The 57,016-nt window shown below is 63.7% G+C and carries 53 protein-coding genes (2 of these 53 cut by a window edge); 39 read left to right on the top strand and 14 right to left on the bottom strand.

Translation table 11 applies throughout. The features are described 5' to 3' along the window. Nucleotides 1–717 carry the 5' portion of a glycosyltransferase family 2 protein gene (locus ACFE7K_RS02240; RefSeq protein ID WP_375396524.1) on the bottom strand. It extends 294 nt beyond the left edge of the window, so only the first 717 of its 1,011 coding nucleotides appear in the window; the start codon lies at nt 715–717; its stop codon lies beyond the left edge, outside the window. A gap of 131 nt (nt 718–848) precedes the next feature. Here ACFE7K_RS02240 and ACFE7K_RS02235 point away from each other — a divergent pair, with 131 nt between their 5' ends. The 5 genes from ACFE7K_RS02235 (at nt 849) to ACFE7K_RS02215 (ending at nt 5,879) form a co-directional block, all read left to right on the top strand. Further along, nucleotides 849–1,973 (top strand): glycosyltransferase, encoded by a 1,125-nt coding sequence (locus ACFE7K_RS02235; RefSeq protein ID WP_375396523.1) that lies wholly within the window; start codon nt 849–851, stop codon nt 1,971–1,973. Then, complete coding sequence (locus tag ACFE7K_RS02230) at nt 1,970–2,932, top strand: glycosyltransferase family 2 protein (RefSeq protein WP_375396522.1); 963 nt, start codon at nt 1,970–1,972, stop codon at nt 2,930–2,932. Before ACFE7K_RS02235 ends, ACFE7K_RS02230 begins: the two co-directional genes overlap by 4 nt. Nucleotides 2,933–3,040: 108 nt before the next feature. Continuing rightward, nucleotides 3,041–3,310 carry a hypothetical protein gene (locus ACFE7K_RS02225; protein WP_375396521.1) on the top strand — a complete coding sequence of 90 codons (270 nt, stop codon included), beginning with the start codon at nt 3,041–3,043 and terminating at the stop codon, nt 3,308–3,310. Next, nucleotides 3,310–4,527, top strand: a complete 1,218-nt coding sequence (locus tag ACFE7K_RS02220) for an SGNH/GDSL hydrolase family protein (protein ID WP_375396520.1) — start codon at nt 3,310–3,312, stop codon at nt 4,525–4,527. Before ACFE7K_RS02225 ends, ACFE7K_RS02220 begins: the two co-directional genes overlap by 1 nt. A gap of 98 nt (nt 4,528–4,625) precedes the next feature. Beyond that, complete coding sequence (locus ACFE7K_RS02215; RefSeq protein ID WP_375396519.1) at nt 4,626–5,879, top strand: cell wall hydrolase; 1,254 nt, start codon at nt 4,626–4,628, stop codon at nt 5,877–5,879. Between the two features lie 4 nt (nt 5,880–5,883). Here the strand turns inward: ACFE7K_RS02215 and ACFE7K_RS02210 are convergent, their stop codons facing one another. Continuing rightward, nucleotides 5,884–6,558, bottom strand: a complete 675-nt coding sequence (locus tag ACFE7K_RS02210; RefSeq protein ID WP_375396518.1) for a hypothetical protein — start codon at nt 6,556–6,558, stop codon at nt 5,884–5,886. 149 nt (nt 6,559–6,707) lie between these two features. Here ACFE7K_RS02210 and ACFE7K_RS02205 point away from each other — a divergent pair, with 149 nt between their 5' ends. Next, nucleotides 6,708–7,391, top strand: coding sequence for a PEPxxWA-CTERM sorting domain-containing protein (locus tag ACFE7K_RS02205; RefSeq protein ID WP_375396517.1), 684 nt, complete (start codon nt 6,708–6,710; stop codon nt 7,389–7,391). On the opposite strand, the gene ACFE7K_RS02200 is transcribed toward ACFE7K_RS02205, so the two are convergent. Both ACFE7K_RS02200 and ACFE7K_RS02195 read right to left on the bottom strand, forming a co-directional pair. Next, entirely contained in the window at nt 7,363–7,860 is a 498-nt protein-coding gene (locus tag ACFE7K_RS02200; RefSeq protein WP_375396516.1) for a TIGR02281 family clan AA aspartic protease, read from the bottom strand. The two genes, ACFE7K_RS02205 and ACFE7K_RS02200, sit on opposite strands and share 29 nt — an antisense overlap. A gap of 42 nt (nt 7,861–7,902) precedes the next feature. Beyond that, nucleotides 7,903–8,724 carry a hypothetical protein gene (locus ACFE7K_RS02195; RefSeq protein WP_375396515.1) on the bottom strand — a complete coding sequence of 274 codons (822 nt, stop codon included), beginning with the start codon at nt 8,722–8,724 and terminating at the stop codon, nt 7,903–7,905. A 295-nt stretch (nt 8,725–9,019) separates the two neighbouring features. On the opposite strand from ACFE7K_RS02195, the gene ACFE7K_RS02190 reads away from it, so the two are divergent. Continuing rightward, a complete protein-coding gene (locus ACFE7K_RS02190) occupies nt 9,020–9,886 on the top strand; it encodes a peptidyl-prolyl cis-trans isomerase (protein WP_375396514.1) in 867 nt (288 codons plus the stop codon). A gap of 60 nt (nt 9,887–9,946) precedes the next feature. On the opposite strand, the gene ACFE7K_RS02185 is transcribed toward ACFE7K_RS02190, so the two are convergent. Beyond that, on the bottom strand, nt 9,947–10,537 hold the full coding sequence (locus tag ACFE7K_RS02185; RefSeq protein WP_375396513.1) for a polysaccharide biosynthesis/export family protein: 591 nt from the start codon (nt 10,535–10,537) through the stop codon (nt 9,947–9,949). Nucleotides 10,538–10,747: 210 nt separating this feature from the next. After that, complete coding sequence (locus tag ACFE7K_RS02180; protein WP_375396512.1) at nt 10,748–11,788, bottom strand: hypothetical protein; 1,041 nt, start codon at nt 11,786–11,788, stop codon at nt 10,748–10,750. A gap of 138 nt (nt 11,789–11,926) precedes the next feature. On the opposite strand from ACFE7K_RS02180, the gene ACFE7K_RS02175 reads away from it, so the two are divergent. The 3 genes from ACFE7K_RS02175 to ACFE7K_RS02165 all read left to right on the top strand — a co-directional run bounded on the left by ACFE7K_RS02175 (nt 11,927) and on the right by ACFE7K_RS02165 (nt 15,879). After that, nucleotides 11,927–12,913: a glycosyltransferase family 2 protein gene (locus ACFE7K_RS02175; protein ID WP_375396511.1), complete on the top strand. Its 987-nt coding sequence runs from the start codon at nt 11,927–11,929 to the stop codon at nt 12,911–12,913. Between the two features lie 251 nt (nt 12,914–13,164). Further along, nucleotides 13,165–14,556 (top strand): O-antigen ligase family protein, encoded by a 1,392-nt coding sequence (locus ACFE7K_RS02170; protein ID WP_375396510.1) that lies wholly within the window; start codon nt 13,165–13,167, stop codon nt 14,554–14,556. Nucleotides 14,557–14,664: 108 nt separating this feature from the next. Beyond that, the gene (locus ACFE7K_RS02165) at nt 14,665–15,879 is read left to right on the top strand and encodes an outer membrane beta-barrel protein (protein ID WP_375396509.1); all 1,215 of its coding nucleotides are present in this window, start codon (nt 14,665–14,667) and stop codon (nt 15,877–15,879) included. Nucleotides 15,880–15,958: 79 nt separating this feature from the next. On the opposite strand, the gene ACFE7K_RS02160 is transcribed toward ACFE7K_RS02165, so the two are convergent. Next, on the bottom strand, nt 15,959–18,154 hold the full coding sequence (locus ACFE7K_RS02160) for a GumC family protein (RefSeq protein WP_375396508.1): 2,196 nt from the start codon (nt 18,152–18,154) through the stop codon (nt 15,959–15,961). A gap of 157 nt (nt 18,155–18,311) precedes the next feature. Here ACFE7K_RS02160 and ACFE7K_RS02155 point away from each other — a divergent pair, with 157 nt between their 5' ends. The 3 genes from ACFE7K_RS02155 (at nt 18,312) to ACFE7K_RS02145 (ending at nt 20,725) form a co-directional block, all read left to right on the top strand. Further along, nucleotides 18,312–19,544, top strand: coding sequence for a hypothetical protein (locus ACFE7K_RS02155; RefSeq protein ID WP_375396507.1), 1,233 nt, complete (start codon nt 18,312–18,314; stop codon nt 19,542–19,544). 201 nt (nt 19,545–19,745) lie between these two features. Next, on the top strand, nt 19,746–19,922 hold the full coding sequence (locus ACFE7K_RS02150; protein WP_375396506.1) for a hypothetical protein: 177 nt from the start codon (nt 19,746–19,748) through the stop codon (nt 19,920–19,922). 50 nt (nt 19,923–19,972) lie between these two features. After that, nucleotides 19,973–20,725, top strand: a complete 753-nt coding sequence (locus ACFE7K_RS02145) for a metallophosphoesterase family protein (protein WP_375396505.1) — start codon at nt 19,973–19,975, stop codon at nt 20,723–20,725. Nucleotides 20,726–20,826: 101 nt separating this feature from the next. On the opposite strand, the gene ACFE7K_RS02140 is transcribed toward ACFE7K_RS02145, so the two are convergent. Next, nucleotides 20,827–21,507, bottom strand: a complete 681-nt coding sequence (locus tag ACFE7K_RS02140; RefSeq protein ID WP_375396504.1) for a sugar transferase — start codon at nt 21,505–21,507, stop codon at nt 20,827–20,829. Nucleotides 21,508–22,157: 650 nt separating this feature from the next. On the opposite strand from ACFE7K_RS02140, the gene ACFE7K_RS02135 reads away from it, so the two are divergent. Continuing rightward, nucleotides 22,158–22,808 carry a PEPxxWA-CTERM sorting domain-containing protein gene (locus tag ACFE7K_RS02135; RefSeq protein WP_375396503.1) on the top strand — a complete coding sequence of 217 codons (651 nt, stop codon included), beginning with the start codon at nt 22,158–22,160 and terminating at the stop codon, nt 22,806–22,808. A 457-nt stretch (nt 22,809–23,265) separates the two neighbouring features. Next, nucleotides 23,266–23,514: an XrtV sorting system accessory protein gene (locus ACFE7K_RS02130; RefSeq protein WP_375396502.1), complete on the top strand. Its 249-nt coding sequence runs from the start codon at nt 23,266–23,268 to the stop codon at nt 23,512–23,514. Here ACFE7K_RS02130 and ACFE7K_RS02125 read toward each other — a convergent pair. The 3 genes from ACFE7K_RS02125 to ACFE7K_RS02115 form a co-directional block, all read right to left on the bottom strand. Continuing rightward, entirely contained in the window at nt 23,511–24,200 is a 690-nt protein-coding gene (locus ACFE7K_RS02125) for an exosortase C-terminal domain/associated protein EpsI (RefSeq protein ID WP_375396501.1), read from the bottom strand. The two genes, ACFE7K_RS02130 and ACFE7K_RS02125, sit on opposite strands and share 4 nt — an antisense overlap. Next, nucleotides 24,197–25,198 (bottom strand): exosortase V, encoded by a 1,002-nt coding sequence (gene xrtV, locus ACFE7K_RS02120; RefSeq protein WP_375396500.1) that lies wholly within the window; start codon nt 25,196–25,198, stop codon nt 24,197–24,199. Before xrtV ends, ACFE7K_RS02125 begins: the two co-directional genes overlap by 4 nt. Before the next feature lie 173 nt (nt 25,199–25,371). Continuing rightward, nucleotides 25,372–26,781: a sugar transferase gene (locus ACFE7K_RS02115; RefSeq protein ID WP_375396499.1), complete on the bottom strand. Its 1,410-nt coding sequence runs from the start codon at nt 26,779–26,781 to the stop codon at nt 25,372–25,374. A gap of 428 nt (nt 26,782–27,209) precedes the next feature. On the opposite strand from ACFE7K_RS02115, the gene ACFE7K_RS02110 reads away from it, so the two are divergent. The 6 genes from ACFE7K_RS02110 to ACFE7K_RS02085 all read left to right on the top strand — a co-directional run bounded on the left by ACFE7K_RS02110 (nt 27,210) and on the right by ACFE7K_RS02085 (nt 34,065). Continuing rightward, a complete protein-coding gene (locus ACFE7K_RS02110) occupies nt 27,210–27,674 on the top strand; it encodes a dihydrofolate reductase (RefSeq protein ID WP_375396498.1) in 465 nt (154 codons plus the stop codon). A 160-nt stretch (nt 27,675–27,834) separates the two neighbouring features. Continuing rightward, nucleotides 27,835–29,118: an O-antigen ligase family protein gene (locus ACFE7K_RS02105; protein WP_375396497.1), complete on the top strand. Its 1,284-nt coding sequence runs from the start codon at nt 27,835–27,837 to the stop codon at nt 29,116–29,118. Nucleotides 29,119–29,218: 100 nt separating this feature from the next. Beyond that, complete coding sequence (locus ACFE7K_RS02100; protein WP_375396496.1) at nt 29,219–29,911, top strand: polysaccharide biosynthesis/export family protein; 693 nt, start codon at nt 29,219–29,221, stop codon at nt 29,909–29,911. A gap of 18 nt (nt 29,912–29,929) precedes the next feature. Further along, nucleotides 29,930–32,128, top strand: coding sequence for a GumC family protein (locus ACFE7K_RS02095; protein WP_375396495.1), 2,199 nt, complete (start codon nt 29,930–29,932; stop codon nt 32,126–32,128). Between the two features lie 40 nt (nt 32,129–32,168). Then, a complete protein-coding gene (locus ACFE7K_RS02090; protein WP_375396494.1) occupies nt 32,169–33,290 on the top strand; it encodes a hypothetical protein in 1,122 nt (373 codons plus the stop codon). 52 nt (nt 33,291–33,342) lie between these two features. Beyond that, entirely contained in the window at nt 33,343–34,065 is a 723-nt protein-coding gene (locus ACFE7K_RS02085) for a class I SAM-dependent methyltransferase (protein WP_375396493.1), read from the top strand. Here the strand turns inward: ACFE7K_RS02085 and ACFE7K_RS02080 are convergent. Both ACFE7K_RS02080 and ACFE7K_RS02075 read right to left on the bottom strand, forming a co-directional pair. Next, nucleotides 34,055–35,179 (bottom strand): glycosyltransferase, encoded by a 1,125-nt coding sequence (locus tag ACFE7K_RS02080; protein ID WP_375396548.1) that lies wholly within the window; start codon nt 35,177–35,179, stop codon nt 34,055–34,057. The genes ACFE7K_RS02085 and ACFE7K_RS02080 overlap by 11 nt on opposite strands. Nucleotides 35,180–35,283: 104 nt before the next feature. Then, nucleotides 35,284–36,552 carry a lipopolysaccharide biosynthesis protein gene (locus tag ACFE7K_RS02075; protein ID WP_375396492.1) on the bottom strand — a complete coding sequence of 423 codons (1,269 nt, stop codon included), beginning with the start codon at nt 36,550–36,552 and terminating at the stop codon, nt 35,284–35,286. Between the two features lie 143 nt (nt 36,553–36,695). Here ACFE7K_RS02075 and ACFE7K_RS02070 point away from each other — a divergent pair, with 143 nt between their 5' ends. The 14 genes from ACFE7K_RS02070 (at nt 36,696) to rpsI (ending at nt 52,593) form a co-directional block, all read left to right on the top strand. Then, nucleotides 36,696–37,571: a class I SAM-dependent methyltransferase gene (locus ACFE7K_RS02070; RefSeq protein WP_375396491.1), complete on the top strand. Its 876-nt coding sequence runs from the start codon at nt 36,696–36,698 to the stop codon at nt 37,569–37,571. 55 nt (nt 37,572–37,626) lie between these two features. Next, nucleotides 37,627–38,943, top strand: coding sequence for a hypothetical protein (locus ACFE7K_RS02065; protein WP_375396490.1), 1,317 nt, complete (start codon nt 37,627–37,629; stop codon nt 38,941–38,943). Nucleotides 38,944–38,956: 13 nt separating this feature from the next. Next, nucleotides 38,957–40,081 carry a glycosyltransferase gene (locus tag ACFE7K_RS02060; protein WP_375396489.1) on the top strand — a complete coding sequence of 375 codons (1,125 nt, stop codon included), beginning with the start codon at nt 38,957–38,959 and terminating at the stop codon, nt 40,079–40,081. Then, nucleotides 40,078–41,115 (top strand): GDP-mannose 4,6-dehydratase, encoded by a 1,038-nt coding sequence (gmd, locus tag ACFE7K_RS02055; protein ID WP_375396488.1) that lies wholly within the window; start codon nt 40,078–40,080, stop codon nt 41,113–41,115. Before ACFE7K_RS02060 ends, gmd begins: the two co-directional genes overlap by 4 nt. After that, the gene (locus ACFE7K_RS02050) at nt 41,115–41,957 is read left to right on the top strand and encodes a GDP-mannose 4,6-dehydratase (protein WP_375396487.1); all 843 of its coding nucleotides are present in this window, start codon (nt 41,115–41,117) and stop codon (nt 41,955–41,957) included. Before gmd ends, ACFE7K_RS02050 begins: the two co-directional genes overlap by 1 nt. A 33-nt stretch (nt 41,958–41,990) precedes the next feature. After that, nucleotides 41,991–43,844 (top strand): hypothetical protein, encoded by a 1,854-nt coding sequence (locus tag ACFE7K_RS02045; RefSeq protein ID WP_375396486.1) that lies wholly within the window; start codon nt 41,991–41,993, stop codon nt 43,842–43,844. A gap of 74 nt (nt 43,845–43,918) precedes the next feature. After that, a complete protein-coding gene (locus ACFE7K_RS02040) occupies nt 43,919–45,142 on the top strand; it encodes a glycosyltransferase family 4 protein (protein ID WP_375396485.1) in 1,224 nt (407 codons plus the stop codon). Between the two features lie 125 nt (nt 45,143–45,267). Beyond that, the gene (locus ACFE7K_RS02035) at nt 45,268–46,194 is read left to right on the top strand and encodes a bifunctional riboflavin kinase/FAD synthetase (RefSeq protein ID WP_375396484.1); all 927 of its coding nucleotides are present in this window, start codon (nt 45,268–45,270) and stop codon (nt 46,192–46,194) included. A gap of 184 nt (nt 46,195–46,378) precedes the next feature. Further along, nucleotides 46,379–49,336 carry an isoleucine--tRNA ligase gene (ileS, locus tag ACFE7K_RS02030; RefSeq protein WP_375396483.1) on the top strand — a complete coding sequence of 986 codons (2,958 nt, stop codon included), beginning with the start codon at nt 46,379–46,381 and terminating at the stop codon, nt 49,334–49,336. Beyond that, nucleotides 49,333–49,902, top strand: coding sequence for a signal peptidase II (lspA, locus tag ACFE7K_RS02025; RefSeq protein WP_375396482.1), 570 nt, complete (start codon nt 49,333–49,335; stop codon nt 49,900–49,902). The genes ileS and lspA overlap by 4 nt, the downstream gene beginning before the upstream one ends. Nucleotides 49,903–49,937: 35 nt before the next feature. Next, a complete protein-coding gene (locus ACFE7K_RS02020) occupies nt 49,938–50,348 on the top strand; it encodes a DUF3035 domain-containing protein (protein ID WP_375396547.1) in 411 nt (136 codons plus the stop codon). A 22-nt stretch (nt 50,349–50,370) separates the two neighbouring features. Further along, nucleotides 50,371–51,414 carry a COX15/CtaA family protein gene (locus tag ACFE7K_RS02015; RefSeq protein WP_375396481.1) on the top strand — a complete coding sequence of 348 codons (1,044 nt, stop codon included), beginning with the start codon at nt 50,371–50,373 and terminating at the stop codon, nt 51,412–51,414. A gap of 136 nt (nt 51,415–51,550) precedes the next feature. Then, the gene (rplM, locus tag ACFE7K_RS02010) at nt 51,551–52,030 is read left to right on the top strand and encodes a 50S ribosomal protein L13 (protein WP_375396546.1); all 480 of its coding nucleotides are present in this window, start codon (nt 51,551–51,553) and stop codon (nt 52,028–52,030) included. Next, complete coding sequence (gene rpsI, locus ACFE7K_RS02005) at nt 52,030–52,593, top strand: 30S ribosomal protein S9 (RefSeq protein WP_375396480.1); 564 nt, start codon at nt 52,030–52,032, stop codon at nt 52,591–52,593. Before rplM ends, rpsI begins: the two co-directional genes overlap by 1 nt. Before the next feature lie 54 nt (nt 52,594–52,647). Here rpsI and ACFE7K_RS02000 read toward each other — a convergent pair whose 3' ends face one another. Further along, the gene (locus ACFE7K_RS02000; RefSeq protein WP_375396479.1) at nt 52,648–53,718 is read right to left on the bottom strand and encodes a transcriptional regulator; all 1,071 of its coding nucleotides are present in this window, start codon (nt 53,716–53,718) and stop codon (nt 52,648–52,650) included. An 82-nt stretch (nt 53,719–53,800) separates the two neighbouring features. Here ACFE7K_RS02000 and ACFE7K_RS01995 point away from each other — a divergent pair, with 82 nt between their 5' ends. The 4 genes from ACFE7K_RS01995 to ACFE7K_RS01980 form a co-directional block, all read left to right on the top strand. After that, nucleotides 53,801–54,409, top strand: coding sequence for a hypothetical protein (locus ACFE7K_RS01995; RefSeq protein ID WP_375396478.1), 609 nt, complete (start codon nt 53,801–53,803; stop codon nt 54,407–54,409). 9 nt (nt 54,410–54,418) lie between these two features. After that, nucleotides 54,419–56,341 carry a 1-deoxy-D-xylulose-5-phosphate synthase gene (dxs, locus tag ACFE7K_RS01990; RefSeq protein ID WP_375396477.1) on the top strand — a complete coding sequence of 641 codons (1,923 nt, stop codon included), beginning with the start codon at nt 54,419–54,421 and terminating at the stop codon, nt 56,339–56,341. A gap of 92 nt (nt 56,342–56,433) precedes the next feature. Then, nucleotides 56,434–56,634, top strand: a complete 201-nt coding sequence (locus ACFE7K_RS01985) for an AbrB/MazE/SpoVT family DNA-binding domain-containing protein (RefSeq protein ID WP_375396476.1) — start codon at nt 56,434–56,436, stop codon at nt 56,632–56,634. Further along, nucleotides 56,634–57,016: the 5' portion of a PIN domain-containing protein gene (locus tag ACFE7K_RS01980; RefSeq protein ID WP_375396475.1), read on the top strand. The gene runs 19 nt beyond the window's last position; only the first 383 of its 402 coding nucleotides appear in the window; its start codon is at nt 56,634–56,636; its stop codon lies beyond the right edge, outside the window. Before ACFE7K_RS01985 ends, ACFE7K_RS01980 begins: the two co-directional genes overlap by 1 nt.

Below are 57,016 nucleotides of genomic sequence, written 5' to 3'. Positions count from 1 at the left end.
ACTGACCAGGTCGGGCAGGCCATGGTCGCTGCTGAGCGAGCCCGCGCGCTCGACCGCGACATAGCCGCACGTGCCCGCCAGCCTGAAACGCGCACCCGCCATCAGCGCGCGAACGTACAGGTCATAATCCTCGGCCAGCCGCATCTGCTCGGCATAACGCAGCCCGTACCTGTCGAGGAACGCGCGGGAGAGTAGCGGCTTCAGAAAACCGAGCTCGCCTTTGTAGCGGCCGGGACGGCTGAGGCAGCCGGCGACGAACGCCGCCGCGTCCAGCGTCCGGGACGGAACATGGTGCGCCGCGATCCGGGCGATGTCCATGCCATCGACATGCCCTTCACCGACAAAGGCGATGTTGTCCGCGATCATGTCCCAGCCGGGCACGGCGAGCAGATCGGCGAAACGGCCCGGCAGGAAAAAGTCGTCGGCGTCGAGGATGGCGATCAACGGCGCGCGGCTGTTGGCGATCGCCACGTTGCGCGCCGCGCTGGGACCGGCATTGGCGGCCAGGGTCATGACGGTCAGCCGACCGGTGCCGTCGTCAAGGCTGCGTGCCCGATCGGCGGTGCCGTCCGGGGAGGCGTCGTCGATCACCATCACCTCGGCGACTTCGGCCTGGGACAAGGCCGACAAGATGGCGCGGCCGATGGTCGCCTGGGCATTATAAGCGGCGATGATCACGCAGACGGGGGCGCCGCCGTTCGTCGTCGAGCGATTCATCGGGCCGTGCCCTTCCCGCCTGCAATCGCCACCGCGTTATCGAATCGATCATGGGTTCGGCGTGAAAGGAGTAGCCCTTGCCGTTGTCGCATGCAATTTGGACAGCGCAGCATATTCGGGCCGGGAACAGCGTGCAGAACAGCCGGATTGCCTATTTCGTCCATGACCTGAACGATCCCGCGGTGGCGCGGCGCGTGACGATGCTGGGCGCCGCCGGGGCGGCGGTCATCGTCCTCGGCTTCCGGCGCGACGAGCGGATACCGGCAGCGATCGCCGGCGCGCCGGTGGTCGATCTTGGCCGCACCGGCGACGGCCGGCTGGCCCAGCGCGCGCATATGGTGCTGGCGAACCTGGTGCGGCCGGCAAAGATGATCGCGGCGACGAGGGGGGCCGACATCGTCATCGGCCGCAATCTCGAATCGCTGGCGCTGGCGGCGCGCGCGCGGCGGACGGTTCCCGGCGCGCGACTGGTCTATGAATGCCTCGACATCCATCGCACGTTGCTCGGCCGATCGCTTCCTGCCCGAATGATCCAGGCGGTGGAGGGCAGGCTGTTGCGCTCGATCGACCTGCTGATCGTGTCGTCGCCGGCGTTCCTCCGCGACTATTTCAGCAGTCGGCCGCTCACCGCGCCGGCGTTGCTGGTCGAGAACAAGCTGCTGGCGCTGGACGGCGACCCGGTGCGGGCCGCGAGGGTAGCGGCCGGCCCGCCATGGACGATTGGCTGGTTCGGCAATCTGCGCTGCCGCGAAACGTTCGAAATGCTGGCCGGGCTGGCGCGCAGGGCCGACGGGGCGGTGGAGGTCCTGATCGCGGGTCGGCCAAGTCCGGCGGTGTTCGCCGACTTTGCGGGCCAGGTCGCGGCGGCGGCGCATTGCAGCTATGCCGGTCCATTCTCGCCACAGGACCTGCCCGGATTATACGGCCGCTGCCATTTCGCCTGGGCGATCGACTATTTCGAAAAAGGCCTGAATTCGAGCTGGCTGCTGCCCAACCGGCTGTACGAAGCGAGCAGTTTTGGTGCGGTGCCGATCGCGTTGCGGTCGGTCGAGACCGGCCGCTGGCTGGCTGGGCATGATGCCGGGCTGTTGCTGGAAGACAGCGATCCGGTCGCCCAACTCGGCCCGCTGTTCGACCGCCTAGATCCCGCCGGCTATGCCGTCATGCGCGGGGCGATCGAGGCAATCCCCCGCGCCGACCTGATCGCCGACCATGCTGATTGCGACGCGCTGTTGCACGCGGTGGCGGGGCGATGAGCGCGGCGCGACCCGACGTCGTCATCGTCATCCCCTGCCTCAACGAGGCGGCGGTGCTCCCGGCCTTGCTTCGCCAGCAGCTGGCCGACACCGACGGCATCCCGATCATCGTCGCCGATGGCGGCAGCACCGACGACAGCCGCGGCGTCGTTGAACGGCTCGCCGCGGAGGAGCCGCGTGTTCGCCTCCTGCCGAACCCCGCGCGGATCCAGTCGGCGGGCGTCAATCTGGCGGTGCGCGGTTGCGGGCCCGAGGTGCGATGGCTGGTGCGGATGGACGCGCATTGCGATTACCCGACGGACTATGTCGATCGCCTGCTGGCCACTGCCGAGGCGCAGCATGTCACGTCGGTGGTGGTGCCGATGGTCAGCCGCGGTACAACCTGCTTCCAGGTCGCGGCGGCGACCGCCCAGAATTCGCGGCTGGGCACTGGCGGGTCGGCGCATCGCCATGTCGGCAGGGGTGGGCTGGTCGATCATGGCCACCACGCGCTGATCGACCGTGCGCTGTTCGAGTCGACGGGCGGATATCGCGAGGACATGCCGACCAACGAGGATGCAGAGCTCGACGCCAGAATGACGGCAGCGGGTGGCCGCATCTGGCTCGAACCATCGCTGGCATTGGTCTACTACCCGCGATCGACGCCGGGTGCCTTGTGGCGGCAATATTGGAAATATGGCAGGGGCCGCGCGCGGACGTTGCAACTTCATCGCGCCCGACCCAAGCTGCGCCAGATGCTGCCCCTGGCGGTGCCCGCGGCGGCGGCGCTGGCGCTGGCGACGCCGGTCCATGCGATCTTTGCCGTGCCGTTGTCAGCCTGGGCGTTGCTGTGCCTGGGCGGAGGCGCGGCCATCGGGCGGCGACAAGGCGGTTGCGCATTGTTGAGCGGGGTGCCCGCGATGATCATGCACCTTGCCTGGGGACTGGGTTTCCTGACGCGCATGATCCTGCGCCGCTGACGCCGGCCACCGCCGGCGAGATTTTCCTGTCCTACACGCGCCCGATTAGAACATAAAGGGAACAATCGCGTCGTGCCGACGTGATAAGCCGTAGGATGGGAGAATGAAATGAGCATCGACCGCTTCCAGGACACGCTCGACAGCGCCGCTCTGGCGGCGCGCGCACCCTATGCCGTCACCCCGAACGATGTCGCCCCCCTGCCGGTCATTCCCAAGGCGCTGTATGTCGGCACTGTCGGCCATGTCATGGTGCGGGGCATCGACGGATCGGAAGACGTCCTGTTCCGCAATGTCGCCAGCGGACAGATCCTGGACGTCCGCGCCAGGTTCGTGCGGGCGACCGGCACCACCGCCTCCGACATCGTGGCGCTGGCCTGATGCCCGGTTTTGGCCTGGGCATCGCGTCTGCGGCGCGACGACGGTATCGATTCCAGATGGTGATTGCCGATCCGATCGTGCCGCCGGTGGGGTTCGTCCGGAACGGGGCGACCAACCCCGCGCTCAAGGCGATGCTGGCGCGGGTTGCGGGCGGTACGGGACGCGGGCGGATCGTCTTCAAGGGCGACAGTACCAGCGCGGGCGCGGGCGGCTCCGATCTTGCTGCCGACAATACCGGCGCTCGGCCGTTCCGTCCGGCAGCGGCACTTGCGGGCCAGCTCTCGACCGGGGGCATTCCCGCGCTCGACAACGGCTTCGTCGGCGACAACGGGATGACCAAGGAGGGAGGATGCGGCCTGCCCGCTTATGACGGCCGCGTCGTCCTGGCGAACTGGAACGTCTATCCGGATTACAGCTTTGCGGGAGGCGCGCTGCTTGGGTCCAACTCCGGCGCATTGACGTTCACCGCTACCACTTCCGTCGACACGTTCGAAATGGTGCTGTTCAACCTGTCCAGTCCGGCCGTGATGACGGTGCTGATCGACGGCGCTGCCCCGGCGTCGATCGTGCGTAGCGGCGGGATGACCGGCTCTGCGAACACCCTGGTCGCCGGCACTTCGGGAGTTGGCTTCTGCAAGGCCATCGTCACCGCGGCGAGCGCGGGCACGCACACGATCAGCCTGACGAGCAATACCACCGACCGGCCCATCCTGCGCTCGATCATCGCTTATGACAGCGCGGTGCGGGCGATCGACATGCTGGTCCATGCCGTCAATGGCGCCAAGTCGGCCGACCAGGGCTATACCTCCAGCCCCGACCTTTTCTACAACAATGATGCGCTCGGGTATGACGCCCCGGACCTCACGGTCATCAATCTGGGGCTGAACGACGGCTCCCAGGGCGTGTCGGCCAGCGCGTATTCGTCCAACCTCCAGGCGATCGTCGCAAAGGCGAAGTTGTCGGGCGACGTGCTGCTCGTCTCGCCGCACCCGGCAAGCTCCAGCTTCTCCGCTTTCGCAATGCAGACCGGGTTGCGCGATGCCGCGGCGGCACTCGCGGTGGCGAACGGCATCGCGTACATGGACCTGTACAGCTATTTCGTCTCGTTCGCTGCGGTACAATCCCGGCTGGCGGACGGTTTCGTGCATCCCAGGGGGGAAATGTACGCCGAGATCGGCCAGGTCTACCGGCGCTGCATCCAGGCGATGGCGGCGTGACGGATACCGGCCGATCGAGATGAACTGTGCCGTTTTGGTTGCTCGCGGCATCGACGCCAAGGTGACATCGGCGACCGGTTCGACTAAGGGGGCGCCCCATGTCCGCTTTGTTGCTTGATACTCCCGTGACGGGCCCGTCGCGTACATCGCGCCCGTCCACGAGGCTGTGGTGGCTGGTGCTGGTCACCGCGCTGGCGATGCTCGTGGCAATAGCGGCGGCGGCGGTGAACATCGCCTGGCCGTTCATCAGCGCTCATTTCGCACCGCCGCGGCGCGAGTCGGCGACGGCGACCACCCTGGTCCCGCCCCCTATCGAGGATCAGCGGCTGATGCCGGTGTCGCCCGACGCCGCGCTTACGCTCAACGCCCAAAAGGCGTTCGTCGCGGGACCGATCGTTCCCGCTCGGCCGTATCGCTTTGTCGGCAACGCCGAAAATCGTGAGCGGGCGATCACCTGTCTTGCGGTCGCGGGCTGGTACGAAGCCGGCGATGATCCGACCGGCGAGCGCGCTGTCATGCAGGTCATCCTCAACCGCGTCCGCCATCCCGCCTTTCCGACCAGCGTCTGCGCAGTCGTGTTCCAGGGCGCCGAGCGGACGACGGGGTGCCAATTCACCTTCACATGCGATGGCTCTTTGGCGCGCCGCTCACCATCGGGCGAGGCGTGGCTGCGGTCGCGCACGCTGGCGATCGCGGCGCTCGACGGCAGCATCGATGCGAGGGTCGGCTACGCCACCTTCTACCATGCCAATTACGTCGTCCCTTATTGGGCGGACGATTACGACAAGATCGTCCAGGTCGGATTGCACCTTTTTTATCGCTGGAAGGGATATTGGGGCACGCGTGCCGCCTTTACCCGCGGCTCGGGCGCGGACGAGCCGGGCTATGCCGCGCTGGCGCTGCTGTCCCCGGCGCACGGCCTGGCCGAGGGCGCGATCGTCCTGCCCAATGCGACCCTACCGCCCGACGCCAAGGCGCCGCCCGCCTCCGTCCCGCCGGCTCTGGTAGTGGAGGGCGTGCGCGAGAAGTCGCTTCGCGGTGCCGTGGTGCGTGGCCAACAGACCGATTCGAACCGGTATTTCATCCAGGTTGATGCCAACGCCTTCCCCGGAAATTACGCGACCGCCGCCGTCGCCTTGTGCAAGGGCAAGACGACTTGCCTGGTACTCGGCTGGCGCGACGCGACGACGATGGCCAACGCGCTGCCGCTTGCGACGACGCCGCGAGCCGCGTTGAGCTTCTATTTCTCGCAAGGCGCTGACGGCAGCTACAAGGTGCTGTGGAACTGCCAGCAGACGCCGCGGACCAACAAGGCGCAATGCCTGCCATCGACGGGGCCGATTCCCATCTAGTCGATCAGTATAGCCAGGTGCTCCACTTGGCGAGCGGGGCCCAGGCATTGTTGTCCTTGCGAAAGGCATAAGTGGTGCCCCGGTGACCGGCCGTGACCGACACGAAGCCCATGTCGCGCATCACGATCGGCTTGGAGAAGGTATAGACCTCTCCACAGCTCGAATCGAAGCGATTACTCAGCCACCAGCGAACCTGGGCGAGCGGGGCGGCGGGACTGTTGGCGACGCTTGGCCCCGAGTCGCTAAGCTGGTAGGAACCTTCGCGCGCCAGCGCATTGAGCTGGAGCTGCGCGGTGAACGGCAGTCTTGCGCCGTTCTGCGTGGGTTCGCGCAGCACTACCTGCCCGTCGCCCAGCTCGATATCGAACAACTCGCGATTGGTGATTGCGCGCCCATCCTCCAGCGGCGTCGGCGCGCTCCACGACAGCGTGCGACGCACCGGGTCCGGCGCGGGCAGCATCGCGCGGAAGACGGCGAGCGGCTCGCCATGGGTGCCGCGGTCGACGCAGATCCGCTTGCCGTTGGCGGTCAGCACCTTGAGCAGCGATTCGTTGATGAAGGCGGCATCGCCGCGGGGGCGTGAATCCGCCTGGCAGCCGCCGCTCGCGCCGGCCGCGAAGAGGAGCGGCGCGATCCTGAAGGCGGCGAGCGGACGAGCGATGCGGATAAAACTTAGCATTATTCAACTACCTATCTGGATGACCAAGTCATTTGCAAGGTTGCGCCGTCGCTGAGGGCGGCAGTCCTTTTCCGGCGCGTCGTCCTAGATCGGGCCGCCCGGGGCATGCTTAACTTGGTATTAGCGCTAAATGTGTGATAGAGGTTCCCATGGCCAGCATTGAAGATACCTACGTCAACAATCACCGTCGTCAGCATTTCATGACGCTGGGGGTTTCGCTTGTGTTCCTGCTTCTCGCAGCGGCACCGCGCCAGGAGCGGGCGCTGTTCGTTACCGACTCACGAGGCGTCAAGGCGTTCAGCGCGAATGTTTCGGCGATCGATTTTTCCAGCATCACGCGGCTGCCGACCGATTATTTGGGCGGCGGTCGTCCAACTCGGGCATTTTTTGCCCGGACACCGGGACGGCCGGCGGCTCCCGGCATCATCGACGATGTGCCGGCCGTGGGCGGTGCCGCCGGCGCACCGTTCACCCCTGCCGCGGTTGACGCGACACCTGCCGACGGCACCGGCGGCCCCACGGTGATTGCGGCCAGCGCGCCGGTCGATGGCGGGGGCACCTTTCCCTTTTCGCCTCCCGCACTGACGCCGCCGTCGGTCAGCCCCGCCGCTCCCGGCCTGGTCGCCGCCGCGACGCCGATCCCCGCTCCCAGCTCGCCGGCCGTCACCGCGACGCCGACGGTGCCGATCGCGCCCGCGGTTCCCGAACCTGCCACCTGGCTGATGCTGATCATTGGTCTGGCGATCGTAGGCGCGGTGCTTCGCCGGATCGGAACGCCGGTACGCCGCAAAGAGGCGAGCGAAATTACTGCAGTTCCAGCCGCGTGCCCCTGAACGTTACCGACGCCAGCTGCGAAAGCGCGCTTTGGCCCATCAGCGATACTTTCAAATCATTGCGGACGATCGCTGCGTCGACCCCCGACAGGGTCTGGCCCGCAAAGTCGACCCGGTCGATCGTTGCACGCTGCATGCGCGCCGCGCCGCCGGCGGTCTCGGCATTGATGGCATTGCTCGGCGCGACACCGGCCCGGGCTGCGTCCGGGCCGCTGAGGACGACGACGCTGGACCCGGTATCGACGACGAACTGCACGATCGCGCCGTTCACTTTCGCTTCGACATAGAACAGTCCGTCGTCGGCCTGATCGATGACCGTCGGTCGCTTCGACGGCGCGATGACGGGATCGGCGTTTCGGATTGAGGCTGGTGCGGTGCTCGCCGGTACATCGGCGATCAGTGTCTGCGGCACCGCGGCTGCCGGCACCAGCAAGATCAAGATCGGTATGGCATAAAACGACCTGAACATGACCATCGGATATACCGACGCGGCTTAATCAAGGGTAAAGGCTCAAGTCGCGGCGGTGCGCGCATCTTCCGGGCGTTGGTGGACAACCGTGTCGATGCGACGCACTCGCCGGCGCTGGAACAAGCCGACGCAAAGTGCCAGGACCGCGCCGACCGCGAACTGGACGAGGGCCATGATGTAGGGCCAGCGCATGGCCGCCGGGTCGACGAACAGCACGTAATGCGGTCTGTCGACCTGGAATCCGGCATAGCGGAACAACCGCACGATCTCGCCGGGAAGCCCGTCGCGTTTCAGGATACCCGTTATCGACACCAGGCCACCGCGGGTCGCCTCGTCGACCGGGGGCAATTGGACGAATATCTGCAATTCGTTCGCCGCCCCGCGCGATCCCACCACCGGCGCGAAGCGATAGGTCTGCCGGGTCAGGATCAAATCCTCGTCAAAGCCGGCGGTACGTTCATAGAGCACAAGGCCCGATACCTGGGTCGGTCCATCACGCGGGAGCGTCACTGCGGGCTTCGCCAGGTCGATGCGCTGCATGGGGCCCGTATTCCCAGGCAGCAGCAGCATGGCGAAGAGGATCACGATCGCCGCCAGTACGAGCCCGATCGCCGTCGCGAATACCGCGACCATGAACGCGCGGGCCGATCGAAAGACCGCTGCCTCTGGCCGGTCCGTAGCGGTGACCCTGCTCGGCCGCAGGAACACGAAATATCCCGGCAGGCACAGGATGAAGACGAGGAAGACATAGTTGAACGTCGGGTAATGCCGTCCGAATGCGTTGAACTGCCATTCGCCGACCAGCGACATGATCCCCCAATAGGAAATGGTCTGCCAGAGCAGGAACAGGGCAACGAGCGCCATCCACAACGAGAAGCCGATTATCTTTGCGAGCGTGTTCCGCCGCTGCCGCCTTCGACTCGCCATGCCGCTTTTCCGATCCTCTTCCCGTCCGGCATTCCTCGCCAGCATCGCTTCCGAGACCAATGTCCTACAAGCGGCTGTCCTACAACCGCCTGTCGGCACTTCGCCGGTCTGGATCCTTCATAACGGATGCCGGTCTCTGTCAGGTACGAGGCGAGCCTGCAAATTTACTCGATTGTTATTACCCACCTGCTAAATGGCGCAGATAGCATAGCAGGGGAGCGGCGTAGAAGCCATGTCGATCAAGTACATAAACGGACGCGACCGCAGCGCGCGGAGCAGGGCGGCGCAGATTACCACGGTTTCCGCACTGGCGCTGGCGTTGCTTGGCGGTTGCCAGAAAAAGCCTGGGGGCCAGGTCGTGGCGGTGGTCGATTCCGAGGAGATCACCCAGCAGGAGTTGCGCGCCGAGGCCGATGCCGCCGGCGTACCGCCCGGGCAGGAACTTCAAACCTTCGCAGCGGCGATCCTCGACCGCGTCATCGAGCGCAACCTGCTTGCCGAATATGCGCGCAAGCAGGGACTGGACCGCGGACCGGAATATCTGAGCCGCCGCCGCCAGCTCGAACAATCGTTGCTCGCGACGCTGGCGCTCCGCAAGCTGGCGGGCCCGCAAACCCGACCGTCGCCGGCCGATGTGCAGGCGTTCATCAGGGGTAACCCTGCGTTGTTCGCCGGTCGCCAGGTGCTGACGCTCGACCAGATCCGCTTTCCTTCTCCGTCGAGCGCAGACGTGATCAGAGGCCTGGAAAAGCTTGGATCGCTGAATGCGGTCGAGGCAAAGCTGAAGGCCGACGGGGTAAAATTCGCGCGCGGCGTTGCTAGGATGGACACGGGAACGCTTGAATCCGGTGTCGCCCGCCAGGTGATGGCTCTGCCCGCCGGTCAGGTCTTCGACATCTCGACCGGGGGCGTGACGTTCCTCAGCATTGTCACCGGCCAAACTCCCGCCGCGACCGCGCCGGCGACATGGACCCAACCTGCGTCGGCCGCGCTGCAACGCGAAAAGTTCCAGAAGACGCTTGCCGCCGCGATGGCCGATCTGCGCAAGAACGCCACGATCCAGTACGATCCCGCGTTCAAACCAGCCAAGGCGCCGTAATGCGGAGGGTGGAGCGCCTCATGGCGCTTCACCCCCACGGCCCTCACCCTACGGCATTGTTCAGAAGTGGCGTTCGCCGACCCGAATCGTATCGCCGGCGTGGATGACGAAGGTCTTGCCGTCCCGCAGGTCGATAAGCCGCTCCTCGGTTTCGTTCGCGCGCTTCAGGTAGATGCGCCGGACGTTGGCGCGATAGGTGTAGCCGCCGGCGGAGGCGACTGCCTGCTGCATCGTCAGCCCGGTCGAGACCGGATATTCGCCGGGCCGATTGACCTCACCCAGGATGTAGAACGGCCGGAAGGATATTACCTGGATGCTGACGCGCGGATTATTGACATAACCATCGCCCAGCGCCGTGGCGAGCGCGACCTGCAATTGCTCGACGGTCTTGTCCGTCGCGCGCAGATTGCCGACCAGCGGGAAGGACAGATTGCCGCCGCTGGTAAGGACATAGTCGCCGGTCAGGGTTTCCTCACCGAACACGATGACGTGGATCTTGTCGCCGGGGGCCAGCGTATATTCGTCATCCTGGTTAGACGCCGTGGCGGCGGTGGCCGGTGCCGTTTGCGGCATTGATGCCGCGCAGGCGGCATTGGCCAGCATCAGCGTCATGGCCAGCGTCAGTCCCTTTACGCGTCGATTGCTCGTCATCGTGCCCAATCCTTCGCTCCTCGACTGCCGGCCGAAATAGCTGCTGTCGCGTTCGGCGGCAAGTTGCCCGGTCTGCCGGGCGGATCAGACCGCCGTGAGCGTCAGACCGCCGGCGGCTTTGACAGCATTATGCCAAAATTGTCGCTGAATGATTTACCGCAGCTCCTGCTTCCCCCCGAAAGCTTTAATGCAAGCCAGTTAGCTATATCTTTAGCTCGGTGACCGCTTGAAACGCATGGTAATCATCTTGGGCATCCGCTTCAGGTCGGCGATAATAGCCAGCGGGAGACCCGCCAGCGGTGCCTTGCGGTGACCGAACAACCGGGCCGCCCGGCTGGGTGGTTTCAGCCAAGAATCGTCTTCCAGCGCTCCCGCATAGTTCCTGGCGAGCGTGGTGTAAGGCGACAGCGCGTTGTAGAGCCACGCAAAGCGGGCCGCCATGCCGCTGGTCGGCCGGGGTGTCGGCCACCAGGGGCGAAAGCCCTGCGAATGGATGAAATAGGGCAGGCCGCGGCGCAAATGGTGAAGCCGCTCGCCCAGGGTATAGCCCGCGGTCCCGAAGAACTGCACGATGTCGGGTCCACGCCGCAGGAATCGGATCGGGATGTCGGCAAACGGTCGGCTCGCCAGCAGGGCGGTCAGCACCTCCTGGTCCCCGGCAAGATGGTCGGGCCGCTCGTACCACGGTCGGTCCTGCGCCGCGCGGTAGACGTCGCTCTGGAGCAGGTCGTGCCATGCCTCCAGCAGCGCGCGGTGCGCCGGCGTCACCCTGATGACGCCCGTATTGGCGGTGAACGGCAACGTCCGGCCCACTGGCATACCCCATTGCCGCGCCCGTTGGCCATCGGGGTCGGCATGGCCGCCAGCCAGCGCTTCCTCGGTGACCGCCAGCATGTCGGGGGGAAGCGATCCAAGCGTCGGGCGAAAATCGCGCGCAATCAGAATGTCCGAATCGATCCAGAGTACCGAGTCGCCGGTAAGCCGTAGCGCGGTCAGCAGCGCGACCGGCTTGACATCATATTTGGTCCACGTCCCGTCCAGCGCGCAAGGGTTCAGCGTCACAGTTTCGAACCGGGTCAGCCAGCGCGCGAATGCCTCCGTCGCATTGGGGCAGAACAATATGGCCGGTAGGCCGGGGCATTCCCTGGCAAGGCTGGCGACCAGGATGCGCAGAGCGGGCTCGCACGTGTCACGGTTTTCGGCGATGCATACCGTCAGGACAGACGGCGCCAGATTTGGGTCAGCATGCATGTGCACGCTATTGCCTCAACGAACTAACAGCGCAAGAAGTCAGGCTGGGGCGGCCGCTTCGTCCCGTCCCTTTTCGAGCGATGGTATTGCTTTGCTTCGCAATTTCCGATGTGAATTCAAGAGTAAACGGCTAGTCCGATGCCGCAACGACTGCATCCGGGGAAGATGATTGTGGATGCCTCGATCATCATACCGACATACAATAGGCTATGGAGCCTGCCGGACGCGATCGCCTCGTGCCCGCGCGACACGGGCACCGAGATCATCGTCGTCGATGACGGCAGCACTGACGGCACCTGGGAATGGCTGGCGACGCAGCCCGGGCTCCGCGCGATCCGCCAGGCCAATTGGGGCAAGCCTGCGGCGGCAAATGCCGGGTTCGAGGCGGCACGCGGGTGCTATGTCCGGTTTCTCGATTCGGACGACCTGCTGATCCCCGATGCAGCTCGCGCGCAACTGGCGCATGCCCTGGCCGAACAGCCCGATATCTGCGTCGCGGGTTATGTGGCGCGATATGAGGACGGCGGACGGGAGGAACTGCATGATTGGATCGATTGCGGCGATTTCCTTGCGCAGCAGCTCGGTGAATGCGACAGCTCGCATTACTCGGCCTATCTGTTTCGTCGCGACTTCCTGGCCGGCATCCGCCACCGCCCCGAATATCGGTTCAGAGACGACCGCATGTTTGTCCTCGAATGCGCGCTGAGGGGGCCCCGCGTGGCGACGTGGCGCCGCCCTACGCTGGTCCACCGTCACCACGACAGGGGCCGCATCCAGTTCCAGCCGGGATCGACGCTGATCGTGACAAATTGGCAGGAGCTGGAGATGTGGAAGAAGATCGCCGCGCTGCTCGATGCCGACGGCGAACTGACCGACCGGCGGCGCGCGGCGATGGCTAACAACGTCTGGCCGCTTGCTCTGCGGATTGCCGCCCGCAGTCGGCGCGAGGGGCACGATGCGGTCGACTGGCTCCGTCGGCTGGCACCATCCTTCCGTATTCCCCACCATGGCATCCAGAACCGCCTTTATCGGCGGTTGGGCTATGGCGTGGCGCAACCAGTGGCCAATATCGTGCTGACATTACGCAACGCGGTTCGCGGTGCGGCGGCGATGGTCCGACGCTGAGTTGCGGCGTGGATTGCGGGGTTATCAAGCCAGCCTGCTTATAGTAAGAATGCCCAAATGCCGCACTGCAACATTTCAAGGCGCCGGTGTTTCAACGCTATCTCAATGCCTGACGACGTAATTGGCGGTAGTAAAGGTGGTGCCCGGCCGCAGTCTTCCCTGACGCAGGATCCGGGTCGATGACAATGGAGCCGATCGACGGCCATCCGGCACAGGCTACTTTGCCATCGGTGTAGGAGAGTTCGACGATAATGAGAGATGGATTTGCACGGGAGGCGCGGACGCTTTCGCACGCGCCGCGGGCGATGACGCACCTGGCGGTCAGGCGGCGCTTCGAGGTGTCGCCGGAACTGCTCGCGTGCATCGCCTTGTTCTCGTTGACGTCGGTTCCCTTGATCGGTCAACTCGGTGTCTTGCTGTTCATCGCCATGACCGGCGTGATGGCGGCCTATCGTCCCGCCTTCAACGTACGCCAGCTCGTCCTTTTCTCGCCGCTCCTTCTCCTTCCGTTGCTCGCGATCCTGTCGACGATCTGGTCCGACGCGCCGGAGACGTCAATGCGCGCCGCCCTGGAGATGACGCTGACCGTGATCGCCGGCATCCTGGTGTGTCGCAACGCCAGGGCGGAATGGATGATATTGACGCTGTTCACAGCGATTCTGATCTACGCGCTTAAAACCATTCCCTATATCCCATCGGCTTTGGCCACCAAACAGGCGCTCGTCGCCGGCATGGGCAGCAAGAACCAGGTCGGCCTCGTCGGCTACATGCTGTTTATCCTGTCGGCCGCGGTGCTCATCGACCGTCGCCAACTGGCGCCTGGCAGGATAATCGCTATGGCGTCGATCCCCTTTGCGCTCTTGCTGGCCTGGCTGTCGCAGTCCGGCGGCACGACGTCATCGATCGCGCTGAGCATGATCGTATTTCCCCCGCTGGCAGTCCTGGGTGCGTTCAAGCTTCCGGTGCGGATCGGCCTGATCGCCTTCACCTTGCTGCTGGTGATTATCTCCAGTTTCTTCCTGAAGGAGATCACCGAGGCGGTTACCGATTTCCGCGTCAACGTCCTCAACAAGGACGCTACCCTGACGGGGCGGACCTACCTCTGGGAATTCGCCGCCCGCTTGTCCGCTGAGCGACCGTATCTCGGTCATGGGTTCGGCGCGTTCTGGCGGCAGGGCAATGTCGATGCCGAGGGCCTGTGGCGATGGGGCGGCATCGCCAACCGCTCGGGGTTCAACTTCCATAACGCGTTTGTCGAGATGCGCGTCGATCTGGGATTGGTCGGCATGTACCTGCTCATCGCGACATGCGTCGCCGTGGCCGTCCTCGCCATCATCCGCCAGATCGTCCGGCCCAGCATCCCGCTGGCCTGCCTGGTCGCGTTGATGGCCGTCAATTATGTCCGCAGCTATGTCGAGGATGGGCTGTTCGCGCCGTTCAGCCTGACGACCGTAATCTGGTTTGCGGCAGTGCTGTACGCTTTTCCGGTATCGCCTGCGCCGCGAACCGCGTCCCGGTCGATGCGTGATCGTTTGCGGCTTGGCCTCGGCGCCGACCATCGCCCATCCCCGCGCGCGCGCGAAACGCCTGTCTGGTCGTTGCGCGGGCGGGCCAAGCTTTCGCACTTACGCGGCCAGCATTGAATCTGTTCAAGCGTGGCGAAGATGGTTATGAGTGTCCCAGCGGGGAGGGCAGTTTCGTTGAAAATCAAGACGCTGACATATGTCGGAGCGGCCGTTTGCGGCCTGGCCATGGTACCGGCCCATGCGCAATCGGTGCCGACTGGCCAGGGAGTTGGGGATCGTTCACGCCCGGATTATGACGCCATCGGATCGCGGATCGGCGCTTTTACGTTATATCCCTCGGTCACCGCCACCGGCGAAGCGACGGACAATTACCTTGCGACGGATACCAATCGCCGCAGCGACGTCTTTTTCGTCGTCCGACCCGAATTATACCTGAAGAGCAATTGGGCGCGCGATCGGGTAGAGGCGCGGGCCTTTGTCAGCCAGAGCGTGAACGCCAAGCTCTCCGGGGAAAACGCGACGCAATTCGGTGCCTCGGTCAGCAGCGCCTACGAGCCGATGCGCTCCACCCAGTTCACGCTGGACTTGTCCGGCGCGCGCTATGTCGAGAGCCGGTCGAGCCTAGGCAGTTTTCAGGGATCGGCAGAGCCGGTACGGTTCGGTATCTACCGTGTCGGCGTGGGGGCCTCGCACAGCTTCAACGATCTGGTGCTCGGCCTTTCGGCGGGAGTTAGCCGGGTCGATTATGATGACACCCGCTTTCCAAACGGCGTGGTGGTCGACCAGGATTATCGCGACGTCCGCAGCGTTACTGCCGGCGGCAGCGCCAGATACGATCTCCGTAACGGCATCGGCCTTATCGTCAGCGGCCAGTATGATGATGAGCGCTACGACGTGCGGCCCGGCCGTCCGGGCTATGTCCCGGGCGTCAACATCAATCGCGACTCGTCCGGGTTCAACCTCCAGGGGGGCGTGACGCTGGAACTGTCGAAGCTGATCTTCGGCTCGCTGCAGGTCGGCTATATCAGCCGCCGCTATATCGATCCTACGCTGAACGACTTTGGCGGCCTGTCGTTCAGCGGTGACGTGTTGTGGAATATCACACCGCTAACGTCGATCCGATTCCGTGCGAGCCGCTCGATCGAGGATACAAGCTCCCCCCTGATTGCGGGCAATACGCGCAGCGACTTCCGACTTTCGGTAGATCACGAACTTTACCGCTACGTCATCCTTTCGGGAGATATCGGGTACGGCAGTTTTCGGCCGAACGGCATTGGTGTCGGCGGTGACGAATATACCGTGGGCATCGGCGCGCGTTACCTGATCGATCGCCGCTTTTCGGTTACTGCCGGCCTGCGCCATTCGGGCCGGACTTCCGACAGCAACTTCCTTCGATACCAGGCGACGAGCGGTAATGTCGGTGTGCGCGTCAACTTCTAGCATCGTGCTCTAGACCTGAACCGTTCGTCCCCGGACTTATGATCCTGGGTATCAAAGCGCGCCGGGTCGATCGGGATCGTCAGTTGACGTAATAGCCTTTGAACTTCTTGTGATAGCCGTAGACGTCCTCCTGTCCGGTGCTGCCGAACTTGCGGATGTCGACCATGGTCAGCGCTACGCCGTAGACCTTGGCCTGCGCGCCGATCAGCAGGTCGAGCGCAGTGTCTACCGCGCGCAGCGACGTTCCACGCCAGCGCGCCAGCAGGACGACGGCATCCGCCAGGCTCGCGACCGAGCGAGCGTCGGCGATGCCGAGCACGGGAGCGGTGTCGATCACTACGAAGTCGAACCGCCCGCGCAGCTCCGCGAGCAGCTTGGAGACGATTTGCGGGGCGAGCAGGTCGCGGCCATCGTCCGGCGAGCGATGCGTCCCGAGCACGATCAGGTCGGTGGCATTATCCGGCAACAGACCTTCGTCAAGCGTGACCCGGCTCGCCAGGACATCGAGCAGCTTGCCCTCGCGTCCATCCAGCAGGATGTCGCTCGCCGAATGACGGCGGATGTCGCAATCGACGAGCACGGTCGAGGCGCCGGACATTGCCAGCGTTCGCGCCAGGCAAACCGCGGTCGTCGTCTTGCCTTCGCGGGGCAGCGCCGACGTCACCGCCAGCACCTTGGGCCGGCGATTCCCCCGCAGCGTGATCGACGCGCGGAGGTTGCGCAGCGCCTCGGCGAAGGTCGAGAGCGGATGCGAGATGATATAGTCCTCGGGCGGCTCGGTGCTGCGAAGCCCGTCAAGCGTCGATTCGACATCGGGCACCGTGCCCATGTAGCGTGCACCCAACCGGCGCTCGACATCCGACTTGCTCTTGATTCCGCTGTCGAGAAACTCGGCGACCGCGACCCCGGCCAGGCCGGTCACCAGACCGGTTAGCAGGCCAATTAGGTAAAGCAGCTTGACCTTGGGCGAGGATGGCGTGGGATTTGGCAGCGCCGCCGACGACAACGAGGCGATCGGCTGTTCAATGCCGTCGCGGGCGGCAGTGCCGCGCGATTTATTGAGAAAAGCCTCGTACACGATGCGCGCGGCTTCGGCCTTGCGCTGAAGCTCAAGGAAGCCGACCTGCGCGGAGGCATTGCCGGCCAGCCTGGACCGCGCCGACGACTGGCTTTGTTCTAGCGACGACAGCCCCGATGCCGCGACGCTGACCTCCGCCTCCAGGCTGGAAAGAATGCGATTGATCTCGAGCTGGATCTGGCGCTGGATGTCGGCGAGGCGCTGCTCCTCCTGCGCGACGGACGGATGACGGGGGCCGTAGCGCGTGCGGAGCTGGGCAAGGTTGCGGCTGCTGTCGGCTTCCTGCTGGCGCAGGGCGCCGACAGTGCCAGAACTGAGCGCCGACGCGACGTCGCTGCCGCCCCCGCCGCTGCGCAGCTGTGCGCGTGCCGCCGCGAGCCGGCCCTGGCGCTGGGCCAGTTCGGCGCGTGCCACCTGGACCTGCTGGTTGAGCGTCGAGGCCTCCTGCTCGGCCATCGTCGCGCCTTCGGAACTCATCAGCCCGTTGGCGATCTTGTACCGTTGGAGCGCGGCGTCGGCGGTTTGGGCTTCCTGCTGCAATTGTTTCAGGCGACTGTCGATCTGACCGTTCATCTGCCGTTCGGCGGCATCCTTGGCGGCGCCGATGCTTGCCAGATACTGCTTCACATATTCGTTGGCGACACGCGCGGATTGCGACGGGGTTTCGGTGGTCGCGGATATCTCCAGCAGCGACGTCTGCCCGACGCGACGGACCGCGATCAGCGATCGCGCGCGGGAGGCGGCGGCGGTGATCTGGTTACGCTGTTGCGGCGACAAGGGGGCGTCGAGCGACGGCGGCAAATCGTCGACCAGGCCGAGCGCAATGGCGACCCGCGCGGAGAGTTGCGGCGCGTCAAATGCCAGGATCTGGGTATCGATGAAGTCCGACGTCTGCGCCTGGTCGCCCGCGCCCTCGCCGCCGGGCTGAACGGGATCGCCCCGACGCGGTTCGATCAGCAGGGTTGCCGAAGACATGTACATGCGCGGCGCGAGCTGAGCATAGGCAATCGCCGATCCCGCGATCATCAGGAACAGGCCCAGGAAAATCCAGAGGCGTCGCCAGAAGACGACCAGCAGCCGCCGCGGATCAGGGAGCAGCGAGCTGTTGCCGATGGCGGTTTCCACCGGCTCCGGTTCCACGGTCTCCGGCACGTCATACGGCTGGGGCTGCAGCAATGGTTCGGCAGGTACTGTCATCTAGGGTTCGTTTCCATCGTCAATCCGAGCTCGGCTGCCGCAACGTCTAGCGCGCATTGATTACCATCGCTTACAAAAAACGACCTGCGGATGCTTTTTCGAGGCTATCGTCCGGCTAATTGGCTTACGGGGCGCCATCGGTTCGTGGAGTGATGTCTTGTATTCGCTAGGAAAGGCGCTCAATCGGCGGCAGGGGCTGACGGCGACCGCGCTGCTCCGTCTGGCACTGGTGCTGATCCTCATCGTCCTGCAGAGTATCGAGGTAAGCGACAGCTTCCCGTTGCTGCAGGCGGGCCCGGTCTGGGCGCTCCCGTCGTTATGCATCTGCATGCTCGCCGCTTCGTTGGGTTTTTCGGCCGCCGAGAGCCGCGGGACCATGGCGTGGCGGGCGTTCGCCGCCGACCAGTTCAGGCTTTCGATTCCCATCTATGCGGCCGCGGTGATTGCCGCGATGGCGGTATTGGGGCCGCTGGCGACCAATCGAGGCACCGGCAACTATTTCGGCGATCCCGCTACCTATGCCTATCTGCTCAATCTGGTCGGCCTTCCGCAATTCACGCTGCCCGGGGTGTTCGAGTTCAACGACCTGACGCAGGTCGTCAACCAGAACGTCTGGGTCGCCCCGGTTTTTGTCGTCGTTACGGCCGCGATTTGTGTCGACGGCCGGCGGCGGTGGGCGAAGGCTTTTCCGGTCATCCTGGCTCTGGTGATCGTCACGACCGCGTTGCTGGTGCAGGCGATTGCCCGGCCGCCCGGCGACAATCGCGATCCCGCCGCGCTGTTTCTGGCGGGTGATGGATTGAGCGCGATGCTGGGCGCGCTGTTCGGCATCGGCCTGTTCCGCGGGCGCCGGCTGGTGCCGATCGACTGGCGGCTGGCGATGGTGGCGGCTGTGGCGATGCTGATGCTTGCCGCGATTGGCGACCCGATTTGGCTGGGCTCGGCCGTTTTCCGTATCCTGGAAGTGGCGGCGTCCACCTATCTGTGCGTCTATCTGGAATTGCGGCGTCCTCCGCTCGCGTGGCTGTGGAATCGAATCGAACCTTATCTGGTCGCGATGTTCCTCGTCAGCTTTCCGTTGCAGCAGGCCGCGACCCAGATCGGGCCGAGCCGCCAGAATTTCATCGTGAACGTCGCCGCAGCCGGCGGCGCGGCGATCGTAATCGCGGTGGCATATTGGTATCTGATCGGCCGGCGGATCGTCGGCGAGCGCAGGCGAACCGCGCTGGCGACGGCGATGGCCGTGGAGGCGGAATTTCCGCGGGCCCGGCATCGCGTCCGCCGCATCGATCGCGCCGCCATCATCGTCCATCTCGCCGTGGGCCTGTCGATCAGCGTCTTCGCACTGGGCCTGCTGAGCATGGTTTATTTCGCGTTGAAGCACGACTGATCGCCGGTGTCCCGCCGGTCCGTCGCGCGGTATCGGTCGATCATCCTTAAGGCGCTCTAAACCCCGTCACATAAGCCCGGCTCAACCTTTGTCCGGCAATCACGGAAGGACCGAACGACGAGGTGTCCCGTGGTCGCGCAGCGTAAGATGAAGCTTCAAGGGCAGAATGCCCGCGCCGGATCATCGCCCGACCGAGGCGACATGACCAACCCGTTGCATCCGATGCATCAGGAATTGCTTCGCCGCGTCGCGATGCCGGGGACGCCAGGCGCCACCGAGTGGAGCAGGCCGGCGCGGTTCGCCACGATCTTCTATCTCGGCCTTGCCGCCTGGGCCCTTGTCGGCCTCGCGACCGCGGCGGTGATCGCCACGTTCTGAACCTTCAGGTGGAAGGCGACAGCGATCCTGGATCGCTTTAGAGTCGCGCCATGGCGTTCACCTTCCTCAACCGCCTGCGTCGTGCCGACACGCCGGCGACGATGCCGCGCCTGTACGCAATCGGCGATATTCATGGTCGTGCCGACCTGTTCGAACAGATCATCGACCATATCAAGGACGACGTACTGACCCGCGATCAAAGGCCCACGCGGATCATCATCCTGGGCGACTTCATCGATCGCGGGCCGGCATCGGCCGCGATCGTCACGCTGTTGATGCGCCTGAGAAAAGAAAGCAATCTGATCGTCCTGAAGGGCAATCACGAGGCGGCGATGGTCGATGCGCTGGCCGGCGATCACGATGCGCTGGACCTGTGGCTGGCTCATGGCGGCCTGGAAACGCTGGCCAGTTTCGGCGTCGATGTCGACGACATCGATCAGGCCGACACGCTCCAGATACTCCGCCGGGCCCGCGCCGAGATCCCGCCGTCGATTCGCCGGTGGCTGCGCGACCTGCCGACCCATGCGTCGTTTGGCCGCTATTATTTCGTCCATGCCGGGATACAGCCGGGCGTTCCCCTGGACGAGCAGAGCGATGCCAGCCGGTTGTGGATCACCGACGACTTCATCGCCAGCGACGCCGATCACGGCGCGGTCATCGTCCACGGTCACACGATACATGAGGACGGCGTGCAGATCATGCCCAACCGCATCGGCGTGGATACCGGCGCCTACCGGACCGGAAAGCTATCGGCAGTCATGATCGAGGACGACCGGATCGAGGTCATCACCAGCAACGGCTAAACCAGCCGCCGTTCGGGATTGAACTCCACCACCCGGCAAATCCGCTGCCCCGGCAACCCGGACGGCACAGAACCTGGTCGACCTCCCGCCCGAAGCAACAGTCAATAAGCGCCGCGTGCCAGGCAGACCGCGGGGATCGTCTTCATGATGATCTGCACGTCGCGATAGGCCGATTTCGACCGGACATAGGTGACATCGCAGGCCACGCGCCGGCGATAACTGGTCCCGCTGCGGCCGCTGATCTGCCACAGGCCGGTAATGCCGGGGCGTACGCGGCAATAAGCGTCGAAATAGCGACCATAGCGAAGCACTTCGGCATCGACGATCGGGCGCGGTCCGACAATGCTCATGGACCCCCGCAGGACGTTGAAGAGTTGCGGCAGTTCATCGAGGCTGGTCTTGCGCAGGATCGCCCCCACGGCGGTCACGCGGGGATCGCACACCAGCTTGCGGTCACGTTCCCACTCGCTGAGCGCCAGCGGGTTTTCGGCGAGCAGGCGGGCCAGCATCTCGTCGCCATCGACGTGCATCGTACGGAATTTCAAGCAGGTGAACGGTATCCCGCCACGCCCGATCCGCGACTGCCGGAAAAAAACCGGCCCGCCGGACCAGCTCACCGCCAGCGCGACGACGAGCATCAGGGGGGCAAAGAAGGCGATGGCAAGCAGCGCGATGCAGATGTCGAGGGCGCGCGAAAGCCGCTCCCCACTCTCCGACGCGTCATGCGTGGGGCCGGATGCGCGCGTTTCGGCACGGGGAGGGACATAAGCGGGAGTAGCCACGTCCGTCCATGCTACGGGAAATGTCTTAAACACTTCGCAATCCCCAATGATCGCCGAACTCGCGCTACAATTTTATTGCGACGCAGCATACCATCTCACTTCTTGCCGAGTCGGGCAATGGCGATTCCCGGTCGCCTGCCGCGTTTTGTCCCGTTCATGGCCAGTTTTGGCACGCACGGTTGCAAAACCCAGTTCGATTGCCCGATTCGTCCGGTAAATCGTGATTGCAGTTTCCTTGGGTAGCGACCTTATCCCAGATCAAACCACTTTTCGGCCCGCGCGATGACGAGTGCGCCTCATGCTGCACATGCTTCTACAAGGGTTCATTCTTCCGTGATTTGCTTAGTCGCACATCGCCATCGCGGAGCGTTCGCCTTGATGAGGTCCCTTATCGGCTTAAACGTGACCCTCTTGTTGCACCTCGGCCATTTCTGATCCAATTTGGGATTCTGCCTATGCCGCGGTGCGGAAGAAGCTGGACACCAGCGTTAAGAATCGGTTATTGGCTGAGTCGGAACAAATGGAATGTTTGTTGTACTAGGGTCCGTCGACGCCATCCGGGCGTCGACGGCGACCATGCTTAAGGGGAACACGCAATGCGGAAATATATTGTAGCGGCGATTCTAGCGGCGGCGCCCCTGGCGCCGGCGATGGCGGCGCCGACGCCCACCATCATCTACACCAACGGTGTCTACACGCTGCCCCCGTCGACGACCGCGGGCATTTTCGAGACGTTCAACGGTGCCGTGGCTGGTGCGGCGTTCACGCCGAACCCCAAGGTGATCGCATCGCCGTCGGCGGGCACCGTTACGGAAACCGCTTCGGGCACCGTGACCACCCAGACCGGGACTGTCCCCGGCGCGGTCAATCCCGACAATAATGGCGACGGATACCTCGCCGTGCAGAACGGGACCTTTACGGTCAGCTTTGGTTCGGCTGGCGTTCAGTTCTTCTCGTTCGTGTTCGGAACGCTCGACACCTACAACTCGCTGACGCTGAATTTCAAGGACGGCACCTCCGTGCTGTACCAGGGCCAGCAGATCATCGGCCTGAGCGGTTTGACGACCGGTGGGACCCAGACCTACACCCCGCAGCAGACCGGCCGGGTGAGCTACGATACCGGCGGTGGCTCGGCGATCGTAAGCGCGATCTTCGGATCGACGCAGGCGGCGTTTGAAATCGACGACATCGCGGCTGCGGCACCTGAGCCCGCGACCTGGGCGCTCATGATCCTCGGCTTCGGTCTGGCGGGCGCGCAGCTCCGCTACAGCCGTCGCAAGGGTCAGATCGCTTTCGCCTGATTGCGATACCTTGTTGAAGAAGGGCGTCACCGAAAGGTGGCGCCCTTTTTTTTCGTTATCGAGCAGGAGGCGAGCGGTTGGCGGAATGGCGCAGCATTTTGCGGCTATATCGATCGATCGGCAACGCGCCCTGAGAACGAACCCGGGCCATGATCTTCGGTCTGGTTTGCGGCCGGCCTGTATTCGGCCCGATGGCATGCTCAACCCGGCGATGATACCGCATATCGGTTCGCCCGTCCCGGCAATGCAGATGATGGACTGGTCCTGCCGGAGAGATGGGGCATGCTGGTCCTTGCGGTCATGTCGTCACGCGCGGCTGGCGCTACGGCGCAATGCCCGCTCCTCGGGCTGGTCGCGCATCAGGACACGGGCTAAGGGTTCCTAGAGAGTTCGCCCGTACATGGTATCCGATCTGGCCAGGCCCTACGGCCATGACGTTCAATCATTGGAGGATCGCATGGGCATCTTCGACATTCTCACGCTCGCCATCTTCGCGGGCCTGATAGTATTGTTCCTGCAACGGTCGATAGAACCGACCGAACACAAGGACCATCTGTGGCAGTATCTGATCGCGGCGTGCGGCTGCGCGGTCGCCAATTATGCCGGCAATAAGGGGTATCCGCTGATTGCGGTCGGGCTCATTGTCGCGAACCTGGCCTTCATCACCTATGTCTTGAAGCCCTTTCCGAAGTTTCCGCTCCGCTAGGGCGTTCCCAGCACGATCTGCCGCCCCAATGGTCGCGCGGTCGCGATCATCTCCTGGGCGAAGCGGGTCAGCGCCGCGTCCGCTTCTTCGTTGTTCACGCCGATCGTCGAGAGCCGCACGAGAATGCCGTCCGGGACGATTCCGGTCAGGACGCTGGTGATGATCGCGTGATATTCCTCGGCGGTGTTGCGCGGAAAGCTGTGGCCGATCCGCGTCCAATAGACCAGCCGCTCGATACGATCGTCCCGCTGCGCGGTGAACCAGCGCGCGTTGACCGGGGTGCCGGAAACGAACGGGAAGGCGGTTTCCTTGAACTGGGCAAGTTTGAAGCCCTGTCCCGGATAACAGGTCTCGGGGCGGTGCAACTGCATGCTGCCGCCCTGCGTGCTGCCAAAGGCGATGAGCAGCATGATCGTCGGCAGGTTGTCGGCCCGGTAGGTCCGGGTGAGCAGCTGGTCATACCCTTCGGTATTGGTAGGCTCTTCGTCATTGGCGACGACAATGCCGGCCGGCGTCGTGATGCGCCAGGGCCCGACCTGCCGCGCTATAAGGTCGCTGAGCTTGGCGTTGACCAGACGGTTTTCGGACCGACGCGGCTTGGCGGCAAAGGCGCCCGCCGCGGTCAGCATCATCGCGCCACCGATCAGGAAGTTACGCCGGGCAATGGTGAAGGTTCTCTCCGTCATGCCGTCGCCAATATTTGATGGGTGCCCTGGGTGGGCCAAAGTCGTTCGAGAATCGCATCAAAGGCGATGGTGCCCGACAGCGCGACGACGAACATCGTCATGCCGGCAAATTGATGCAGGAAGCCCTGGGCAGCGTCGTTGCCCAAATAATAAGTAATCAGCACCAGCAGCAGCACCCTGACGAAATTGGCCAGGATAGCCATGGCAAGGATCGCGCAGAACAGGACGGCCATGTAGACGGCGTTGGCGCTATGCCGGATATAGGCATAAAACAGACCGATCGCGCTCAGGCTGATCATCGAGTTCAGGCCGCCGCAGGCCGCCTTCACCTCCAGCGAATATTGGCCGATATAGATGAGCAGTCCCGACTGCGCGACGGGCAGGCCGATCCCGCTCAACAACGAGACTGCGAGCGCCGAGATCTGGAGCCGGAGCGGCTGGGTCGCCACCGCCACCAGGCTGCCCGGGGGCGGCAGCACGAACAGGAAATAGACGATCGGAAACCATGCCTGGCGCATGCCGCTGAACCCGACAAGCAGGTACAAGGTGGTAACCAGGATGCCGTAGAGCGCAGCACTTTCCAGCACGATGCTGCCGACGATCCTGAGCATGATATAGGCAAGGAGCAAGGCCACCAGAACCAAGCCGCCAAGCCACGGGGATCCCGGACGGGCAGCGGCGCGGATTTTTGGCCAGCGCCGGACGAACAGCCAGATTGCAATCGCCAGAACGATGGGGCCATGCGCGCCTTGCTCGGTCGCCCAAGAGACCGCCGCAATGCCGTTCATCGTCGGGATGACCAGCGCTACGATGCCGATGAAGAGCGGTAAAAGCGCCCAGCCGGCCTTCCACCGGAAGGGGCTGGCCTCTTTCTGCGGCATCAACGTTGATCCGGCTTGAACTGACATTCCAACATGTTCCGATGATTGAAAACGCCTTGCCGCAGCCGTTCGAAAAAATCGCACCCGCACGCCATGGGCGGCTTTACGGCCAGCCACCCCTCCCGACAAGTCGTGGCGTCGGCGCATTGTCCCGATCTACGTCACTCTTTCAATGGTCTTGCGCCTGATCCGTACCCGCGAAACGTGTATGACCCATGAACCACGGCCGGTGTGCCTCGTCCGGATGCAATTGGCTGGCGAACCCCTGTCGAGCGGCGCGGCCGGGACCGTCAATAAGCCTTGTTGTGGATCACGACCCCGGTAGTACGGATCAGGATCAGCAGGTCGCGGAAGATCGACCATTCCGCGACATATTCGAGATCGCTGCGCAATCGGTTGCTGAGGTCTTCACGATGATCGGTTGCCCCGCGATAACCGCGTACCTGGGCCAGGCCGGTAATTCCCGGCTTGATCGAGTGGCGCAACCAATAGCGATGGTCGACGTGCCAGAACAGATCCTCGCCCGCGCGCGACCCCAGAGCATGCGGTCGTGGTCCGACCAGCGCCATGTCGCCACGCAGGACGTTGAACAACTGGGGCAGCTCGTCGATGCTGGTGGCGCGGATCAGGCGGCCGACGCGGGTTATCCGGTCATCGCCGCGCGACGCCGAACGATCGCCGGCCCGGTCGGCCTTTTCGTGCCGCATGCTGCGGAACTTCATCACGTCGAACAGGCGGTTACTGCGCCCCATGCGCTGTTGGCGAAACAGCACGGGCCCGCGGCTGTCCATCCTGATCGCGACCGCGACGGCCAGCATCACCGGGCTGAGAATGACGACCAGCGGCACGGTGATCGCCAGATCCAGCATCCGCTTGAGCATGCGGTTGAACAAATCGAGCTTGCCGACGGAAACCTGGACGGTGGGCACGTTGTGGCGGGCCAGCCCCTTGCTTACCGCCAGTCCGGCGAGTTCGGGGATCAGCAGTTCGCCATTGCACCCGACCGCCTGCAGATAGAGCGCCCATTGCTGGCGGCGGTCGGCGGGGCAGGCGACGATGACATTGTCATAGGCCGCTGACAGGCACGAGAAATTGTGCAGGCTGATCGGATCATAGGCGTCGGGCTTCAGCCCGAAGCTGTCGGCGCGGACCCCGTCAAACAAAGCGGGAACCTCGGCGATCACGTCGTCCTCGATGAACAGGCCGCAGACAAATTGCCGGCTGAGACGCGATCGCACGAAACGGACCGCCGCGATCCGGATCCAGATCATGATCGGCAGTGCCACGCATGCGCTAAGCAGGAAAATGCTGCGCGAGAATGCCTCGCTCTGCTTGCTGCTGAAGACGATGAGCAGGACGATCGCCAGCGTCACCAACCAGGCATGGACCACCCGCATCCCAGCGGCCTGGAGGGAATGCATTGCCGGAAAGGTATAGCTGCGGGTGTAGAAGGTAACGATGACAAAGACCGGCATCGTCAGGACGGTAAGTATCGCGTCCTCCGGGCGCAGGCCGTCGGACAACAGCGTCGCCAAAGTGAAGGGGGTCAGGCCGATCACTATGATGTCCGCCAGGATCAGCGCCACGTAAACCATTATCCTGACGAGGCGGGAACGATGGATGCCCCGCAAGGTGCGGTTTTCGGCAATGGGCTGCGCCGACGCCAGGGTTTCCCGCATGTCGAGGTCGGCCGCCGTCATCGGCGACTTTCCCTGCCGCTGATATCCAAACAAATGCGCTCGTAGCAATATGTCACATGGCCCCCCGACCCGTCCCGGCCAGCATGTCCTCACCGACAAGCGTGGCGATACCCGCGCGCGTCACCTCGTCCGATAGAGCGGTCATATGTCTCATGCAATCGATCCCGACCGGGCTCGTCGCTATCCACGCGACTGCAGCAAAAAGACCTCAGCAGAAAAGCAATCACGCGATAATATGCGTCCGGGCGTGGCAAAATCTGGCTAAGTTGCATCGCAGCATGGAACCGGCTGATAGCCTGTGCTTGGCGAGCCGATCCATGGGCGGTAGGCTGCAGTCTACGCTCGATGGATGTCGGGCGCTGTCGACAAGGTGCGTGGCCATTGCCCGACGTCCGCTCAACCCGCTCGGCCGCAAGCACGCGGGCCGCATGATCACGCTGTACGTCGCGCGCGCCGACAACGGCGTGATCGGCCGAGATGGCGCTTTGCCCTGGCACCTGCCCGCCGACCTCAAGCGGTTCAAGGCCCGGACGATGGGGCGTGCGATGATCATGGGGCGCAAGACCTTTGAGAGCTTTCCGGCCCCTTTGCCCGGCCGACGGCACGTCGTGCTGACGCGCGACCCGGCATGGCACGGATCCGGAGCCGAGGTGGCGCGGTCGGCGGTGGAGGCGCTGGCGCTGGCCGGCGAGAATGCGGCGGTAATCGGTGGCGCCGCGGTGTTCGCGCTGTTTGCCGATCGCGCCCGCCGGATCGAGCTGACCGAGATCCATGCAGCACCCGCGGGCGATGTCGTCGTCCCGCGCTTTGTCGGCTGGCGCGAGGTCGCGCGTGAGGATTACCCGGCCGAGGGGGACCGGCCGGCCTACAGCTTCGTCACGCTGGAGCGCTGACCACGATCACGGAAAGGCGGTCCCGGAAAATTCGGCGCGACCTGATCTATTTTCCGAGTAGGAAAGGGGTTCCGCCGCCGCATCCTCATGATAAGCGACCGAGATGATTGAAGTCATGCGACAGCGCAGAACGCCGCACCCAGCGTCCGGACTGGAGATCATGACGGCGTTCTACGCGGCGGTGCTGTACCTGTTGGGCGGCGGCAATCCCAGTTTCGGCATTGCGACACTGTTGCTGATGGTGGCGACAACCACCTTTGTGGCAGCAACCCCCCTGCTTCTCACGCGGCATCCACCCTTGTCGTGGCCGGCGACCGCCGGCCTGCTGCTCGTCATCGCGATACCCCTGGTCCAGATCATCCCGCTACCCCCGGCGATCTGGCACGCACTGCCCGGCCAAGCGTTACGGATCGATGTCCTGGCATTGGCAGGCCTCGACCAGACATGGCAGCCGATCAGCCTGGCGTTGGTGGATACGACTTACGTCGTTGTAATGACCGGAGGATTCGTTGCGCTTGTCATGGCGCTGACGGTAATGGATGGGCGCTCTTTCCAACGCGTATCGGTCCTGCTGCTGGCACTGATTGCGCTCAGCATCGTGATTGGCGTCGTACAGGTGACGACGCGCGGCGACTTTCCGCGCTTCTTCGAAAAGTGTGACGCCGGTTCGCTGATCGGGTTCTTCTCCAACAAGAACCATATGGCCCTGGCGATCAGCGCGTCCCTGCCGCTGGCGTGGCGGGCATTGTCGTTCGGGCGGACCCGAGACAATGCGTCGCTGTTTCAGATACTGTTCTTTGCCTATTGGGGCGTTGCGATCGTTGCGATCGTCGCAACGGCGAGCCGCGCCGGCTTGGCAATCGGCGTTATGGTTTCTCTGGCCATCGCGCTTCTGATGACGCGCAAGGCGAAGGCCTGGCACCGCGCCGCCATCGGACTGGTCGTGACCGCGCTGGCGGCGGCTGTTATGAACTCGTCCGTGTTCGAGACGGTGATGGAACGATTCGGCAATGTCGGCAATGATTACCGCTGGCGGTTCGTCGCCCAGAGCCTCCCCCTGCTCAGGGAATATTGGGTGACAGGGGCGGGGGGCGGCGCATTCTACGATCTTTTCATTACCACCGAACGGCTCGAATGGGTCAAGCCGACGATCGTGAACCATGTCCATAACGATTATGTCGAATTGGTCATCGAATATGGTATTGCCGGCGTCTGCGCGCTGGGCCTGATCGGAGCAGCGGTCGTGCAATCGGCATGGACGGCACGCCGAATGCCGGGATATGATGCGCAGCAGCGCTGGGCAGGCCTGATCATTGTTGTCGCGATCGCTCTGCACAGTATCGTCGATTATCCTTTGCGACGCCCCGCCATGCTGGCGATCTTTGCCTTCTCGCTGGCCATGCTGTGGCGCGCGCCAGGCGAGCGCGGGGAAAGCCTGAAGTGAGCGCAATACCCCCGTCTTGCTGCCCCGCTTCAAGCCGTCTAATGCCCGTGCTGTTGCGGACGTGCGCGTCCGTTCATCTAGCGTCTACGGAGCCCTTACTTTGCGTTCGTTGCTACTCGGCTTTCTCGTAACGCTCCTGTGCGCCGGCTGTGCGGATCGGGTAAGCGATCTTCCTGTCGGTGAATCGTCGTTTCCGGTGCAGGCGCCGAACGATCAGACCGCATTCGTCGTGTTGCCGGATTACCGCATCGGCCCGCTGGATCAACTGAAGGTCGTGGTCTTCGGCGAAGAGGATCTGAGCGGCGAACTGCCCGTGGGGCTGAGCGGTTCTGTCTCGCTGCCGCTGATCGGCGAGGTTCCCGCGCAGGGCAAGACGACCAATGAGCTGGCTTTGGACATCAAGCGCCGGCTGGACCAGCGCTATCTGCGCAACGCTTCGGTGTCGGTGTCGGTAGTCGATTCGAAGAACCTGACGGTCACGGTCGACGGTGAGGTCAAGAAACCGGGTATCTACAATATTCCGGGCCGCCTCACTCTCATGCAGGCGATTGCGCTGGGAGAAGGAGCGACCGAATACGCCAAGCTAAGCGAGGTCGTGATCTTCCGCTCCTTTAGCGGCAAGCGATATGCGGCCCGCTTCGATCTAAGGGATGTTCGTCAGGCCCGCTTTCTCGATCCAGAGATCAAGCAAGGGGATGTCGTCGTGGTCGGCTATTCTGCCGCTACGCGACGCTATCGCGACCTGCTGACGTCGCTGCCCGGCTTGGCCGGCTTGTTCGTCGCACTGCGCTAGATTCCAAGGACCCCTCGAATGACGCCCATTACCGCCGACGACGCTTTCTACGTCGCCCCCAGCGCGGCTGGCCGGAGAAGCGCTGCCGACCAGAAGGAAGTAAAAGGTTTCGATCTGCGCGAGATCTGGGCGTTAATCTATCGGTCGCGATACTGGATCGGTGCCATTTTCGCCGTGGCGGTTGCGGGTGCCATTCTCTTTACCCTGCTCGCGACCCCTTATTATGCCAGCAGCGCCAGCATCGAGGTTCGGCAAGAAGCGGAAAAGGTGCTCGGCACCGAAGCGGATCGCGAGAGTGCGTCTTCGCGAATGGATGCCGAACGCTTCCTCCAAACACAGCTCGACATCATCCGCAGCCGCGCGGTGGCAACTGTGGTCGCCGAAAATCTTGGCCTGTTCCGCGGCGATGGCTTCCTGGAGGCGATGAAAGTCAACGACACGAAGACCGGCCGCATCCTGTCCGAACGAGAGGCGCATCGCGATCAGGTCCTCAAGGTCCTGCACGATAATCTGTCAGTCGAATATACCGGCGACACGCGCATCGCGGTGCTGACCTTCACCAGTCCCGACGCTCGTCTCGCTGCCCGCGTCGCGAATGGCTTTGCCGACAGCTACATCCGCAACAGCCTGGAACGTCGGGCCAGCAGTTCCACCTATGCGCTGGACTTCCTTCGCCGGCAGTTGGCCGAGGCGCAGGTGCGCCTGCAGCAATCCGAACGCGACGCGATCGGCTATGCCCGCCAAACGCGCATCGTCGATGCATCGAATGCCGCAAGCGGCGGAAGCGAACAAACCCAGCCTCAGTCGCTGATCACCGCGCAACTCGTCCAGCTAAATACCGCCTTTGCAGGCGCGACCGCGCAGCGCATCGACGCCGAACAGAAGTGGCGGACCATCGCGGTCCTGCCGCTGCTTCAAATTCCTGAAGTCCTGTCGAACCAGGCGGTACAGGAACTCGTCCAGCGCCGTGCGCAGTTGCAGGCCAATTATCGCGAGCAGCTGGCCAGCCGGCAGGAGGACTATCCGTCGGTTCGCCAGCTGGCCGCCCAGGTCAAGGAGATCAGCGGCCAGATCGACACGCTGGCACGCTCCATCCGCGGCTCAATTCAAAGCCAGTATGATGTGGCGGCCGCCCGGGAGCGAGAAATTTCAAGCAAGCTCGATGCCCTCAAGAGCAGTACGCTGTTCGAACAGAACCAGACGATCCAATTATCGATCTTGCGACGCGGCGCGGACACCAACCGCCAGCAGTACGACGCCCTGCTCAAACGCTACAATTCGCTGAACGCCGAATCCGGCGTCCAAACGAACAACCTGACGATCGTCGATCGCGCCGAGGTAATGGAGAAGCCCTCCTGGCCGAAGCTTCCCATCAGCGTGGGCGTGGCGCTCGCCTTGGCGCTGCTTGCCTCGACGGCCTTCGTGGTCGGCCGGGCGCAAATATTCGACTCTATCCGCACGCCGCACGACGTCAGTGATCGCATGGGTATGGCGCTGCTTGGCGTCGTTCCGACAACCGAAGACATCACGCAATCGCTGCTCGACATCAAATCGCCCATCAACGAAGCGATCAGTTCAATCAGTGCAAGTCTGTCGCTTGCGTCAGCCAACGGGACGCCGCGCACCATCATGTTCACCAGCGCGCAGGCCGCCGAAGGCAAATCGAACACCTGTTACGCGCTTGCGCGCAGTTTTGCCCGGCTCGGCAAGTCCGTGATCATCGTCGACATGGACCTGCGCCGGCCGAACGCCCACAAGCTGCTGAGCCTCAAGAACGATCTCGGGGTGACCAGCGTCCTGACCGGTCAGACGTCCCTCGACCAGGCGATTCAGCCTACCGATCTTCCGCAGCTCACCCTGTTGTCCTCCGGCCCCGTTCCGCCCAATCCATCCGAATTCGTTGCCGGTACAGGCGTCAACGACTTGCTGAATATACTGATGAGCCGCTTCGATGTGGTCATGGTGGATTCTGCGCCGGTTCTCGGCCTGGCCGACGCGGTCCTGCTGTCGGCCCAGGTCGTGGCGACGGTATTCGTCATCGAATCCGGTCGCAATTCGGTGCGCGGCGCGCAGCATTCGATCCGCAGGTTGACCGATGCCGGCGGCAATGTGCTGGGCGCGATTCTGACCAAGTTCGACGCCGTCAAGCTCGGCTATGGTGCCCAAAGCGACTATGGGTACAATTATGGATACCATTATTCCTCCAGATCGGCCTGAGGTGTCGCCAGGCTGGAAGCGCTGGGCTTCGGCGACTGCCTTGGGCGCGACGCTCATCGCCCTGACCGTCGGCTATGCCACGGAATCGTCCGCTTATGGCATCGTCCGCACCGGTCATGTGCAGGCCGTTCGGTCGGGCAAGCCGACGGAGATCGATCGCACGACGTTGCAAAGGGCCATTGAGGCGACGCCGCTTCGGCAGTCCCTGGTGAACATTGCCATGTCGGCCGGCCGTCCGCCGGGATCGATCCCCGATCGCCGGTGGATTGCGGTGCTGCGCCGGATGGGATGGCGCGATACGCCGTCGCTGCAGAACATCCTTCTGGCTCTTTCGCGGGGAACTGACGAGCGAGCGATGATGGATACGCTCGACGCCCTGCTTCGGCGCGGGCAGCTGTTCACCCAGACGGCCGGGGTGATGAACGCGATGGAAGGCATTGCCGGCGCCCGCCCCGAAGTCATTCGCCTGCTCGCGCGACATCCATCATGGCGACACGACTATCTCGTCACCGCGGGTGAGATCAGAAGCGAACCGCTCGCCCTCGGCCGCTTCCAGGTGCTCAACCAGCTTCAGCGGCGCGGCGACCACATGACACGCGACGAAGTCGCCCCCCTGCTGCCAGTGCTGATCCGCTATGGACGGCCGGTGGAAGCCTGGAAGCTGTGGTACGGATTTGCCGGGCCGATTGCTTCTCCCCTCCAGGATGGCGATTTTCGGCTTGCCGCGAACCGCGCGAACGTGGATCAGATTTCAGTGCCTTTCGAATGGGATTTCCCGATTGGCAGTGGCTTTTCCGTCGACCTTTATCTGGAAGGCGGTCGCCCCAATCTCGCCATAACGTGGGACGGACGCGGCGTACCGGTCTTTGCGACACAGACCACATCCGCCAATCGCGGCCGCTATTCTTTGAGCGTCGCCACGTCTGATGCTCCGGCAATGGTGGCGGATCTGCTCGTCTTCCGGCTGCGTTGCGGCGATCAGAGCGTGGATTTCTCCTGGGATGGTCGACGACGGCCCGGCGAATTGCGCTTCGGGGCGATCAACGTTCCCTGCGACTTTCCCGTTCTGGAAATGGCGGGCAAGCTCCAGGGCACATCTTCAGCACATAGCTTCAGCCTCCGCCGTATCACCCTGTCCCACCTGAGCGGCACCCCGCAATGATAGCCGGGCGCTTAATACCCGTGATCCGGCAGTGTTCTCCCAGGGGGTCGCGATGAACGCCATCGTCGTCATATTGCGCCGTAACGCGTTCCTCACTTCCCGAAGCGCCATCCTCTTTCATCCGGCGTATCTTATCCGGCGTGCGCTGTACAAAGCCGTGCGCGAGGCAGCCGCCGGTTTCCGGGGAGCAGTGCTTGATTTCGGCTGCGGCTCGAAACCGTACCGCTCGCTGTTTACCAACGTTGACAGCTATGTGGGTGTCGATATCGAGCAATCGGGACACGACCATAAGACGAGCGAGGTCGATGTCTTCTATGACGGTCAACACCTTCCCTTTGACACGGCCAGCTTCGACGGCGTGGTGGCGTTCGAGGTGTTCGAGCATGTCTTCAACCTGCCCGAGATACTGGGAGAAATCGGGCGCGTCCTGCGCCCTGGCGGACGGCTGATGTTCTCCGTCCCTTTCGCCTGGCCCGAGCATGAGCAGCCTTATGATTTCGCCCGCTATACAAGCTTTGGCATCCACCATGTCCTAGAACAAGCAGGATATCGCGAGGTCAGGATCCGCAAGTCGAACGACTCCGTCCGCGCAATCGCGCAGCTCGGCATCGCTTTCCTGACCGATCAGGCCATTCCTCGGCTCGGCGTTTTTTCACGACCCCTAAAGACCGCTGTCGTCCCGGTTCTCAATCTCACTGCGGTTGCCATGGCGGCCATCCTGCCGCGCCGGTACGACATATACTCGAACCTGATAGTCGAGGCGGTCAAGCCGTAGCCGCCGAGCGGGCGGCGTTGCTTTCGATCAGCCCTTCGAGGAAGGCGATGGTTTCTTGCCCAATCGTGTCCTGATCGAATCGTCGCCAATCGTCCGCTGCCTGGCGCTGTAGTCGCTCCAGCAGGGTGCGATCCCTTGCGAGGTGTGTCAGCTGCTCAACCCAGTCACCGGCATCATGGCGACGCAGGAGGATGCCGTTGCGACCATCCTCGACCAGCTCCGAAAGGCCGCCCCGGTCGGTAGCCGCCACGGGAAGACCGTTGCTCAATGCTTGGATGACCACGCCGGGCGAATTCTCCTGCCACAGCGACGGTACGCACAGCACGTCCGCCTGCGCCATCTCGTCGGCCAGCACATCCTGCGAGACAAAACCGAGGAAACGCAGCCATGGCGCATGGCCGTAATGTGCGAGCAGATCTTCCTGCAGCGGCCCGGCTCCGGCGACCGTCAAGCTGATGGGAAGACTGCCGACGAGGCGGTCGACCGCTTCGAACAGCACCTCGATACCCTTGTGCGTGTCGAGCTTGCCGACATACAAAAGCCGCAGCGTGTCCGATGCAGGCCGTGGTCGACCGGAGACAGGATAGGATTTGGTGTTGAGCAGCCGTGCATGCGGATGCTGCTTGATCGGCACATACCGGTCGAGTGAGTCCAGCATCGCCTGGGAGGGCGAGATGAAGCCGAGCGAGGCCGCCGCGGCCAGGTTGGCGAGCCACCGGTTCTTGAACGCGCCCGAGATGCGGCAGGCGGCACATTGCCCGACGCAGTCCCGCCCGTTCCGGAACATCGACATGCGGATGCAGGCGAGGCCCAGATCATGCAGGACATAGGCTGTCGGCACCGCGCAGCGCGCGAGATGCTCGAGCGTCCGGTATCCGAAGCCCTGCAGATAGTGGATGACGACGACGTCGGGCGCGAAGGTGGCGACACGCGCGGCGATTACCCGGCCGACACGATCGTCGACATGATCCTGCAAATGCCAGATCGGCTTCTGCCATGCCGGTGCCTGGTGAAAGCGCGCGACTGGATAGATATGCGGCGTGTTCAGCCTCTCGACGCGCAAATTGTCCTCAATCCGTAAGCTGCCCTCCTCGCCCGCCTCGCGCGCGGCCATCAGCACCCAGACGTCGTGCCCTGCCAATGCCGCCCATCCGGCAAAACTTTGCGCGCAATCCTCCGCCCCGCCGAACGCATAGGGCGGGTAGAGGGCGGAGAGGATCAGGATGCGAATGGCGAGGTTCCCCCGTGGAGGAAGGGGAGCTGTTTCGCCTCTCTAAACCAAATTGTCCCACGTGCAACCGCGAACAGCGTCATTGTCAGAACCACACCGAGTGCCGCACCGATAAGACCATAGATCATAGTCAAACCTATTGTCACCGAAATTACCGTCAAGAACAGAAAAATATTCATGATAATAAAACGAAAGTCCTTCTCCATTATATAATCAACTATACCTAGGTATTCATTTACCGTCTTACTCATCATCCCTAGTAAAATTATTGGCATGACGTAATACTGCGATTCTAGCTCTGACCTGTTCAGAAATTTCACTAACACTATTGTACCAACTTCAGCTAGCGAGAACGTCGCGAGCGAAAACAGAACAAGCTTTTTTAGGCACCGATTCACTGCCGACACGAATTCTACTGCTTGGTCACCGGAAAACATGATCCGCAACTTAGGCATATAAGGTTGCGTCGTTGCCGATTGAGCGACCAGAAAAGCGGCGTTGGCGATTGAAAAGTAGAAATAATACACTCCGGCTGCGGCAATGCCTAAAAAAGAGGAGATTATAAAACGATCGATGTTCTGCCCCACCGCAAGCGCGAAATCACTGAGCCAGATCGACATCGCTCGTGGGGCGATCATACGCAACCACCCAAAATCGAAAGGCGTTTTCCAGAATGATCGCGACGTGAATGCCGAGCGGAAGAATAGCAGAGTTGCGGCACCGTAAATGATCAATCCGCAAAGCCACGTGATGACCAGCGCCTCGATGGTACGCAGTGGAGAAAACAAATAGGCCACTGCCATGTAGATAGGTATCCAGAAGGCTGATCGCACGAAGAGGAGGAGGTTGGCGGCCATTGCCCTATGGCGCGCGATCAGCAGCAGGTGCAGATCGAAGCCCACCATCTCGATTACGATCAACATCCCGCAAAGCCAGGGATTAACTGGAAGGACGACCTGTCCAAACGCGGCCGCCGCGCCTAGTCCTAGCGCGGACACCATGCCGCAGACGGCGGTAATCAGCAGGCGGTCCCGAGCGAACGGTATGGCGCGCTCACCCGGCATGCCGATGATCGTCCGGTTGACGAAATAGCTGAGGCCGAGGCCAGCAGCGCCGGGCAACAGACCAGTCAGGCCGATGAGCAGCGAGAAGACGCCGATGTCCGCAAAGGACAGGTACCGCGCCATGAACAGCGCCAGCACCATCCGCATTGATAAGCCGGCGAGGCGAAGCCCTCCAGCCAGAATTTCGCCCAATCGCTGTCCCTTCCCGTCATCCTGCGTCAACCTGGCGCCTAGGGCAGAGCGGCTGGTAGGAGCAATAGTTTACGGTTGCGCATTCTCGGGGTGATCCTTAATGAAGCTCCAGGGTTATGTGCGTCCAGGGAGCTTAACTAAGTATGGTTTCCGATATTGATATAGGTGACTCCATACGAGCCAAAGACCTCAAACATGCGTATGAGCGCAAGTTTTCTATAGATGTTGCACGTTTTTTCCCAGTAAATTTGGTTACCCTCGATAAGGTTTTGCCTTTTGGATATTATATTTTCCGACCTACGATACCGGGTGATAGTCAATTTTACTCGGATCTCATGAACCGCATTGCCTACGATGATGGTAACAAGGCTGAATTCTTGGCGGCAAAAGAATATGTCAGCGGTAACGAACAAGTACTCGATGTGGGGTCTGGGCCTGGACGATTCAGCGCATTCTGCAACGGCTCGTACAAGGGTGTTGAACTGAACCCGGAAGCGGTTGCCGAAGCGCGGCGGCATGGTCGCAACGTCGTGCTGGAGAAACTCGAGGATCAGCCTGTTGCGGCCTTTGACGTGGTTACGCTTTTCCAGGTTCTTGAGCATGTCAGCGAACCTGAAGCGTTTCTGGCCGAAGCAGCGCGTCGCGTGGCACCCGGCGGGCGTCTGATCGTCTCCACGCCCGACATGGCCGGCTATATGGCATCCAGTACCAATCATGTCCTGAACTATCCGCCCCATCACATGAGCTGGTGGACTGGCGATTCCCTCGCTGCGCTTATGGCGAGCAACCAACTCACCGCACACGCTATCTGGAAGGAGCCGTTGCAGCAGCTTCACGTCACTGACTGGGTGGAAAGCACGCTGTTCCCGCGGCGGTCTAAACATTTTGATTTTTCGGCCGTGGCAAAAGCCAAGCGGGCAATTGCCAAATTGGGCAGCCTTGTCGCCACACCCTTCCTGCGCCGCGCGCCGCACGTAACGGGACAGTGTGTCATGGTCGTCGGCCAGCGCGCCGCCTGATTTAGAGCATCCGATGTCGGTTCCTGCCGGGCAACGCGCATCGTCGGCGAACGGCATGCTCCTGACGCTGTCGCTGGTGATCGCCTTTCTCGCTGGAGCGACCGACCTCAAGCTGGGCGACATCCAGGGGGTGGAGATCGCCGTCGTCGGCACGCTGGTATTGTCGCTTGTCAGCACCCGGACTCAGCTGAGGCTTCAAGGCCCGACAGTCGTCATCGACACGCTGCCGCGGTTCCTGTTACTATTTCTGGCGCTGGGCATCGGATCGCTGCTGTCGATGCGCCTCCCCTTCTATCCCATTCCCAATACCGGTCTGTTGAAGCAGCCACCCTGGGCGACGTTTGTCCGCCTGGTCGAGATCATCATCTCGGTCAGCACGATGTTCGTCATCACCCTGGCGATCGGCACACGACCCGAAAATCTGAAGAAGGTCTTCACCGCCTATGTCTGGGCCGCCTATGTCGGTGCGGCGTGGGGTATTGTGTCGCTGGTCGGCTGGCTGGCCGGTATTGAGCTGCCGGGCGCCACGGCCGGCGCCATCCCGCGCATTCGCGGTTTTTTCGTCGAGGGCGGGCCGTTCGGCTTGTACCTGGTCGGGGCGCTGCTGATCCAGTTCGTCCGCTATTTCTACTTGCGCTATATCGGCCGCGGCGAATTCCTGATCGGCACGGCGCTGCTTGTCGTCGCGTTGGCCGGCGCGCAGTCCAAATCGTCGATCATGCTCGCGCTGCTCTTGGTCGCCGCCTATCTGTTCGTTACCAAGCGGCTGACTGCCGTGATGCTGCTGTCGCCGCTTGTCATTCCCTTCGTCCTGACGAGCAATATCGTCGCCGGGGTTAACGGCTATATCGAAAGCCGCGAGCGCTTCTCCGTGCTCGCCTTGACCAACCCTGAGGATTACAATTTGGTGATGGGCCGCGTGATGGCATCGATTCTCATGCCTCGGATCGTGGCCGAGCATCCGATCATCGGTATAGGAATCGGTAATTATAGCCTGGTGCGAAACGATCCGGCGCTGCTGCGCGGTTTGCCCCAAGTCGCCTATTGGGACCTGCCCAGCTTGGGATTGCTGGGATATCTGGCTGAATTGGGCGTACCGTTGACCATCTATGTCATGTATCTCTACCTTTTCCCGTTCCTTCAGGCGCGCAAGTCGAGGCCCTGGATCGCCGTTTTGTCCATCTATCCGTTCGGCGCGGCGCTGTTCGGCGTACAGCTCAACTTCGCTTATCCTTGGATCATCATGGGTATGGCCTTTGCCGCACTCGCGATTGATGCATCGTCGCGTCGCCTTCCGTCAGCACTAGGACCAGATTGGCATCGGACGTCGGACATCCGGGAGGCGCCGGCCGGCATGGGCCGATCGGCATGACGATGCGGCGGCGATGAAGAGCATCCTCGTCGATGCGCGGGTCGGATGGACATCGGGGATCGGCCGCTATTCGGCCAATGCAGTACCTCGCGTTGCCCGCGCCATGCCGAATATCCGGTTCGATATTCTCGTCACCCCCTTGGACGCATCGCGCGCTCGCGCCGCGTCCAAGGGGGTGCCCAACCTCCACATCCGCGAGATCGACTTGCCCGCGTTCGACAGGGCCGAGCAGTGGCGCCTGCCAGCGCTGGCCCGCGGCTATGACCTGACATGGTTCGTCAATTATTGGGTCCCGCTCGCCTTCCGGTCGCCATTTATCGCTGTCGTCCACGATATGCTGCATCTAGAGCCCGATCTCTTCCCCGCATCGCGGTTGAAGCGCGCCCTCTCGAGACAGACTTTCCGGCACTTGCGCCGGCATGCCGCCGGTCTTTCGTTTGACAGCCGCTTCACTCAGCGCGAATTCACACGCCTGATCGGCGCACCCCGCCTTGCCCGGGTATGCGGTATCGGCATCGATCATGACGGCTGGCCGCTGTTTGACCCGGCGCATCCCCCCGCCAAGGAGCATCGGCTGCTTGTTGTCGCTGCAGCCAAGGCACACAAGAATTTCCGCATCGCGATCGAGGCCTTTCTACAAGCGCATATCCCAGCCCATTGGACGCTGACGATCGTCACACCCGATTCGATGCTGCGTTCCTCGATCGACGTCGCCGCCATGGCCAAGTCGGATACGCGCATCGACATCCGCACCGGGCTGAGCAACGAGGAACTGCGCGATTTGTACGCCAAGTCGGCTATCGTGCTGATGCCTTCCCTGTATGAAGGGTTTGGCCTGCCGTTGCTCGAAGGTCTCCAGAGTGGCTCACAGGCGATTTCCTCAACCGCCGCCTCCCTTGTCGAGGTTGGCCAGGGCGCGCAGATCAGCTTTGTCAATCCGCGAGACCTGGAAGGTTGGGTCGAGGCGATTGAGGCCGAATGCAGTCGGTTCGACCGAGGCACGGTGAGGATTGAGGAGCGAACCGCAAATATGCGGCGCGCTCTGCTTCACACGTGGGACAGGGTCACGCAGAGCACCCTGGAACTGATCGACGCGGCTACGCGCACCCAGAGCAAAAGGCAACAGGCAGAACAATGACCAAAACGGCAATTGTCACGGGGATCAGTGGCCAGGACGGCGCCTATCTCGCCGAAAACCTGCTCGGTCGCGGGTATACTATCTACGGTACCTATCGTCGAACCAGCTCGGTGAATTTCTGGCGGATCGACGAACTTGGCATCGCCGATCATCCCAACCTGAAGCTCGTCGAATACGACCTTACCGACATGGGGTCGGCGATCCGGCTGATCGAGACGTCGGCGGCAACCGAAATCTACAACCTCGCCGCGCAAAGCTTCGTCGGCGTGTCGTTCGACCAGCCGATCACCACCGGCCAGATTACGGGCCTGGGCGCGGCGTATCTGCTCGAGGCGATCCGCACCGTGAACAGGGCGATCCGCTTCTACCAGGCGTCAACGTCGGAGATGTTCGGCAAGGTCCAGGCGATCCCACAGAATGAGGAGACGCCCTTTTATCCGCGTAGTCCCTATGGCGTTGCCAAGCTTTACGCACATTGGCTGACGGTGAACTACCGTGAAAGCTTTGATATCTTCGGCACCAGTGGCATCCTGTTCAATCACGAAAGCCCCTTGCGGGGCCGCGAGTTCGTGACGCGCAAGATCACCGATACCGTCGCAAAAATTGCCTTGGGGAAGGCCGATCTGCTCGAACTTGGCAACCTCGACGCCAAACGCGACTGGGGCTATGCCAAGGACTATGTCGAGGGCATGCGGCTGATGCTGCAGCACGACGTTGCCGATACGTACGTGCTTGCAACTAACCGCACCGAGACCGTGAGGAGCTTTGTCGAACTGGCGTTCCGCGAGGTCGGCATTGAACTCGACTGGTCGGGTAGCGAGGACAGCGAAACCGGTACTGATCGCAAGACGAACAGGACGCTGGTCCGGGTCAATCCCAAATTTTACCGTCCGGCCGAGGTCGAGCTGTTGATCGGCGATCCTGCCAAGGCGCATCGCGAACTGGGTTGGCAACCAGAGGTTCAGGTCGAGGAATTGACATCGCTGATGGTCAAGGCCGACTTGCGTCGCAACGAAACGGGCTGGTCGTTCTGATGCGAGTGGCGGTGACGGGAGCGAACGGCTTCACCGGCCGCTATGTCGGCCAGTTGCTGGATGCGCTCGGCATCGACTGGGTAGCGCTACAGCCCGACCTGACCGATCGTGCGGCAATCGCCGCGGCCGTCGCAGCCACACCCTTTGATCGCCTGATTCACCTAGCTGCGATCGCCTTTGTCGCCGCCGCGCAGTGGCGCCCCTTCTACGAGGTCAACCAGCTGGGGACGCTGGCGCTGCTCGAGGCGGTCGCACGGCAGCGTCCGGGAACGCGCTGCGTCCTCGCCAGCAGCGCACAAGTCTATGGCCCGCAGGCAAGCGGATCAATCGACGAGGACCAGCCTCCTCATCCGGTCAATGCATATGGCGTCAGCAAGCTCGCGATGGAGCTAGGCGCGACACCATGGCGCGGCGATCTGGATATCGTTGTGACGCGGCCGTTCAACTATACTGGCGTCAACCAGGAGGACCGCTATCTCATCCCGAAGATAGTATCGCATTTCCGTAATCGCGCATCGGTCATTGAGCTGGGCAACCTGACGGTACGCCGTGAATTCGGTGATGTGCGATCAGTCGCGGAGGCCTATTGCGGCCTGGCGCTTTCCGATGTTCCCGCGCCAGTCGTGAACTTGTGCACCGGCGAGGCGCATTCGGTGTCCGGCATTGTCGCCATGCTCGAGAGGACGACCCGTCACAGGATGGAGATAAAGGTGAACCCGGCGTTCGTGCGCCCCGACGACGTGCCTCTGCTCGTCGGGGACGATCGTCGACTCCGCGCGTTGTTGCCGAAATGGCGGCCAAAGGATCTTGCCGAAACCTTGTCGTGGATGATGTCGGTCTGATGAGCGGCGACGTTTTGATCGAACGGAACCTGTATGTCTGACGATGTGAACCGCCGAGAGACGCTCGGCACCGCCGTCTGGGCCTCGCTCCAGACGCTATTCTCTCCTGCCTCGCGCTCCGACGACCCGGCCGTTGCGCAATCGTTGCAATCGGTTGCGTTCGTGACGACGCTGGCAGCCGCCCGCTCGTGGCGGTTCGACGATACGGTCGGCATCATCGTGCTTGGCGGTTTCGCGCGTCCGGGGGATGGGGGGGCGGGGCGCGTCATGGTGCGCGACTTATCGGTCGACCCTCAGCGCGTCGCGGCCGATCCGACCGCGGCGTTCATCGATCGGGCGGGAATGGGCTTCAGCGCGGTCCCGCAAGCCGCTGGCACCGCCTTGCGCGACGGGCCGCTGCTCAACTGGCTCGTCGCGCGGACGGACCAGTTCGGAGCCACTCCTTTTGCCGGCGCCCAGCCTCGGGATATCGCCAATGGACGACGCCTGCAGGTCGCGTTCGACGCACTGGCCGATGAGAACAGCGCCCTGGCGAGCGTAACGTTACCGCGAGGCAATTGGTCGCTGGGACCCACGCAGCTATCTCTCCGCGCCCGGCGTGCCAACCTGGCCGGCCAGGGCATTTCCGTCACCTATCTTCATACCGAGATTGCGAGTGGCGGGACGGCACTCACGCTGCGCAATTATGGCGGCGATACGACTGCGTTCGCGCTGGACAGCGGCGCGCCCGCCATGTCGCAGGAGGCGGCGAGGAATAGCCGTCGTAACGGCATCCTGTTCGACTGGTCGGGCGGTCACGGTTCGATCCGGTCGATCGAGACGCGCTGGTTCAACGGCTTCGGGATGCGGTTCGTCAACATCTGGGATTCGATCGTCGAAAATGTCATCACCGTCGGCTGCGGTAGCGACGAACATCATGCCATCGAATTCGTCTCGGCCGGCGACACGACCAACCACACTAACGTCAACCGACTCCAGGCCGAGGACAGCGTAGGCCGCGCGATCCTGTTCGATGCGGGTTGCCTCAACATGTGCGTCGACAACATCCATTGTGAAGGGACGGTCGGTCGGCGCGGTCAATATTCCATCTCGCTGCTCGGCACGGCGATGAGCTACCGAAACGCCCGCATTGCCAATGACGGCGGCAATGTCGATGTGCTGTTGGGGGGTGCCGGTAACGTCTACGACCGCTTCTCCTTTGAAGCCGGCGTTATCGTCGATTACGCGACCGGGGAGATCGGCCGCAGCAAACGCAGCTTTGTCACGCATTGCGTCTTTGATCGGTTGCGCGTCCTGAGCCGCAATCGCGGCATGCTGGTGATCGCGGACTGCACCATCGAACAGCTTGAGATTGCCGACCAGGCGGCGTCCATCCGGCTGGTGCGATGCATCATCGGCAATGTTTCGCTTTCCGGTAACCAGACCGACGTCTCCTTCGACGATTGCGACATTACCGGCCGCTGGCAAGGTGCCGGAAACGTCCTGGTCCGGGCCCGCAACTGCCGGATGGCGAACGGCCCCATGGCGAGTGTGACGCACCTTTACGGGTGCATCATCGACAAGGAGTATGTCTCGTCCTTCAATCAGCAGATTCATGCCGTCGATTGCACGTTTGAGGGCAACGTCGTCCTCGACAACAATGGTGCGCGCATCTGGCTTCTCGGCAGCTTCATCGTCGCCGGTGCGCTCAGCTATCGCGCAGGATCAGCGTTCGGGGCTTGCTCGTCGGACGGTCGCGTGGCCGGGGATATCCATCCCAATTGGTACGGCACGGGAGGGACCTGGCCCCGTGGTACGCTGCGCGCCCGCCTCGACGCGGGCCGCGGCACCCCGCCTTATACACGGTTCGACGGCCGATCCTGGAGTGCCGCTGCTCCGCTCAGCTGACCGTTTCAGGAAGATGGACGCATCGCTCCGGCGTCCCTATCAACGCTTTGTCTCCAATAATCGGCGAGCCTGTCTTGAAAGTAGCCATTGTCCACGATTGGTTCACCGCACGTGGCGGCGCCGAACTGTGCGTCGAGCAGTTTCTCCATTTATATCCTCAGGCCGATCTATTTTCCCTGGTCGACTTTCTTCCGGAGGAGCAGCGTGCGCTGCTTGGCGGTCGCAAGGTGCATACCAGCTTCATCCAAAAATTGCCTTTCGTGCGCAAGCATTATCGGTCCTACTTGGCGCTCATGCCGCTGGCGGTCGAACAGTTCGACCTTTCTTCGTATGATCTTGTCATCAGCACATCGTCGGCGGTTGCCAAGGGCGTGATAACCGGCCCCGACCAAGTACACGTGTCCTATGTTTTCAGCCCCATTCGCTATGCCTGGGATCTGCAGCACCAGTATTTGCGTGAGAGTGGAACCACGACGGGTCCCAAGAGCTGGATTGCCCGGCTGATCCTGCATTATATCCGGCTGTGGGATGTACGGACTGCACCTGGCGTTGATCATTTCATCGGCATCTCGCATTTCATCGCGCGTCGGATCCGCAAAACCTATGGTCGCGACGCGGCCGTCATCTATCCGCCGGTCGATATCGATCGCTTCACGATCTCCGCCCGGCCCCGCCAGGATTATTATGTCACGTCGTCGCGCATGGTGCCCTACAAGCATATTCCGACGATTGTCTCCGCCTTCGCGGCTATGCCGGATCGTGAATTGATCGTCATTGGTGACGGTCCCGACATGGACAAAGTAAGGAAGTGCGCCGGCAGCAACGTCACCATCATGGGCCGGCAGCCTGACGAGGTGCTGGTCGACAAGCTTCAGCACGCCAAGGCGTTCCTCTTCGCGGCCGAGGAAGATTTCGGTATTGCACCACTAGAAGCGCAAGCGTGCGGAACACCCGTCGTCGCCTTCGGCAAGGGAGCGGCGCTGGAAACCATATCGGATGGCCGGCAATATCCGCCGACGGGAATCTTCTTCGATGCCCAGACGCCGGAAGCCATCGGCAAGGCCGTCGAGCGGCTCGATGCGGTGCTGGACACGATATCGCCTGCACAATGCAGGGCAAATGCCGAGCGTTTTTCGGTGCAACGCTTTCAGGATGAAGCCAAGAAGTATTTCTCGAACATTCTTCGAGACTCCGAATTCCACTTTGACGATCGTTCCGGTGTCGATAACGTGGCTGGGCAAGTGACTATCCGCGACGATGTGCCTGTTGAGGCGGTCCCCGCTTTTTCCACCGGCTGAAGGTGGCATGCGGCGCAAACCGCCGCCGTCCGCCGTCCGGGCCAGGTCACGCGCATAGCCGGGAGCCGGTGGAGGCGGCAGCGGATGGTTGCCCGCCCGGCTCCGTCCCCCTAAGGCGCCGCATCATGGAGCGGCTCGACAACGGCTCGGCGGTGCCGGCGCGCCTTTGCGGCGGGTATGTCGCGCTCGGCAATTTCGACGGGTTTCATCTCGGCCATCAGGCGGTGGTGGCACGCGCCACCGGGCAGGCGCGGGCGGCGGGCGCGGCGGCGCTGGTCGCCACGTTCGATCCGCATCCGATGCGCTATTTCCGGCCGGATACGCCGTGGTTCCGGCTGACGACGCTTGACCAGCGGGAACGATTGTTCGGGGCAGCGGGCGCCGACGCGATGGTCGTCTTCGGCTTTGACGCGGCACTCGCCGGATTGAGCGCGGAGGCGTTCGTCGCCGAGCAGCTGGTCGGCCGGCTGGGTGTCGCCGGCGTGGTGACGGGGGAGGACTTCACCTTCGGCAAGGATCGCGGCGGCGACACCGCGCTGCTCCACGCACTGGGCGAGCGCCACGGCTTTGCCGTCGCTACCGTGGCCCCGGTGGCACTGGACGGGCAGGCGGTGTCGTCGACCCGGATCCGCCAGGCGCTCAAGGGCGGCGACCCGCGCGCCGCCGCGCGGCTGCTCACCCGACCCTATATGATTGAGGGCGTCGTCCGGCATGGCGACAAGATCGGCCGGACCCTGGGCTATCCTACCGCCAATATCGAGCTCGGCACGTATCTGCGCCCCGCTTACGGCATCTATGCGGTGCGCGGGAAGCTGGCGGACGGCCGGATGCTCGACGGGGCGGCGAATCTGGGGGTGCGGCCCAGCTTCGATCCGCCAAGGGAATTGCTCGAGCCGTATTTCTTCGATTTTTCGGGCGACCTCTACGGTCAGGTGATCGAGGTCGAGCTGGTCGACTTCATCCGCCCGGAGGCGACGTTCGCCGGGCTTGACGCGCTGAAGGCGCAGATGGCGGCGGATTGCGCGCGGGCGCGGCTATTGCTCGCTTGCTGATTTCATTGAGGTATTCGGCCAAAGTTCACGAAAGTTCACGGGGTCGAGGGTCGCGCGGGGAGGGGGTGTCAAGGAGCTGTTCTTCGATAATGCGGGAGGGCCTTGTAGGACAGCAATTCCTCCCGGTGCCGGGGAGGATTGAAAGATGACGCGCGCGATTTCTCCCGCTAATGCCCGCCAACCGATGACCGATACCCCTCCGCCCGATTACCGCGACACCGTCTTCCTCCCCCGGACCGACTTCCCGATGAAGGCCGGGCTGGCGGCGAAGGAGCCCGCGATCCTGGCGCGCTGGGCGGCCATCGACCTGTACGGCAAGCTGCGCGCGGCGCGTAAGGGGCGCGATCGGTTCATCCTCCATGACGGCCCGCCTTACGCCAATGGCGACATCCATATGGGCCATGCGATGAACAAGGTGCTGAAGGACATCGTCGTCCGCAGCCAGTCGCTGCTTGGCAAGGATGCGCCCTATGTGCCCGGCTGGGACTGTCACGGCCTGCCGATCGAATGGAAGGTCGAGGAAGCGTATCGAGCCAAGAAACTGAACAAGGACGACGTGCCGGTCGCACAATTCCGTGCCGAATGCCGCGCCTACGCCGCCAAATGGGTCGACATCCAGCGCGAGCAGTTCCAGCGGCTCGGCGTGATGGGCGACTGGGACGATCCGTACCTGACGATGAAGTACGAGGCCGAGGCGGCGATCGTCGGCGAATTGCTCAAGTTCGCGACCAGCGGCCAGCTCTATCGCGGCGCCAAGCCGGTGATGTGGTCGCCGGTCGAAAAGACCGCATTGGCCGAGGCCGAGGTCGAATATGAGGACGTCGTCTCCACGCAGATCGACGTGGCGTTCGAGATCGTCGAGGCGCCAAACGCGCCTGAGCTGGTCGGCGCACATGCGGTGATCTGGACGACGACGCCGTGGACGATCCCGGTGAACCAGGCGTTGGCCTATGGGCCGGAAATCGACTATTCGCTCTTTTCGGTTTTCGATGGCGATCGAGAAATCAAAATGCTGGTCGCTTCGGCTTTGCTCGGCACGTTCTTGAGCAGAACGGGCTCAAGTGTCGCGTCTGCACCGATCGAGCGCGGCATTTTCATCGGTAGTCAACTCGCCGGCGCCGTCGCGCGACACCCGATCTACAATTATCTTCGTCACCCCGGCGAAAGCCGGGATCCCGCTTCTTCCGACGGCGAAGGTAGTCGGACCCCGGATCAAGTCCGGGGTGACGATTGGGAGGCGCGCCTCGCTTTCTTCGCCCGCCCCCGCCCGTTCCTGCCCGGCGACTTCGTCACGACCGACGCCGGCACCGGGCTCGTCCACATGGCGCCCGATCATGGCGAGGACGATTTCCTGCTGTGCAAGGCGCACGGCATCGACCCGGTGTTCGCGGTCGACGGCGCGGGGATGTACCGCGCCGACTGGGCGTGGCTGGGCGGGCAGGGGAGCGTCATCAACAAGAAGTTCGTGAGCGCCGACGGTCCGATCTGCGCGGACCTGCGTGCGGCCGGCGCATTGCTCGCGGCGTCGGACGATTTCGCGCACAGCTATCCGCATTCGTGGCGTTCCAAGGCCAAGGTGATCTTCCGCGCGACGCCGCAATGGTTCATCCCGATGGATCAGGCAGAGTCCCCCTCCCGCTGGCGGGAGGGGCTAGGGGAGGGCGTGTCCGCAAACGACGCGCTAGCCTCGACAAGCCCTCCCGCAAGCGGGAAGGAAGATAACCCCCCGACCCTTCGCGCACTCGCGCTCGACGCGATCGAGCGGACGCGGTGGGTGCCCGACCGCTCCAAGAACCGCATCCGGTCGATGGTCGAGGGGCGGCCGGACTGGGTGATCAGCCGCCAGCGCGCCTGGGGGGTGCCGATCGCGCTCTATGTCAACCGAACGACGGGCGAATACCTCCGCGATCCGGCGGTCAACGCCCGCATCGTCGCGGCGTTCGCCGCGGACGGCGCGGATGCGTGGTTCACCGCCGATCACCCCGCGCTGCTCGGGCCCGATTATGACCTCGCCGAGTATGAGCCGATCAACGACATCCTCGACGTATGGTTCGATTCGGGCTCGACCCATGTTTTCACGATCGAGGCGCGCTATGGCCAGGCTGTCCGCGCCAACCTCTATCTCGAAGGATCGGACCAGCATCGCGGCTGGTTCCAGTCGTCGCTGCTCGAAAGCTGCGGGACGCGCGGCCGCGCGCCGTATGATGCCGTCCTGACCCACGGCTTCGCGCTCGACGGCAACGGCCGCAAGATGTCGAAGAGCCTGGGCAACGTCGTCGATCCGCTCAAGATCATCCAGGAATCGGGCGCCGACATATTGCGGATGTGGGTCGCGCAGACCGATTATTTCGAGGACGTGAAGATCGGCAGGGAAGTGCTCGCCACGACCTCCGACACCTATCGCAAGCTGCGCAACACCTTCCGCTACCTGCTCGGCGCGCTCGACGGCTTCACCGAGGACGAGCGGGTCGCGCCCAAGGACATGCCGGCGCTGGAACTGTACGTGCTCGATCTGCTCGGCAAGCTCGACATTGACCTCAAGGCCGCGACGCAAAGCTTTGAATTCGGCCGCTATCTGCGGTTGCTGACCGACTTCGCGCAGGACGATCTGTCGGCGTTCTTCTTCGATATCCGCAAGGATTCGCTGTATTGCGACGCGCCCGGCGACCTGAAGCGGCGCGCGTACCGCACCATGCTCGACACGTTGTTTCATGCGCTGGTCCGCTATGCCGCGCCGATCCTGTGCTTCACCGCCGAGGAAGTATGGCAAGCACGCTTCCCGAACGACGACGGCTCGGTCCATCTCCTGGAATGGCCGATGGTGCCAACGTTGCCCGGCGACCGCGCGGCGGCGACGGAATGGTCCGATCTCAGGAGCTTGCGCCAGCAGGTTACCGAAGCGATCGAGCCGTTGCGGCGGGCAAAGCTCGTCAAGTCGAGCCTGGAGGCCGAGGTAACCGTGCCCGATCTGCCGCTCTCCGCCGCCGACTTGGCCGAGGCGTTCATCGTCGCCAAAGTGACCAAGGGGCCGCTGGCGGTGACGCGCACCGATTACCCCAAATGCGGCCGCTGCTGGCGGCATCTGCCCGACGTGACCGCCGATGGCGCGCTGTGCGACCGCTGCGCGGGCGTGGTGGCATGAACCGCACGAATCGCACGAACCGGTTGCCGACCGCGGGGCTGATCGGCGCCGCCGTGATGCTCGTGCTGGACCAGTTGGTCAAATGGCTGGTGGTCGGGCCGCTCGGCCTTGCGCAGATGGGCGACGAGCGCGAGTTGCTGCCGATCTTTCGGCTGGTCAACGTCCACAATCCGGGGGTGTCGCTGGGGTTCCTGCGCGTCGATCCCGATAAATCGTGGATGCTGGTGGTGCTGACCGGGGCAATCGCGCTGGCGGTGCTGGTGTGGCTGTGGCGCGAACGCAACCGCACCGACCAGATCGCGCTGGGCATGATCCTGGGCGGCGCGGTGGGCAATATCGTCGACCGGCTGCGGCTCGATTACGTGCAGGATTATGCCGACCTGCACTTGCGGGTGGCAGGCGGCGACTGGTCGCCGTTTTTGACCTTCAATCTTGCCGACGTGGCGATTACGGTCGGCGTGCTCATTCTGCTCGCACGCGCTGGCGAAGTGCTTACATGGGTAACGAGGATAAGGGACGTGCTTGGACGGCTCGGATCGTATCTCTCCTCGAACAATGAATCGTAGTGGGATTTCCGCGAAGGCGGTAGTGGAGACGGATGATGCGCAAGATGGTGTCGATCGCCGCGGTGGCTGGCTTGGCAATCGTGCTCGCGGGCTGTGCGCGGGGCGGGTATGACCGCGCCCGCCCCGACGAGTTCGCCGTCGCGCGCGCCGCCCCCCTGGTCGTGCCCCCCGATTTCTCGCTGGTCCCGCCCCAGCCCGGCATCGCCCGCGCGCAGGACAACACGCCAAGCGCGCAGGCGCTGGAGGCGCTGTTCGGCGGCCCGGCGCCGCGCAGCGGGGCGGAGGCCTCGACGCTGGACGCCGCGGGCAGCGACGGCGCCGATACCGGTGCGCGCTCGACCGTCGGCGATCCCGACACCAAGATCGTCGACAAGGGAGCGACCACCCGCGACATCGTCGCCGCGCCCGAAGGCGATGGCCAGGATGCACGCGTCGCCGCCAAGTGATCGCGCGAACCGGTAACGGGCGATGTTGCAGGTGAGCACGCGCTACCTCGCCGCCCGCCCGCGCCGGATCGCCTGTTGGCTGTTCGCGATGGCCGCCCTGGTCGTCGCGATGGTCGTGGTCGGCGGGGTGACCAGGCTGACCGAATCGGGGCTGTCGATCACCGAGTGGAAGCCCGTCAGCGGCATCGTACCGCCGCTGACCGATGCCGAATGGCAGACCGAGTTCGCCAATTACCGGCGCATTCCGCAATATCGGGCGATCAATGCCGGGATGACGATTGCCGGGTTCAAGGCGATCTTCTTCTGGGAATATCTCCACCGCCTGCTCGGCCGCGTGATCGGCATGGCGTTCGCCTTGCCATTGCTGTGGTTCGCGGTGCGGCGCGCGATCCCGCCAGGCTATGGCTGGCGGTTGGTCGCCCTGCTGGCGCTGGGCGGGCTGCAGGGCGCGCTGGGGTGGATCATGGTGCGCTCGGGGCTGAGCGAGCGGATCGAGGTCGCGCCGCTGCTGCTCGCCGCGCATCTCATGACCGCCTTGTTCACGCTGGCCGGGCTGGTCTGGACCGCGCTCGACCTGCTGGCGCTGGCGCGGGACCGGTTCGAGCCGCCGGCGCGGCTGACGCGGATCGCGGTGGCGACCGGCACGGTGCTGGCGACGCAATTGTTCTACGGCGCGCTCGTCGCGGGGCTGCGCGCGGGGCTGGTGACCGACGAATGGCCGCTGATGAACGGGCGTTTCTTTCCCGGCGCGACCAATGCGGGAGAGAGCGTGGGGACGATGCTGACCGCCGATCCGGCGATCGTCCATTTCATCCATCGCTGGTGGGCGTGGGTGGCGGTCGGCGCGCTGGTGCTGCTGGCGCGCGCGGCCAAGCAGGCGGGCGATCGCCGGGCGTCGATCGCGATCCACGCCGCCTTCGGCACGCAGGTGCTGCTGGGCATCGCGACGGTGATGTCGGGGATGAACATCGTCCTTGCCGGGCTGCACCAATTGGTCGGCGCGCTGCTGGTCGCCGGCGTCGCCTGGGGCGCGCACGCCATCGGCCGGCGCCCCCTGGTGTCATGATACCCGTCAGCTGAGCCGCGGTTTGCTTGACAATTCGGTGCGCGCCGGACAAAGGCGCGTCATGCAGCGCCGCCCGACCCCCGGGCGGCGTCGTCGTTTCCAGTCCGCGCCCCGGCGCAACGAGAGGTCGCAGCCCATGAAGGCGCTGATGAAGACCACCAAGTCGGCCAAGCCGTACGAAGTGGAAAAGAAATGGCACATCGTCGATGCCGACGGCCTGGTCGTGGGCCGCGCCGCGGTGGTGATCGCCAACGTGCTGCGCGGCAAGCACAAGACCAGCTTCACGCCGCATGTCGATTGCGGGGACAACGTCATCGTCATCAACGCCGACAAGGTGAAGTTCACCGGCAAGAAGCTGTCGGACAAGATCTATTACAAGCACACCGGCTATGCCGGGGGCATCAAGCAGATCACCGCGGGCAAGGTGCTCGAAGGCCGTTTCCCCGAGCGCGTGTTGGAAAAGGCCGTGGAGCGGATGATCCCGCGCGGGCCGCTGGGCCGGCAGCAGATGCGCAACCTTCGCATCTTCAAGGGTAATGAGCATCCGCATACCGCCCAGAATCCTGAAATTCTCGACATTGCGGGCATGAGCCGCAAGAACAAGGTGGGTGCCTGATGCCCGATGCCAACAATTCCAACGGGCGCCAGTCCCTCGCCGATCTCGGCGCCGTCCTGAACCAGCAGACGGCGGCTTCGGCCGCCGCGAGCGATGCGCCGGCCACCGATGCGCCGGCCAACCATAGCGGCCCGGCCCCCGCGCCGATGCCGCTGCGTGAGCAGATCATCGACGCCCAGGGCCGTGCTTATGCCACCGGCCGCCGCAAGGACGCGGTCGCCCGCGTCTGGCTGAAGCCCGGCAGCGGCAAGATCACGATCAACGGCCGCGACCAGGAAGTCTATTTCGCGCGGCCCACGCTGCGCCTGGTCATCAACCAGGTGTTCGGCATCACCGAGCGCGCCGGCCAGTATGACGTCGTCTGCACCGTCAAGGGCGGCGGGCTGTCGGGCCAGGCGGGCGCGGTGAAGCACGGCATCAGCCAGGCGATCACCAAGTACGAGCCGGTGCTGCGCGCGCCGGTCAAGGCCGCGGGCTTCCTGACCCGCGACAGCCGCACCGTCGAGCGCAAGAAATACGGCCGCGCCAAGGCCCGCCGCAGCTTCCAGTTCAGCAAGCGATAGCCGCGGAGTCCGTCTTGCCGCCCGCCGGGTGGACCGTCATCCGGCTGGCGGCAATTATAGGCGGCGTCGGGCAAGGACCATGGCCCCGACAATGAAACCGCCGAACAGGCCGCCTTCGAGGCCGCCGGTCACGACCTGCGCTACCGGCCCGAAGCCGGCCTCCCCGAACAGGCCGCCGATCGCGTCGACGCGCAGCCGCGATCCCGGAAAGGCGCGGGCGAGCTGGTCGACGCTGCCGCCCATCAGCCGTCCTCCGAGCAGGAGGATGAAGATGGCGCCGGCGCTGCCGGCCGCGGCGGCGGCCGTGACGTTACGTCGCAACGATCGGGTATCGCCGCCACAGTTTGCCAGCCAGGCGCCGAGGCCGACCGCCGCGCCGAGCAGCATGCCCTCGGGCGCGCCGGTGATGCCGTCCGGCGATCGACCGAGCAGAAGATTGAAGGCATCGAGGCCGAGCAGCTTCACCGCGCCGCCCACGATCAGCCCTCCCATGGCGCCCCCGACGATCATCCAGGGACGAGCAGGGGCAAGGATCGCCGCGGCAATGCCGAAACTCACGCCCGCGCCGCCCATCAGCGCCGCCGCAATGGTAAGCCAGAGGAGGACGAGCAGGATCGATGCCCCGCCGGTAGCGGAACCAAGCGGGTGCGCGGCGCCGGCAAAGCCGTAGAACAGCCCGCCGACGATGCCGGCAAACCCCGCGCCGATCGTCCCGGCGCCGCCGAGAAGGAGGACATCTCGCCATGGCGACAGCATTGCGGGCGATGGCTCCGCCGCGATCGCGCCCTCAGTCCGCTCCGCCTCCTCCATCCTGTCGACCGGCGCGATGAAGCGATAGCCGTGTTTGGGAACCGTTTCGATGAAATGCGGGCTCGCGGCGTCGTCGCCGAGCTGACGCCGCAGCGTCCTGATACATTGGGTGAGTGCCTCGTCGGTGACCGGCACGCCGCGCCATACCTCGTTGAGGAAGCGGTCCTTCGAGACGAGCTTGCCGGCCTCGCGCACGAGCAGCGCCAGCGCGTCGAGGTAGCGCGCGTTGATCTCCACCGGGACGCCGTCGCGTCTCAGGTGCCGGTCGTCGGGATCGAGGACGAAGCGGTCGAAGCGAAAGGTGTCGGAAGCCACTTTTCAGCAAAACCTCAGAGATCGCTCATGCCGCTCATCGGCGGCTGAGCCAGGGTCTGCATCCTAGGCATGGAGGGGATGGATGGCAAAGCGAGTACCGAATGCGGCGGACCGGCGCATCAACCGCTGGCGGATCGCCGCCTGGGGGATCGCGGCGTTATTGCTGCTGCTGCCGCTGGTGGCGATGCACTTCACGCGCGAGGTCGACTGGACCGGGGCGGACTTCCTTTTCGCGGGCGTCATGATCGGCGGGGTGGGCATGCTCTTCGAGCTCGCCGTGCGGAAGACGCGCGATCTCGTCTACCGGGTTGGCGCCGGTCTCGCGCTCGCGGCCGCGTTCCTGCTGATCTGGGTCAACGCCGCGGTGGGTATTATCGGGAATGAGGACAATCCGCTCAATCTGCTCTATTTCGGGGTGGTCGCCGTCGCAATTGTCGGGGCGATCGGCGCGCGGTTCCGGCCGCGGGGCATGGGGCAGGCGATGATCGCCGCGGCGGCGGCGCAGACGGCGGCGGGCCTGGTCGCGGTGATCGCCGGGGGGGACCAGCCGCCGGGACCGATCGGACTCGCGCTGATCAACGGGTTCTTCGTCGCCCTGTTCGGGGGATCGGCGTGGCTGTTCGGCAGGGCGGCCCGCGCCGCGACAGGGGGCGCGATGCGGTCAATCGACACTGGCCTGACAAGCGGTTAAGGCCGTTCGATGGCCGATCTCCCCTCGACGCCGCTGCTCGACACCGTCGACACGCCCTTTGACCTCCGCAAGCTGAAACCCGACCAGCTTCGCCAGCTCGCCGACGAGTTGCGGGAGGAGACGATCAGCGCGGTCGGCACGACCGGGGGCCATCTCGGTTCGGGGCTGGGGGTGGTCGAGCTGACGGTGGCCATCCACTATGTTTTCGACACGCCGCGCGACCGGCTGATCTGGGACGTTGGGCATCAATGTTATCCGCACAAGATCCTGACCGGGCGGCGCGGCCGCATCCGCACCTTGCGCCAGAGCGGGGGATTGAGCGGCTTCACCAAGCGCAGCGAGAGCGAATACGACCCGTTCGGCGCGGCGCACTCGTCGACCTCGATCTCGGCGGCGCTCGGGTTCGCCACCGCCAACCGGCTGTCGGACCGCCCGGGCAAGGCGATCGCGGTGATCGGCGACGGCGCGATGTCGGCGGGGATGGCCTATGAGGCGATGAACAATGCCGAGGCAGCGGGCAACCGCCTGGTCGTCATCCTTAACGACAACGACATGTCGATCGCGCCGCCGGTCGGCGGACTGTCGGCGTATCTGGCGCGGCTGATCACGTCGAGCGAGTATCTGGGCCTGCGCAGCCTGGCGTCGAAGGTCGTCCGCCGTATTTCGCGCCGCGTCCACAAGGCGACCGCCAAGGCCGAGGAATATGCCCGCGGCATGGCCACCGGCGGCACGCTGTTCGAGGAACTCGGCTTCTATTATGTCGGCCCGATCGACGGGCATAATCTCGACCATCTGATCCCGGTCCTGGAAAATGTCCGCGATGCCGAGGAAGGCCCGATCCTGGTCCATGTCGTGACCAAGAAAGGCAAGGGCTATGCCCCCGCCGAGGCATCGGCGGACAAATATCATGGCGTCCAGAAGTTCGACGTCATCACCGGCGCCCAGGCCAAGGCGCCCCCGGGGCCCCCAAGCTATCAGAACGTGTTCGGCGAGACGCTGGCCAGGCTCGCCGACAATGATCCCAGGATCTGCGCGATCACCGCGGCGATGCCGGCGGGCACGGGTGTCGACCGCTTTGCGGCGGCGCATCCCGACCGCGCGTTCGACGTCGGTATCGCCGAACAGCATGCGGTGACCTTTGCCGCCGGCCTCGCGGCACAGGGCATGCGGCCGTTCTGCGCGATCTATTCGACCTTCCTCCAGCGCGCCTATGACCAGGTCGTCCACGATGTCGCGATCCAGAACCTGCCCGTCCGCTTCGCGATCGACCGCGCCGGGCTGGTCGGCGCCGACGGCGCGACGCATGCCGGCAGCTTCGACGTGACCTATCTGGCGACGTTGCCCAATTTCGTCGTGATGGCGGCCGCCGACGAGGCCGAACTGGTCCACATGACCTATACCGCCGCCGAACATGACAGCGGGCCGATCGCGGTGCGTTATCCGCGCGGCAACGGCGTCGGCGTGGCGATGCCCGAACAGCCGATGCTGCTCGAAATCGGCAAGGGGCGGGTGGTCCGGGAGGGCAAGAAGGTCGCGATCCTGTCGCTCGGCACCCGGCTGGCCGAGGCGCTGAAGGCGGCCGATGCCTTGGAGGCGCGGGGGCTGTCGACCACCGTCGCCGACCTGCGCTTCGCCAAGCCGCTTGACGTCGAACTGATCCGCCGCCTGCTGGCGACGCACGAGGTCGCGGTAACGATCGAGGAGGGATCGATCGGCGGGGTGGGCGCGCATGTGCTCACGCTGGCGAGCGACACCGGGCTGATCGATGCCGGGCTGAAGCTCAGGACGATGCGCCTGCCCGACCTGTTCCAGGACCAGGACAAGCCCGAGGTGCAATATGCCGAAGCGAAGCTGGATGCCGAGCATATCGTCGAAACGGTGCTGACGGCTCTGCGCCACAATGCGATCACGGTGGAGGGTGCGCGGGCCTGATATCTTGCGTATCCGTTCATGTGGATATACATCCTTGCGTCATATATCCGGAGGACAAGATGCAGATAGCAAAATGGGGCAATAGTCTCGCGGTGCGCATCCCCGCCGATGTCGTTCGTGCGTTGGGGTTAAAGGAAGGCGACGATGTGGAGCTTTGCGCGCTCGACGCCGGTCAGATTGCCGTCATCGCCGAAAAGCAGCGCCGCCAAGCGGCGATCGACCATATCCGCCAACTTGCCCGGCCTTTGCCCGAGAATTATAAGTTCAATCGTGAGGAACTGTACGACCGATAATGCCCTGCTTCTTCGATACCAACGTACTGGTTTATGCTTTCGGTAAAGATGAAAAGGCGGCGATCGCGCAGAACTTGCTCAATGCCGGCGGGCACATCGCCGTACAGTCACTCAACGAATTTACACGCGTGAAGATCGGCAAGCATCGCTGGCCCTGGAGCGATGTTCACGATGCCTTGGCCGGGATCATCACGCTATGTCCCCTGCCAGTAACGATGGATTTTGCCCTGCATCGCCGGGGCATCGATTTGGCGAAGCGCTACAAGTTCCACGTGTTCGACGCGATGATCGTCGCTGCTGCCATAACGGCCGATTGTGATACGCTCCATTCCGAGGACATGCATCATGGTCTGGTCGTCGACGGGCAATTACGGATCGTGAA

It is taken from the genome of uncultured Sphingomonas sp. (assembly GCF_964244265.1).
Classification (GTDB): domain Bacteria; phylum Pseudomonadota; class Alphaproteobacteria; order Sphingomonadales; family Sphingomonadaceae; genus Sphingomonas.
The sequence above is the reverse complement of the archived record's forward strand: the minus strand, read 5'-3'. Positions and strand labels throughout refer to the sequence as shown.

Coding starts and splice junctions, on each gene's coding strand:
- dxs (WP_375396477.1), top strand. CDS start 54,419: ATGGCCGATCTCCCCTCGACGCCGCTGCTCGACACCGTCGACACGCCC.
- ACFE7K_RS02135 (WP_375396503.1), top strand. CDS start 22,158: ATGGCGGCGCCGACGCCCACCATCATCTACACCAACGGTGTCTACACG.
- ACFE7K_RS02170 (WP_375396510.1), top strand. CDS start 13,165: ATGAGAGATGGATTTGCACGGGAGGCGCGGACGCTTTCGCACGCGCCG.
- ACFE7K_RS02095 (WP_375396495.1), top strand. CDS start 29,930: ATGACGCCCATTACCGCCGACGACGCTTTCTACGTCGCCCCCAGCGCG.
- ACFE7K_RS02110 (WP_375396498.1), top strand. CDS start 27,210: ATGATCACGCTGTACGTCGCGCGCGCCGACAACGGCGTGATCGGCCGA.
- ACFE7K_RS02045 (WP_375396486.1), top strand. CDS start 41,991: ATGTCTGACGATGTGAACCGCCGAGAGACGCTCGGCACCGCCGTCTGG.
- ACFE7K_RS02215 (WP_375396519.1), top strand. CDS start 4,626: ATGTCCGCTTTGTTGCTTGATACTCCCGTGACGGGCCCGTCGCGTACA.
- rplM (WP_375396546.1), top strand. CDS start 51,551: ATGAAGGCGCTGATGAAGACCACCAAGTCGGCCAAGCCGTACGAAGTG.
- ACFE7K_RS02190 (WP_375396514.1), top strand. CDS start 9,020: ATGTCGATCAAGTACATAAACGGACGCGACCGCAGCGCGCGGAGCAGG.
- ACFE7K_RS02065 (WP_375396490.1), top strand. CDS start 37,627: ATGCTCCTGACGCTGTCGCTGGTGATCGCCTTTCTCGCTGGAGCGACC.
- ACFE7K_RS02115 (WP_375396499.1), bottom strand. CDS start 26,781: ATGACGGCGGCCGACCTCGACATGCGGGAAACCCTGGCGTCGGCGCAG.
- ACFE7K_RS02035 (WP_375396484.1), top strand. CDS start 45,268: ATGGAGCGGCTCGACAACGGCTCGGCGGTGCCGGCGCGCCTTTGCGGC.
- ACFE7K_RS02195 (WP_375396515.1), bottom strand. CDS start 8,724: ATGGCGCTCGTTGCCCTGTTCCTGCTCTGGCAGACCATTTCCTATTGG.
- ACFE7K_RS01995 (WP_375396478.1), top strand. CDS start 53,801: ATGGCAAAGCGAGTACCGAATGCGGCGGACCGGCGCATCAACCGCTGG.
- ACFE7K_RS02085 (WP_375396493.1), top strand. CDS start 33,343: ATGAACGCCATCGTCGTCATATTGCGCCGTAACGCGTTCCTCACTTCC.
- rpsI (WP_375396480.1), top strand. CDS start 52,030: ATGCCCGATGCCAACAATTCCAACGGGCGCCAGTCCCTCGCCGATCTC.
- ACFE7K_RS02220 (WP_375396520.1), top strand. CDS start 3,310: ATGCCCGGTTTTGGCCTGGGCATCGCGTCTGCGGCGCGACGACGGTAT.
- ACFE7K_RS02165 (WP_375396509.1), top strand. CDS start 14,665: ATGGTACCGGCCCATGCGCAATCGGTGCCGACTGGCCAGGGAGTTGGG.
- gmd (WP_375396488.1), top strand. CDS start 40,078: ATGACCAAAACGGCAATTGTCACGGGGATCAGTGGCCAGGACGGCGCC.
- ACFE7K_RS02050 (WP_375396487.1), top strand. CDS start 41,115: ATGCGAGTGGCGGTGACGGGAGCGAACGGCTTCACCGGCCGCTATGTC.
- ACFE7K_RS02145 (WP_375396505.1), top strand. CDS start 19,973: ATGGCGTTCACCTTCCTCAACCGCCTGCGTCGTGCCGACACGCCGGCG.
- ACFE7K_RS02125 (WP_375396501.1), bottom strand. CDS start 24,200: ATGACGGAGAGAACCTTCACCATTGCCCGGCGTAACTTCCTGATCGGT.
- ACFE7K_RS02205 (WP_375396517.1), top strand. CDS start 6,708: ATGGCCAGCATTGAAGATACCTACGTCAACAATCACCGTCGTCAGCAT.
- ACFE7K_RS02180 (WP_375396512.1), bottom strand. CDS start 11,788: ATGCATGCTGACCCAAATCTGGCGCCGTCTGTCCTGACGGTATGCATC.
- ACFE7K_RS02150 (WP_375396506.1), top strand. CDS start 19,746: ATGACCAACCCGTTGCATCCGATGCATCAGGAATTGCTTCGCCGCGTC.
- ACFE7K_RS02130 (WP_375396502.1), top strand. CDS start 23,266: ATGGGCATCTTCGACATTCTCACGCTCGCCATCTTCGCGGGCCTGATA.
- ACFE7K_RS02160 (WP_375396508.1), bottom strand. CDS start 18,154: ATGACAGTACCTGCCGAACCATTGCTGCAGCCCCAGCCGTATGACGTG.
- ACFE7K_RS02185 (WP_375396513.1), bottom strand. CDS start 10,537: ATGACGAGCAATCGACGCGTAAAGGGACTGACGCTGGCCATGACGCTG.
- lspA (WP_375396482.1), top strand. CDS start 49,333: ATGAACCGCACGAATCGCACGAACCGGTTGCCGACCGCGGGGCTGATC.
- ACFE7K_RS02070 (WP_375396491.1), top strand. CDS start 36,696: ATGGTTTCCGATATTGATATAGGTGACTCCATACGAGCCAAAGACCTC.
- ACFE7K_RS02105 (WP_375396497.1), top strand. CDS start 27,835: ATGACGGCGTTCTACGCGGCGGTGCTGTACCTGTTGGGCGGCGGCAAT.
- ACFE7K_RS02080 (WP_375396548.1), bottom strand. CDS start 35,179: ATGGCCGCGCGCGAGGCGGGCGAGGAGGGCAGCTTACGGATTGAGGAC.
- ACFE7K_RS02020 (WP_375396547.1), top strand. CDS start 49,938: ATGCGCAAGATGGTGTCGATCGCCGCGGTGGCTGGCTTGGCAATCGTG.
- ileS (WP_375396483.1), top strand. CDS start 46,379: ATGACCGATACCCCTCCGCCCGATTACCGCGACACCGTCTTCCTCCCC.
- ACFE7K_RS02200 (WP_375396516.1), bottom strand. CDS start 7,860: ATGTTCAGGTCGTTTTATGCCATACCGATCTTGATCTTGCTGGTGCCG.
- ACFE7K_RS02015 (WP_375396481.1), top strand. CDS start 50,371: ATGTTGCAGGTGAGCACGCGCTACCTCGCCGCCCGCCCGCGCCGGATC.
- ACFE7K_RS02060 (WP_375396489.1), top strand. CDS start 38,957: ATGAAGAGCATCCTCGTCGATGCGCGGGTCGGATGGACATCGGGGATC.
- ACFE7K_RS02225 (WP_375396521.1), top strand. CDS start 3,041: ATGAGCATCGACCGCTTCCAGGACACGCTCGACAGCGCCGCTCTGGCG.
- ACFE7K_RS02210 (WP_375396518.1), bottom strand. CDS start 6,558: ATGCTAAGTTTTATCCGCATCGCTCGTCCGCTCGCCGCCTTCAGGATC.
- ACFE7K_RS02230 (WP_375396522.1), top strand. CDS start 1,970: ATGAGCGCGGCGCGACCCGACGTCGTCATCGTCATCCCCTGCCTCAAC.
- ACFE7K_RS02175 (WP_375396511.1), top strand. CDS start 11,927: ATGCCGCAACGACTGCATCCGGGGAAGATGATTGTGGATGCCTCGATC.